The organism is Paenibacillus sp. PastM-3 (genome assembly GCF_029893965.1).
Lineage (GTDB): Bacteria > Bacillota > Bacilli > Paenibacillales > Paenibacillaceae > Paenibacillus_AQ.
In genome coordinates this window covers 230,686-288,356 of the sequence record NZ_JARXXP010000002.1, presented here as the reverse complement: position 1 = coordinate 288,356, position 57,671 = coordinate 230,686, and the positions used below count along the sequence as shown (strand labels likewise).

Annotated in this window: 45 protein-coding genes (1 of these 45 running past the window's edge); 29 read left to right on the top strand and 16 right to left on the bottom strand. The window is 53.4% G+C overall.

The features are described 5' to 3' along the window. On the top strand, positions 1–933 hold the 3' portion of the coding sequence (hydA, locus tag M2108_RS05085) for a dihydropyrimidinase (RefSeq protein ID WP_277468095.1). Its footprint begins 495 nt before the window's first position; 933 of the gene's 1,428 nt are visible here — the last part of the coding sequence; its start codon lies beyond the left edge, outside the window; its stop codon occupies positions 931–933. Position 934: 1 nt separating this feature from the next. Next, positions 935–1,174 carry a hypothetical protein gene (locus M2108_RS05080; protein WP_277468096.1) on the top strand — a complete coding sequence of 80 codons (240 nt, stop codon included), beginning with the start codon at positions 935–937 and terminating at the stop codon, positions 1,172–1,174. A 102-nt stretch (positions 1,175–1,276) separates the two neighbouring features. Here the strand turns inward: M2108_RS05080 and M2108_RS05075 are convergent, their stop codons facing one another. The 4 genes from M2108_RS05075 to M2108_RS05060 form a co-directional block, all read right to left on the bottom strand. Then, positions 1,277–1,783 (bottom strand): GNAT family N-acetyltransferase, encoded by a 507-nt coding sequence (locus M2108_RS05075; protein ID WP_277468097.1) that lies wholly within the window; start codon positions 1,781–1,783, stop codon positions 1,277–1,279. A gap of 208 nt (positions 1,784–1,991) precedes the next feature. Further along, positions 1,992–2,672, bottom strand: a complete 681-nt coding sequence (locus tag M2108_RS05070) for a cohesin domain-containing protein (RefSeq protein WP_277468098.1) — start codon at positions 2,670–2,672, stop codon at positions 1,992–1,994. 261 nt (positions 2,673–2,933) lie between these two features. Beyond that, positions 2,934–4,028, bottom strand: a complete 1,095-nt coding sequence (locus M2108_RS05065; RefSeq protein WP_277468100.1) for a response regulator — start codon at positions 4,026–4,028, stop codon at positions 2,934–2,936. A gap of 11 nt (positions 4,029–4,039) precedes the next feature. Then, the gene (locus M2108_RS05060) at positions 4,040–7,159 is read right to left on the bottom strand and encodes an ATP-binding protein (protein WP_277468101.1); all 3,120 of its coding nucleotides are present in this window, start codon (positions 7,157–7,159) and stop codon (positions 4,040–4,042) included. A 177-nt stretch (positions 7,160–7,336) separates the two neighbouring features. On the opposite strand from M2108_RS05060, the gene M2108_RS05055 reads away from it, so the two are divergent. After that, complete coding sequence (locus M2108_RS05055; protein ID WP_277468102.1) at positions 7,337–7,957, top strand: TVP38/TMEM64 family protein; 621 nt, start codon at positions 7,337–7,339, stop codon at positions 7,955–7,957. On the opposite strand, the gene M2108_RS05050 is transcribed toward M2108_RS05055, so the two are convergent. From M2108_RS05050 to M2108_RS05025, 6 genes are all read right to left on the bottom strand, one after another. Continuing rightward, complete coding sequence (locus tag M2108_RS05050; RefSeq protein ID WP_277468103.1) at positions 7,943–9,529, bottom strand: aminotransferase class V-fold PLP-dependent enzyme; 1,587 nt, start codon at positions 9,527–9,529, stop codon at positions 7,943–7,945. The two genes, M2108_RS05055 and M2108_RS05050, sit on opposite strands and share 15 nt — an antisense overlap. Positions 9,530–9,583: 54 nt before the next feature. Beyond that, the gene (locus M2108_RS05045) at positions 9,584–10,060 is read right to left on the bottom strand and encodes a DsrE/DsrF/DrsH-like family protein (RefSeq protein ID WP_277468104.1); all 477 of its coding nucleotides are present in this window, start codon (positions 10,058–10,060) and stop codon (positions 9,584–9,586) included. Between the two features lie 161 nt (positions 10,061–10,221). Further along, positions 10,222–10,545 carry a hypothetical protein gene (locus M2108_RS05040; RefSeq protein WP_277547162.1) on the bottom strand — a complete coding sequence of 108 codons (324 nt, stop codon included), beginning with the start codon at positions 10,543–10,545 and terminating at the stop codon, positions 10,222–10,224. 91 nt (positions 10,546–10,636) lie between these two features. Next, positions 10,637–12,784: a bifunctional diguanylate cyclase/phosphodiesterase gene (locus tag M2108_RS05035; RefSeq protein ID WP_277468107.1), complete on the bottom strand. Its 2,148-nt coding sequence runs from the start codon at positions 12,782–12,784 to the stop codon at positions 10,637–10,639. Positions 12,785–13,046: 262 nt separating this feature from the next. After that, positions 13,047–13,670, bottom strand: a complete 624-nt coding sequence (locus tag M2108_RS05030) for an acetate uptake transporter (protein WP_277468109.1) — start codon at positions 13,668–13,670, stop codon at positions 13,047–13,049. Positions 13,671–13,790: 120 nt separating this feature from the next. Beyond that, complete coding sequence (locus M2108_RS05025) at positions 13,791–16,157, bottom strand: putative bifunctional diguanylate cyclase/phosphodiesterase (RefSeq protein ID WP_277468110.1); 2,367 nt, start codon at positions 16,155–16,157, stop codon at positions 13,791–13,793. A 178-nt stretch (positions 16,158–16,335) separates the two neighbouring features. Here M2108_RS05025 and M2108_RS05020 point away from each other — a divergent pair, with 178 nt between their 5' ends. From M2108_RS05020 to M2108_RS04990, 7 genes are all read left to right on the top strand, one after another. Next, positions 16,336–17,253, top strand: coding sequence for a prenyltransferase (locus M2108_RS05020; RefSeq protein ID WP_277468112.1), 918 nt, complete (start codon positions 16,336–16,338; stop codon positions 17,251–17,253). Between the two features lie 28 nt (positions 17,254–17,281). Continuing rightward, positions 17,282–18,058 carry a DUF6081 family protein gene (locus M2108_RS05015; protein WP_280776903.1) on the top strand — a complete coding sequence of 259 codons (777 nt, stop codon included), beginning with the start codon at positions 17,282–17,284 and terminating at the stop codon, positions 18,056–18,058. A 74-nt stretch (positions 18,059–18,132) separates the two neighbouring features. Further along, positions 18,133–19,089, top strand: coding sequence for a 1,4-dihydroxy-2-naphthoate polyprenyltransferase (menA, locus tag M2108_RS05010; RefSeq protein WP_277468114.1), 957 nt, complete (start codon positions 18,133–18,135; stop codon positions 19,087–19,089). Positions 19,090–19,176: 87 nt separating this feature from the next. Further along, on the top strand, positions 19,177–20,172 hold the full coding sequence (locus tag M2108_RS05005; RefSeq protein WP_277468115.1) for a Gfo/Idh/MocA family protein: 996 nt from the start codon (positions 19,177–19,179) through the stop codon (positions 20,170–20,172). A gap of 173 nt (positions 20,173–20,345) precedes the next feature. Then, positions 20,346–21,146, top strand: a complete 801-nt coding sequence (locus M2108_RS05000) for an ABC transporter ATP-binding protein (RefSeq protein ID WP_277468116.1) — start codon at positions 20,346–20,348, stop codon at positions 21,144–21,146. Then, positions 21,139–22,779, top strand: coding sequence for a hypothetical protein (locus M2108_RS04995; protein ID WP_277468117.1), 1,641 nt, complete (start codon positions 21,139–21,141; stop codon positions 22,777–22,779). Before M2108_RS05000 ends, M2108_RS04995 begins: the two co-directional genes overlap by 8 nt. Before the next feature lie 254 nt (positions 22,780–23,033). Next, positions 23,034–25,046 carry a putative bifunctional diguanylate cyclase/phosphodiesterase gene (locus M2108_RS04990; RefSeq protein ID WP_277468119.1) on the top strand — a complete coding sequence of 671 codons (2,013 nt, stop codon included), beginning with the start codon at positions 23,034–23,036 and terminating at the stop codon, positions 25,044–25,046. An 814-nt stretch (positions 25,047–25,860) separates the two neighbouring features. Here the strand turns inward: M2108_RS04990 and M2108_RS04985 are convergent. Next, positions 25,861–27,555, bottom strand: a complete 1,695-nt coding sequence (locus tag M2108_RS04985; RefSeq protein WP_277506103.1) for a methyl-accepting chemotaxis protein — start codon at positions 27,553–27,555, stop codon at positions 25,861–25,863. Positions 27,556–27,769: 214 nt separating this feature from the next. Here M2108_RS04985 and M2108_RS04980 point away from each other — a divergent pair, with 214 nt between their 5' ends. Further along, positions 27,770–28,201 carry a MarR family winged helix-turn-helix transcriptional regulator gene (locus tag M2108_RS04980; protein WP_277468121.1) on the top strand — a complete coding sequence of 144 codons (432 nt, stop codon included), beginning with the start codon at positions 27,770–27,772 and terminating at the stop codon, positions 28,199–28,201. A 106-nt stretch (positions 28,202–28,307) separates the two neighbouring features. Here M2108_RS04980 and M2108_RS04975 read toward each other — a convergent pair whose 3' ends face one another. Next, positions 28,308–30,179, bottom strand: a complete 1,872-nt coding sequence (locus M2108_RS04975; RefSeq protein WP_277468122.1) for an LTA synthase family protein — start codon at positions 30,177–30,179, stop codon at positions 28,308–28,310. Between the two features lie 282 nt (positions 30,180–30,461). Here M2108_RS04975 and M2108_RS04970 point away from each other — a divergent pair, with 282 nt between their 5' ends. Further along, positions 30,462–32,777: an ATP-dependent DNA helicase gene (locus M2108_RS04970; protein WP_277468123.1), complete on the top strand. Its 2,316-nt coding sequence runs from the start codon at positions 30,462–30,464 to the stop codon at positions 32,775–32,777. A gap of 353 nt (positions 32,778–33,130) precedes the next feature. Beyond that, complete coding sequence (locus M2108_RS04965; protein WP_277468124.1) at positions 33,131–34,099, top strand: Gfo/Idh/MocA family protein; 969 nt, start codon at positions 33,131–33,133, stop codon at positions 34,097–34,099. Between the two features lie 131 nt (positions 34,100–34,230). On the opposite strand, the gene M2108_RS04960 is transcribed toward M2108_RS04965, so the two are convergent. Both M2108_RS04960 and M2108_RS04955 read right to left on the bottom strand, forming a co-directional pair. Beyond that, on the bottom strand, positions 34,231–34,914 hold the full coding sequence (locus M2108_RS04960) for a CidB/LrgB family autolysis modulator (RefSeq protein ID WP_277468125.1): 684 nt from the start codon (positions 34,912–34,914) through the stop codon (positions 34,231–34,233). Continuing rightward, a complete protein-coding gene (locus M2108_RS04955) occupies positions 34,911–35,282 on the bottom strand; it encodes a CidA/LrgA family protein (protein WP_090716285.1) in 372 nt (123 codons plus the stop codon). The genes M2108_RS04960 and M2108_RS04955 overlap by 4 nt, the downstream gene beginning before the upstream one ends. Positions 35,283–35,392: 110 nt before the next feature. Here M2108_RS04955 and cidR point away from each other — a divergent pair, with 110 nt between their 5' ends. The 7 genes from cidR (at position 35,393) to M2108_RS04920 (ending at position 45,052) form a co-directional block, all read left to right on the top strand. Further along, the gene (gene cidR, locus M2108_RS04950) at positions 35,393–36,313 is read left to right on the top strand and encodes a cidABC operon transcriptional activator CidR (protein WP_277468126.1); all 921 of its coding nucleotides are present in this window, start codon (positions 35,393–35,395) and stop codon (positions 36,311–36,313) included. A 112-nt stretch (positions 36,314–36,425) separates the two neighbouring features. Continuing rightward, positions 36,426–36,707, top strand: a complete 282-nt coding sequence (locus tag M2108_RS04945) for an aspartyl-phosphate phosphatase Spo0E family protein (RefSeq protein WP_068728627.1) — start codon at positions 36,426–36,428, stop codon at positions 36,705–36,707. A gap of 142 nt (positions 36,708–36,849) precedes the next feature. Continuing rightward, complete coding sequence (locus M2108_RS04940) at positions 36,850–38,262, top strand: DNA-binding protein (RefSeq protein WP_277468127.1); 1,413 nt, start codon at positions 36,850–36,852, stop codon at positions 38,260–38,262. A 246-nt stretch (positions 38,263–38,508) separates the two neighbouring features. Beyond that, on the top strand, positions 38,509–38,961 hold the full coding sequence (locus M2108_RS04935) for a MarR family winged helix-turn-helix transcriptional regulator (protein ID WP_277468128.1): 453 nt from the start codon (positions 38,509–38,511) through the stop codon (positions 38,959–38,961). Next, positions 38,954–40,714: an ABC transporter ATP-binding protein gene (locus M2108_RS04930; RefSeq protein ID WP_277468129.1), complete on the top strand. Its 1,761-nt coding sequence runs from the start codon at positions 38,954–38,956 to the stop codon at positions 40,712–40,714. Before M2108_RS04935 ends, M2108_RS04930 begins: the two co-directional genes overlap by 8 nt. Next, complete coding sequence (locus M2108_RS04925) at positions 40,711–42,612, top strand: ABC transporter ATP-binding protein (protein WP_277468130.1); 1,902 nt, start codon at positions 40,711–40,713, stop codon at positions 42,610–42,612. The genes M2108_RS04930 and M2108_RS04925 overlap by 4 nt, the downstream gene beginning before the upstream one ends. Before the next feature lie 199 nt (positions 42,613–42,811). Continuing rightward, a complete protein-coding gene (locus tag M2108_RS04920; protein WP_277468131.1) occupies positions 42,812–45,052 on the top strand; it encodes an MMPL family transporter in 2,241 nt (746 codons plus the stop codon). Positions 45,053–45,166: 114 nt separating this feature from the next. Here M2108_RS04920 and M2108_RS04915 read toward each other — a convergent pair whose 3' ends face one another. Both M2108_RS04915 and M2108_RS04910 read right to left on the bottom strand, forming a co-directional pair. Next, entirely contained in the window at positions 45,167–45,478 is a 312-nt protein-coding gene (locus M2108_RS04915) for an antibiotic biosynthesis monooxygenase (protein WP_277468132.1), read from the bottom strand. A gap of 52 nt (positions 45,479–45,530) precedes the next feature. Next, the gene (locus tag M2108_RS04910; protein WP_277468134.1) at positions 45,531–47,099 is read right to left on the bottom strand and encodes an FAD-dependent oxidoreductase; all 1,569 of its coding nucleotides are present in this window, start codon (positions 47,097–47,099) and stop codon (positions 45,531–45,533) included. A 148-nt stretch (positions 47,100–47,247) separates the two neighbouring features. Here M2108_RS04910 and M2108_RS04905 point away from each other — a divergent pair, with 148 nt between their 5' ends. The 9 genes from M2108_RS04905 (at position 47,248) to M2108_RS04865 (ending at position 57,403) form a co-directional block, all read left to right on the top strand. Next, entirely contained in the window at positions 47,248–48,615 is a 1,368-nt protein-coding gene (locus M2108_RS04905) for a spore germination protein (protein ID WP_277468135.1), read from the top strand. Then, positions 48,615–49,718 (top strand): GerAB/ArcD/ProY family transporter, encoded by a 1,104-nt coding sequence (locus tag M2108_RS04900; RefSeq protein WP_277506102.1) that lies wholly within the window; start codon positions 48,615–48,617, stop codon positions 49,716–49,718. The genes M2108_RS04905 and M2108_RS04900 overlap by 1 nt, the downstream gene beginning before the upstream one ends. Next, on the top strand, positions 49,715–50,809 hold the full coding sequence (locus M2108_RS04895) for a Ger(x)C family spore germination protein (RefSeq protein WP_277468137.1): 1,095 nt from the start codon (positions 49,715–49,717) through the stop codon (positions 50,807–50,809). Before M2108_RS04900 ends, M2108_RS04895 begins: the two co-directional genes overlap by 4 nt. Before the next feature lie 76 nt (positions 50,810–50,885). Next, positions 50,886–51,281, top strand: a complete 396-nt coding sequence (locus tag M2108_RS04890) for a Fur family transcriptional regulator (RefSeq protein ID WP_277468138.1) — start codon at positions 50,886–50,888, stop codon at positions 51,279–51,281. A gap of 229 nt (positions 51,282–51,510) precedes the next feature. Further along, positions 51,511–53,505 (top strand): methyl-accepting chemotaxis protein, encoded by a 1,995-nt coding sequence (locus tag M2108_RS04885; RefSeq protein ID WP_280776900.1) that lies wholly within the window; start codon positions 51,511–51,513, stop codon positions 53,503–53,505. A 91-nt stretch (positions 53,506–53,596) separates the two neighbouring features. After that, positions 53,597–54,409, top strand: a complete 813-nt coding sequence (locus tag M2108_RS04880) for a uroporphyrinogen-III synthase (protein ID WP_277468140.1) — start codon at positions 53,597–53,599, stop codon at positions 54,407–54,409. Between the two features lie 194 nt (positions 54,410–54,603). Next, positions 54,604–55,236 carry a ThuA domain-containing protein gene (locus M2108_RS04875; RefSeq protein ID WP_277468141.1) on the top strand — a complete coding sequence of 211 codons (633 nt, stop codon included), beginning with the start codon at positions 54,604–54,606 and terminating at the stop codon, positions 55,234–55,236. Positions 55,237–55,339: 103 nt separating this feature from the next. Continuing rightward, the gene (locus tag M2108_RS04870; RefSeq protein WP_277468143.1) at positions 55,340–55,726 is read left to right on the top strand and encodes a phasin family protein; all 387 of its coding nucleotides are present in this window, start codon (positions 55,340–55,342) and stop codon (positions 55,724–55,726) included. Continuing rightward, positions 55,727–57,403 carry an ABC1 kinase family protein gene (locus M2108_RS04865; RefSeq protein WP_277468144.1) on the top strand — a complete coding sequence of 559 codons (1,677 nt, stop codon included), beginning with the start codon at positions 55,727–55,729 and terminating at the stop codon, positions 57,401–57,403. Positions 57,404–57,671: the final 268 nt, after the last annotated feature.

Sequence of the window (57,671 nt, the reverse complement as noted above, 5' to 3'; positions counted from 1 at the left end):
TTGTACAAAACGCTGCAGGCCGCCAAGCGGGAGGGTGCGCTTGTTATGGTTCATGCCGAGAACGGGGATGTAATTGAATATCTGGTGGAGCAGGCGCTGGCCGCCGGCAATACAGACCCGATCTATCATGCGCTGACCCGGCCGCCGGAGCTCGAAGGTGAAGCTACCGGCCGGGCTGCTTATCTGACCGAGTTGACTGATTCGCAGCTTTACGTGGTGCATGTCACTTGTGCTGAAGCGGCATGGAAGATTGCCGAGGCCCGCAAGAAAGGGCTGCGTGTCTACGGCGAGACCTGCCCGCAGTATCTTGTGCTGGATCAGACTGCGCTTGAGAAGCCGGACTTTGAGGGCGCTAAGTACGTATGGTCACCGCCGCTGCGCGAGCAGTGGAATCAGGATGTGCTGTGGGATGCGCTGTGGAACGGTTCGCTGCAGACCATCGGCTCTGACCAGTGTTCCTTTGATTTCAAGGGGCAGAAGGATCTGGGACGCGGTGATTTCTCCAAAATCCCGAACGGCGGACCGACCATCGAGGACCGCTTCAGCCTGCTGTACTCCGAGGGTGTGCAGAAAGGCCGCATCTCATTGAACAAGTTCGTTGATATCATCTCTACTTCAAGCGCCAAGCTGTTCGGCCTTTTCCCGCAGAAGGGGACGATCGCCATCGGCAGTGATGCGGATATTGTCATCTTCGATCCTTCCGTTGAAAGAACTCTTTCAGCTGCAACCCATCACATGAACGTCGATTACAATGCATTTGAAGGCTTCGAGGTCAAGGGCGAACCGGTATCAGTGCTAAGCCGCGGCGAGTTTGTCATCCGTGACAAGCAGTTCGTCGGGCAGGCGGGGGCGGGTCAGTACCTGCACCGCAAACGGTTCGAGGCAGAGACGGCATTTCCCGCCAAAGCGGAAATCAGCGGAGGAGTGGTGTGACATGTCAGTATTTGCGGAGTTTGACAAGGAGCGGCAGGCTGTTGATAAGCTGCTGCAGCAGGGTTACGGAATAGTAAATATCAAAGAGGATCTGGACGGTGCCGAGGTAACATTTGTCCGCAGTGGTTCCGAAGGTGACCCGGTAAAGCTGCTGCTGCTGACGGCGGATGCGCGCAAGCACGTGGCAACAGCCGTTTTTGCCGGAATCAGGCCGGCAGCCCCGGTTGAAGCATCTATTTAAAAAAAGGATCAGAAGCTGGCAGACTGCCGGTTACCGGCGTACCCAGGTACGGATGGAACCGGCAGTTTTGATATGTGTTTGTGTATTAAGGCCCTGTTCAGGCTAATATAATTGCTCTTCGTACTCTTGCCGCAGGATTGACATAATCACCATCGAGTCGAAGGAATCTCCGCGTTTTACCGCTTCCCGCAGCACGCCCTCCACTTTAAAACCAGCTGCCTCATACACATGCCGCGCTCTCAAGTTGAAATCTTTTACATCCAGCCAAAGCCGGTGTGTCTTAGTGTTCCTGAAGATCCATTCCCTGATCATGCAGACTGCTGCAGTGCCGTATCCGCGGCCTTTCGTATGAAGGACAATCCGCAGAAGACATGTGCACAGATTGGGGTCCTGCAGCCCTGTGATAATAACGTAGCCTGCCGGCTGGCCGGTTTTATCCTGAATAATCAGATGCAGAATGTCTTCATCAAAGATGGCTGCAGCATGCTTCTCCCTGCTCCATTGCCCGACATAACGGCAGTTGTGTTCGTCCTGCTCGGCAGCCAGTACAAAGCCGAGATCCTGCAGCCCGGTCGGCCGCAGATCAATATTTTGTGAAGTGATAAGCATCCTTACCTCTCTCCTCATATATGAATAAGCTCGAAATATAAGAACACAGTACATGAGATTGGCGGAAATGCCAATACATAAACAGGCTTTTCCCGCGTCCGGTGCCAAGAACGGAGGAAAACCTGTTTAATCATGAAAGGGTTTGGTTAATTATATTAAATATATCGGGTCGATATATGTTCCATATACATAAGATCAAATTGCTGTATTAAGCCAAGCGGTGGGCATTAACGTTAGGCCCCATGGAGTATACGGAGACCTGAGGAGTCGGAATAATGGCTACGGGTTCGGTAGTTTGTACGGTGATGTCAGGAGAATATAGATAAACGCTGTTGCCGGCTTCAGATGTTCTGATCCGGGTGAATTCATTGGCCAGGCTGATTGTTGAGGAGGATGCCAGCGTGTGCTCCTTTACCCGGAGCTTAAAAGTGACCAGGGTCTGGTCGACAGCCGGGATTTGGGTGTGCTTCGAGTTGGTTTCGACCTGGATATCGATGCCGCGCATCGTTGTGTTCATTCCGAAATAAATGCCGCCGTCGACGGGATTCATGAAATTAAACTGAAATATATTACCGACCTCGCTGCCCGGGGTGAAAGCGGAATCGCTATAGGCTGATTGTACGAGATATTCCGAGTTATCAAAAACTTCACTGTCATACTGCACTGTAAAATTCATGTAGCTGTAGCCTTGATCATTAGGATCGAAATTCCGCAGGTTCAAGAGTACAGTGACTTCATCTCCCGGCGCATAGGCAGGCTGATCAGTTGTAACCTCGACAGTCATAGCAGGGGGCGTATTGTCTATAGTGACCTCGCGCATCATGGAGAACATAAGGGTAAGGAAATTGGTGCCTTTAAAATATTTTTTGAAGCCTGGCCATCTGTTCATTGTAACAACCTCCATTTACTCGTGTAGTTCTGTACGATGTGTAATTATTGCTGTGTAAAACAATGGTACTATTTGCCACTGACAAAACACTGATAAAAAGTCGAAGTGTGACGGAAAAAATCGAAATGACAGCGCTTTATTACGGAAAATAGCAAAAAAATAACCGGGCAGGCTGCTGCCGGGTTATTTGTTGTAGCCGCTATATCATCGAAATCCACTTTATCGCGTCTTGCTGCGGATGATCTGCCTAATTGTGCAAGGCTACGTTCCGAGGCGCTTGTATGCTTCAAGGAACCACTCCGGAAGCTCTCCGCCCATTTCGCTCTTGTAGGAATCACGGAACTGGGTGAAGCGGCGCTGGGCGCGCAAAGGCTTGCCGATTTCGTAATAGAGCGAGATGATCTGCAGGGCATAGCTTTCCTCCAGCGGTTCAAGCTCGGCCAGGCGCAGGGCATATTCCTCTGCTTCATAGTGGCGTCCGGCCTCGACAAGCCCGAGCGTAAGCTGCTCCAGCAGCTTCAGATACAGCTGGCGGTATTTGTCCCTGACCGAATAAATCCAGAGGCTGTCCAGAGACTGCAGCAGCTCGCCTGTATAAAGCGAGGAGGCATCCCGCAGACTCTCCAGATTGTTGTCCTGCAGCGCCGCAAGGGCAGCTTCCTGAAACCGTTCCGCATCCCCTTCTATGCCCTTGGCTTCCAGCCGGTAGTTTTCCCGGTCCGAGGTCAGCTCGATTTTGTCGCCCAGATCGGCATTTTTTAAGGTTTTACGGATCTGGTAGATGGTGGTATGCAGGTACTGCTTGCCCTTCTCATAATTCCACTGCGGAAAAACATCATTCAGAATAACACTGACGCTGCCTTGCCTGTGTATCCATAGATAAGCGAATAACTCCTCTGCCTTATGCGTACTCCACTTAACAACGCCAAGCGGCCCGGTTAAGGTGTGGCCGCCAAGATACTGAAAGCTTGCGCTCGCGCTTGTCGCCCCCGGCTGTCCGGACTTTGCCTGCTTGGACAGGAATTTGGACCAGGTTTTGAGCAGGCGGGGCGGGTCTACCGGCTTCAGCAGATAATCCGCTGCTGAGAGATCGAAGGCTTCCACAGCATAGCTGCGGTAGGCGGTTACGAACACGATCTCCGTATCCGGCGAGAACGGAAGCAGATTCTCTGCAAAGGCAAGCCCTGACAGCTCGGGCATTTGAATATCCAGAAAGATCAGATCCGGCTTCTGCTCGGCGGCGGCTGTGAAGGCCTCCCGGGGATTATCAAAGACATGGATTGACGCAATGTTCTCACATTGCTGCAGCAGCTCGCGCATCTGTTCCAGCGCCGGCCATTCATCATCTACAACCATTACAGAATAATTCAGGAGACCTCATCCTTCCACGGTATTCTTATATGCACTTCAATTCCGCTGTCCTGGCCGCGGGTAAGCAGCAGCGGGTGGCCGAATTGCTTCAGCAGCCGGCGGTTAATATTTTTTAGCCCGATCCCAGTTCCTTGACGGGAAGAGGAGCGGTAATCCTCCATCATCCAGGAAGCCAGCTGTTCGTCACTCATGCCCTTGCCGTTATCGGCGACGGTAATTACAATATTCCCGCCCTGCCGGCTGGTGGTAAGGACCAGGGTGCCTCCTCCGATTTTTTCCATTAGACCGTGGCGGACAGCGTTCTCGACAATCGGCTGGACAATCAGCGGGGGCAGCGTGAATTCGGAGACCTCGATATTGTACTGCACACTCAGACGCTTGCCGAAGCGGGCCTGCTCCAGTGACAGGTAGGCTTCAATCAGCTCAAGCTCCTTCTCGAACGGGATTGCCGTTTCCTGGTTGCTGAAATCAAAGCTTCCCCGCAAAAAGTGGCTGAGATCGTACAGCAGCTGCCTCGTCTTCTCGTTGTCCCTTGTACTCATCCAGATGATAGTGTTAATGGCGTTGTAAAGGAAGTGGGGCTTGATCTGGGCGCGCAGCATGGCTATTTCCGAGCTGAGCCGTTCGGCGACCGACCTTCTCAGATCAACCAGGGTTTTGACGCGTCCCTTCAAATCGCTCCAGGCATAAGGTTTATGGATAAAATCGTTGGCTCCGGCCCGGAAGGCCGGCTCGTTGAAATGGAGCTGCTGTCCGGCGGTAGCCATGAGAACAGGCAGATCCAGCGGGCTGAAGGTTTTGCGGATGATTCTGCAAAGCTCAAGTCCCGACATTTCAGGCATCATGACATCAATGATGCAGAGGTCAAAATTGCGGTCCTCCGCCAGAAGGGCAAGCGCCTCTTTGCCGCTGCGGATACTGGTGATCGTATAGTTCTCCAGTGACAGCAGATTGGTTAGCGCCTTCAGGTTGGCATAATCATCATCCACTATCAGGATACGCGGGGCATCCCAGCCGGCTTCGCCTCCCCCGTTATATTGCGGCAGCGGGATGGAGGGGTACTTCCAGTCATCATCAAAAGCTTCCGGAGGCGGCTTTACCGGTGTAAGCAGCAGCTCGCGGCTTTCCGGCTCTGCTGTTGACGGGGCAGGCTGACTGACAGGGATGGCAAAGGTAAAGGTACTCCCCCGTCCGGGCACGGATTTGACCTTAATGCTGCCTCCGTGCAGCTCGACAAGCTTGCGGGTGATGGCCAGGCCCAGGCCGAGCCCGCCGCTCTCCAGCGAGTCTGCTTCATTGACCTGCTCATAGTCGCGGAATATACGCTCCAGACGCCCCGGGGGAATTCCTCTGCCCGTATCGGTCACTGAGATGGAGATGATATCCTCCCGCCGCTCCGCTTCGAAGACCACGCTGCCGCGGTCAGTGAATTTGAGGGCATTGTCGAGCAGGTTGTACAGGATCTGCATCAGCCGGTGCTCATCCGCCTCAATCAGATAGACCCCCGGCGGGATGCGGTTCTTGATTCGGATGTCCTCCTTGATGTTGAGGAACTGGAACACTTCAATCACGATATTGGCGATTCCCTGAATGTCGACCTGCTTCCAGTGGAGTGTGATCCGCTCCCGCTTGATCTGCTCATAATCGAGGATGTCCCTGACCATGAACGCCAGCCGTCTGCCGGTACCGAGAATCAGGCGCATATCCTCGCGTTGTGAGGAACTGAGCGACCCTCCGCTGCCTTCGTAAAGAGATAATGAAATGTTGATAATAGCGTTCAGCGGTGTCCGCAGCTCATTGGAGGTTTTCAGCAGGAATTCATCCTTGTCCCTGTCCTTTCGTGCAAGCTGGTGGGACAGCTGCTTGATAGTCTCATAGGCATGGGCATGCCGCGCAGAGAGAAACAGGCCCTCAGCAAGAATGAAAATAGGCCCGGAAACCGGCGGTATGGAATAAAATCCTGTACCCAGCACCAGGTTGCTGGTCAGCGAGAGTGTAAATATAATGGCGGCGATTGCACCGATCAGCAAATAAAAGGAACCGATTTCTTTCTTAAGCACAGCGCGGAGCATCACATAAAAGGTATAGATTATTGATATTAAGCTGAAAATTAGCAATATACTGGACGCCCGTGAATAGAACCGGATCGAGCTTACGAGCGTCAGGAGACAGAACCCGATAGAGTAGGTGAATGTAATCCGCTGGAATATCCTTGAATACAGGGCAGGGAACAAAGTGTAGGTATAGCCGGCCACAAAGGAAAAGCCGATTACGCCCGATATCAGCTGTAATTTGCTGAACCACTCATATGAGATTGAAGGAGACAGGTCAAACAGCAGCTTTTCGCTGTGGGTGAGCATATATAAGACAATCGTAAAGCAGTACATCGCTAACTGGAACGATGAGTAGTCCTCTTTACGCTGCAGTCCCTGACCCAGGAAATAGACGCTGATAAAAGCGAAGCCCGCCACAAGCATGATATCGTAGACGCTGTTCCGCTTGTCCAGTGCTTGAACAGCCTCGGGTGTTCCGATCCGGATAGATTCAGCGATTCCGCCGCTGTCGTAGGTGAAGTTGGAGGCATGGATAACAATTTCAGCACGCCTGTTAACGCTCGGAGAGGTGACTGAATAGGGCTGATTGCGGGGCTCCGTAGTGTTCAGCGTCTGTCCGGGAATGCCGCTGCCTCCCAGCGGCTTGCCGTCAATAAAGAGCTGGCTGGCATTGCGGATATTGTTCGCCTTGAGCGCAAAGGATTCGTTGTCCGCCGGCAGCAGCAGCTGCAGACGGTAGGTAGCAAATCCATAGCGGCCGTAATCCCTTTGCGACCATGTCTTCCAGCTTCCCGGCACAGAAATGTAGCTGATACCTTCTGTTTGGCTGGTGTTTGCAGGATCAAGCAGCTGATTCCAGTAAAACTCCCACTTGCCGTCCAGCTTATAGGTTGAATCCTTATCAAAAGTGCAGGCGGACAAATCGATCATGCCGGGCTTTACTGCTGCGCATGAATCGCTTTTGCTGCTTAGCAGGGGATATGCTGCGGTTGCTGCGAGCAGGCAGATACAGAGAATGCCAAGGGTTCTCGTAGCCAGCAGCCTGAAATCAAACAGTTTCATACAGACCTCACTTCGCACAGCTGGAACTTTTTCGTAAATTCCGCATCATTCGTCAATAATTTCATCATAGCCCTGCCAGCTTCTGCTTGTCCAGTCACAAGCGTCCAGTAAAGAGTTATTGTATAATTGAAGCTCATGGTTCAAGAAATTTTGAGTGTGATGAGGAGAGGGCAAGTGATGTACTTATTGGATATATCGTCATGGCTGACGGAGGAGCGGCTCCGGGTGCTGCTGGAGCAATACAGGACGCTCGGACCGCTGCCCGGAATCGGGCTGACCTTTATGAAATCCTTCGTTCCGCCTCTACCGACGATTGCCATTGTAGGCTTGAACGGGGCGGTATACGGCTTATGGCTTGGCTTCTTATATTCCTGGCTGGGACTGGTAGCAGGCTGTGCGGCGACCTTTCTGATCATCCGGAAGATCGCCTCGCATCCCTACTTGCAAAAGTGGGCCCGCCGGCCCAAGGTAGCCGAAAGCATGACCTGGGTGCGCCGCAGCGGCTTCAGTTATGTTTTTCTGCTCAGCCTGTTTCCGGTCGGCCCGTTTGTTGTCATCAATATGGCCGCCGGGCTGGCCGGTATGCGTCTGCGCTCCTACCTGCTGGCCATTGGTGCAGGCAAAGCGATTATGGTATTTGCCGTGTCCTATATCGGCAATGATGTGGAGCGGTTTATCCGTAATCCGTGGGAGATTATCTATGTGCTGCTGTTTATCGGTCTCTCATTATGGTGTGTAAAAACAATTGAAGCCCGGTTTGCCCGGGCGGCGGGGGGAGATCCGTTACACCATGAATAGGCGCCGGATTGCAGATTCTGTCTCTGTCTGGCCTGAGTGGTGGAGCCAGCTGTTCGTTGCAACGCTGTAGCTGTAATCCTGCCCCCACTCCATTCCGCGGGCAGTGATATTCTGAACAGCTTCTATGATTAAGTCGACTTCAGCTTCACTCATAATGGGGTGCAGGGAGATGCGGACCCAGCCCGGCTTGGAGGACTGGTCACCGGCATGCAGATCCTGGACAATCAGCTCGGACTGTTTACGGTCAAGCCCCAGCAGATAATGACCGTAGGGGCCGGCGCAGGAGCAGCCGCCGCGAGCCTGGATGCCAAATCGGTCGTTCAGCAGCCTCACGGCGAGATTGTAATGGATGTCCTGCAGGGTGAACGATACGATGCCATGACGCTCTGTCTGTCCGCCGGCGAGAAGGGAGCAGCCGGGAATCCGGCCAAGTCCGGACAGGAGCCGCTGGCACAGCTCCTGCTCCCGCAGCCTCATCCATTCCCCGCTGCCGTTCATCCGCTCCTTCAGCTTTATACAGAGCGCGGTGCGGATCGCCTGCATGAACCCCGGTGTCCCTCCGTCTTCACGTACCTCCACGTCAGCGATGTAGCGGCGGCCGCCCCAGGGGTTGACCCAGACCACGGTTCCGCCTCCGGGTTCATCGGGCAGTCTGCCGCAGCATAGCGCGGCATCAAAGAGCAGGACTCCGCCTGTACCGGGACCGCCGAGAAATTTATGCGGGGAGAAAAAAACGGCGTCGAGCTTCTCCAGCGGCGAGGCGGGGTGCATATCAATAGCTGTATACGGTGCGCTCGCGGCAAAGTCAATAAAGCAGAGACCCCCGTGGCGGTGCATGGCCGCGGCCAGTTTGGCGTAGGGGGTCTCAATTCCGGTTACGTTGGAGCAGGCTGTAAAGGAGCCGATCTTGAAACGGCGGTTCCGGTAATGGAAGAGCAGCTCTTCCAGGGCAGCCGGGTTTATGTTGCCGTCCGCTCCGGCAGGTACTGTGATAACATCACCGATGCCTTCCTGCCAGGGCAGCAGGTTGGAATGATGCTCCATATGACTGACGAAGATGACGGGGCGTTCCTCCGGCGGACAATGGAAGCTCTGGCACTGCCACTCGGGCAGCTTCAGGCCCATCAGCCGCTGCAGCTTGTTGACCGCGCTGGTTGTGCCGTTGCCGCAGAATAGCAGGACATCCTCCGGTCCTGCATGGACATGCTGTCTGATGATACTGCGCGCCTCATTGTAAGCCATCGTCATCGTCAGCCCGGTGCTGTTGGAATCGGTATGCGGATTGCTGACATAAGGGCCGAAGGATTCCTGGATCTGGCGCTCGATCGGCTCATATAAGCGCCCGCTGGCCGTCCAGTCGGCGTAAATCAGCGGCTTCCGCCCAAAGGGTGTCGTGATTTGATGGCGGATGCCGATCGTATGCTCGCGAAATGCGGTGAAATGTGCCGCAAGCGAAGCCGGGGCCTCCTTGGGGAAGGCAGGGTTGATGGTTAGCACGGGCAATCCCTCCAGCCGGTTATTTCTGGCTGACACCGCTGCCGGCTGCTTCTTGGTAGATTCCGGCTGTGTCATTATGGCTCAGTATATGCCCGCTGCAGGAAATAGGTTAAAGCCCATGCAGAATACTCAGATAAAGAGCTGCATGTCACTCTCCAGCGCATCCTTCAGGTAAGCCGAGGCATCTATAATTTCAACCTCCGGAAGCAGCTCCTCGGGCTTGAATCCCATAATCTCTACGGACAGCTTGCAGGCGTAGAATTTGATGTTCTTTTTACGGGCGCCTTTGAGGAAATGAATCAGCTTGGGCGCGTTATTGTCCTCCATCATCTCCTCCAGCATCATCCGGCCCAGGCCGCTGAAATTCATATGCGAGAGCGGCAGCTGCTGCGGCCCCTTGGGAGTAAAGACATCCATCAGCTTTTCGTAGACCGTTTTGTCCTCCAGCGTCATTTTTTCCGGATCACGCACCAGAAACAATCCCCAAAAAGCAAAAAACATCGTGACCTCAACCTCAATATCCCGCGCTGCATTGGCGAGAATCAGTCCGGCCATTGCCTTGTCATATTCGCCGCTGAACATCAGCAGGTTTAGTTTTTTGTCCATCTTTGTGCACCTCCGCCATTTTAGGATGCCGTTAGTATGCTTGCAGCGGCTGCGGTGTATGCCTGCCGTCACAAAGATGTACCAGCTGGCCCCGCTCCCCCCGCCGTCCGGCAGCAACGAAAAAAAGCTCCCGGCTGGGAGCTTGCAATGCGTAGCAATAATTACTCTTCAGAGCTGTCCCGGTCAGCAGGCTCGCTCTCAGCCGGGCGGCGCATGTCATAATGGCGGGCGGACCACCAGATACTGCCGGTAAACAGCACAATGAGTCCGAGAATAATGGCAAACCGCCAGTCGCCGGCCTTGAAGTTCAGCTGCAGAACAGTAAGTACCAGCGCAACCTGTGTCCAGACCAGCGTTCTTTTGCGGAAAGCGGTAATATTTCCTTCCATAGCGGGCATGCCGCGGATGATCCTGTAGGCGAGGATGGCCAGAATCAGCGCAAAAATGATTGTACCGATTAATTCTGAATTGGAGAACGTATTCATTTTCTCGAAATCCTTTCGGTTTAACTTCCTGTAGTACAAGCTTATTATAGCGGTCCGCAGCCCTTTTACCAAGTGCAGACCGCGTAGTTCTTTATGATGCCATTCTGCTCAGGATTTCCTCAGCCGGCAGCGGCGGGGAGAAGTAGAAGCCCTGGATATGCGGGCAGTCATGGTTGACCAGGAACTCCAGCTGTTCCGCCGTTTCCACGCCTTCGGCAATCAGGTCATAGCCGAGCTGCGAGGCTACGAAGACAATCGATTTGATGATAGTCTCATCAATCGAGCTGATGCCGATGCCGGTAATGAAGGTCCGGTCGATCTTGATTTTGTTGACCGGGAAATGCTTCAGATAGTTGAGTGATGAATATTTGGTTCCAAAGTCATCGATCGAGACGATAATGCCGTGGTCGCGCATCTGCTGCAAGAGCGGATAATGCTCCTCCAGCAGGGCCGTGCTCTCGGTAATTTCGAACTCCAGCACCTCGGTGTCAAGGCCGTAATGATCCAGCACCGACAGCAGATTTTCAATGAGATTGCGGTTGTAGAACCAGCTATTGGAAATGTTAATGGAAGTCCGCAGCAGCGGCATCCCGAGCTTCCGCCATTCACAGAGCTGCCGGCATACCTCACGGATAACCCAGTCTGTCAGCTGGATCATCAGCCCTGCCTCCTCAACAGCGGCAATAAAGGTACCGGGGCCAATCAGCCCTTTCTCGGGATGATTCCAGCGGATCAGCGCCTCCAGACCGACCATTTTGCCGGTAACAGCATTAATCTGCGGCTGGTAATGCAGCACGAACTCTTCACGCTCCAGCGCGGAATGCAGGTATTTGGCAATCATGATCTTCTGCTCCAGCTTCTCGCGCAGCTCCCAGTCAAAAATGAAGTAATTCCGGTTCTCCAGCGACTTGGCCTGGTACATCGACATGTCAGCAAATTTCAGCAGATCATCTGTACTTGAGGAATGCTCCGGGTACAGTGAAATTCCGATGCTTGTCGACAGGCTCAGGTGGGCACCGGCAATCAGCAGTGTCTGTGAGATCAGGGCGCTGATCTGTCCGGCAATGTCCGGTATACCCTCCTGCGGCAGATCTGAGAAGACCATGACGAACTCGTCGCCACCGGTGCGTGCGAACAGCTGGAAGGGAAGCCCTGCGCCCTTGAGCCGGCCGGCCAGCGTCTTGATGACCTGGTCTCCGATTGAATGGCCGAATGTATCATTGATTTCCTTGAAGCGGTTCAAGTCAAAAAAGAACAGAGTGTACGTCTGTGTCGGCTCCGAGCATTGCAGCAGGCGCTCGAACTCATCCATGAAATACCGGCGGTTCGGAATATCGGTCAGGCTGTCATAATGCGCCAGCTTCTCATACAGCTTCTGAGAGACGCTGAGATCACGGGTGCGGAGGTTGACTACACGCTCCAGCTCGTGATTGAAACGGTTCTGATGCCAGTAAAAATAAAGGATAAAAGCGATGATAAGCAGACAGGCGATATCAATCCACAGGACGCTGCGGAAGACTTCCCATTTTGTCTGGGCCGGAAGGAGGGTTCCCATCAGCCAGTGCTGGTTATAGATGTCGATCGGGGTTGCCACCAGTTGCCCTGCAGCCTCTGCCCTGTTGCCGAACAGCAGGGTGTGATCTAAGTCCGTCACATAAACGGAAGAGTCCAGAGACTGCATCTGCTCGGCGATATCCTCTACCGTCACCGTTGCCGAGACTATGCCGGCAAAGGTGTTGCCGTTAAAAACGGCCTGACGGATAACCATGCCATACTGGCCCTGAGCCAGGATCCGGGGACCGTCAATGGTGATGCCGCGTGAGCGGATGGTCTCCTGAATCATGCCGGATGAGGAAAGGGCAGGATCAAGCAGCAGGTCTTTATTCAGGATGGAGGTGTTGCCTGAAAGCGGATAGAGATAGCGGATAATACCGTCCGGAGCAATCACAATATTCATAACGTTCGTGCTTGCGTTGTTATAGGCGGTGAGCAGATACTGGTTAATAAGAGCAGGCTCTGCGTCAAAGCCTACCGTTTGAATGAAGGAGCTGATTCCTTTGACAATCGATACTTTCTCTTCAAGGTTTGAGATCAGTGTGACAGCCTGAGAGGATAAATCGGCTTTTTCAGCCCGGTATTCCCGTTCTACCGATATGGAATAATAATAGAAGAGAGAAAGCTGCAACACGACTAAGAAGCCGAGGATGATCGTCAAAGGCTTTTTGTTAATGAAAGCCATGGAGTGCCTCCGATATCAGAAAATTCAACATTATATAAGCAATTTGGGCAAAAGTGGTTCCTGCACCACCGTCAAATGTCGAGATATGTCGTAGGTGTCTCTATAGCATGTCATTTTTTGTGTTTTTGTGCAAGGAAAAACCTAATAGCCTGGGGTAAAATCAAAAAAAACGGATAAATACGGTCCGCCTAAGGGCAGCTTGTATTTATCCGTTGCTCTTGCAGGTACTGCTATATGAATTTCGGCCAAAGGCAGCGTCAGCTTATTTCTTGAAAATACGCAGTGGTGCGCCGACCGGCAGGAAGGTGCGTCCGAAATGGGCGTTAAGCACGGAAGCTCCGCAGCCGTAGAAGGAAACCGCAGCAATCGCCATTTCCGAAACCGCAGCCAGCTTGTGGAAGAATTCCGCAGCTACGCCGAAGGCATCCATAGAAAGGCCGAGGAACAGGAAGTCAATCAGGATAAAGATGATCAGCAGGACACGGTTGGCTTCGACTGCACCAATGGTCATGAACAGGGTGAAGATCAGATAGCCCAGGAAAACAAAGCCAAGCTGCTTGGGATCCACGCCTTCAGCCAGTGTTGCTCCGAATACGCCGAGTTTGATCAGCCAGCTTGCGCCCATGCCGAACCAGAAGAAGGCATATGCGCCGAATGCAGTCATGCCGAAGGTGTTATTGTGCTTGGCATCCTGGATCGAGGCGAACAGCTGGGCGAAGGCTCCTAGGAAGATTGCCCACGGAATAGCGTAGCTGAGTCCTGTTGTGATTTCGAGTTTTTGTGAAGAAGCGACCAGGGTAACGATAGCAAGTCCGAACAAGCCGATGGCGCTGGGGTCGGCGGTGACGATTTTGACGGATTGCGTTGATTGGGATTGCGCTGACATAGCAATTAAAGCCTCCAATTTTCAAAAGTGTTCGCATAGGATAACAGCACCCGCTCAGGGTGCTGTTATCAGCTTGCCTATCATATCATATCGCCTTGAACTTGCCTATAAAAGAAGAGTTCATTTTTTGGCGAATATCAGATTATTTTGCGATAAAAATGAATAAATATTCACGGCTTGCATCGGCCGGCTGATATAGTAGCCCTGAAGCTCATCGCTGCCCAGCCTGCGGAGCAGATCGAACTGTTCCGCCTGTTCAATGCCTTCAGAGACAACCTTCAGCCCGAGATTATGGCTCAGCTCGATAATGGACTTCACAAGCACATCACCCTGGGGCTCCAGGGTCATCTCGGAAATGAAGGAGCGGTCGATCTTGATCACATCTACCGGGAAGCGGCGCAGATAGCTCAGCGAGGAGAACCCTGTACCGAAATCGTCCAACGAGATCCGAAGGCCGTGGCCTCTCAGCTCCTGGAGCGAGGACAGAATATTGTCCCCCGAGACCAGCACACTCTCGGTGATCTCCAGCTCCAGGCTGCTGCTGGGCAGCCCGTATTCCGCAAGCAGCGCCAGCAGCAGCTCGGTCAGGCCTGGCTGCATCAGCTGTACCGCTGAGATGTTAACGGCAGCCGTCAGCTCCAGGCCGTCCGTACGGAAGCGGCTCAGGTCAGAGCAGACCTGCCGCAGCACCCAGCTGCCGATGCTGACAATGGAGCCGCTGGTTTCGGCCAGCGGAATGAATTCAGCGGGGGACACAGGTCCGTGAGAGGGGCTTGTCCAGCGCAGCAGGGCCTCCAGCTTGGCCACCTTCAGGCTGTCTGAGGCCAGGATCGGCTGGTAATGTACTTCAAATTCATCATTGATCGCTGCTGACAGCAGCTGCTGAGACAGTACCTTCCGCCGCCGGATACTTTCCTCCAGCTCCTCCGAATACTGCAGAATGCTGTTGCGTCCGGACTCCTTGACATGGAACATGGCCAGATCAGCCTGTTTGACCAGATAATCAGCGTCCTCACCGTTCTGCGGGTAGACGCTGACACCGATACTGGCTGTATTGTAGAGCAGGTGCCCCTGGATGCGGTGCGGCAGGGAGAGCGCCTCCTGGATGCGGGACAGCTGTGCATTCATGCTGTCTGAATCAGAAGCGTCGGCAAGCAGAATGGTGAACTCGTCTCCGCCGAGACGGGAGACAACATCATGCTTGCCGATGACCCTGGAAATCCGGAGGGCAATCTCCCTCAGCATCGCATCCCCGAAATCATGGCCCAGCGTGTCATTAACCGTCTTGAAATGATCGAGGTCAATGAAGACCAGGACGATCTGCTGGCCGGTATTTTTGACCGAGGCAATAGCTTCATTAAGTCTGCTGAAGAATAGCGAGCGGTTCGGGAGCTGGGTCAGCGGATCCAGCATCGACTGGAGCTGCAGCTCCTCCTGGGCCTGCTGCAGCGAATCAATCATCCGGTTGAATTCATGCTCGACTTCGCTGAACTCATCGCTTCCGGAGCTGTCGATCCGGATGGACAAATCCTTGCTGCTGCCGATGGCGCGGATATTTCTGACAAGTGCGGACATTCTTCCGAGTATGGAACGCTTGACGAAGATCAGGCTGATTATGCACATCAGCAGGGTCCAGGCCAGGAAGAATTTCCGGAAGCTGATGATGGTTTTCAGCCCGCTGTCATATATCTCCCGCGGATGCAGCAGTATCATTTCTATCGCAGGATTGCCGAACAAATCGTTAACTACAGCATGGATTGACATCATCCCGCCGGGTTCTGAAGTCATCCACACCGACTGTCCCTTGCCAGCTGCCGGCGCTGCAGAATCAATGACCTTCATCTGCAGCGAGGATTGGGTTTCTTCCCGCATACGGACAATCTCTTCCTGCCGAAGCAGCCTGCCGGCGACGGCAGTGCCGATTACCGGCAGGTCTCCGCTGTTGTTGATGATCGGGGCGAGGGTGATCAGCATCGGGCCGTTATCGAGCAGCACGATGCCGCAACGGCTGCCCTCGTCTCCAGCGGGGACGGACAGCTTGCTGCGTATAAGATTGAGCAGCGTAAGGTACTCCGGAGTCAGCGCGGATACTGTACGGGTATCGGGATTATAGACGCCGCCATAACGGAGCTGTCCGGAATTGTCCAGCAGGGCAGTCATATCAAAATGATTGATTTCATAGGTGACCGGGCTGAAATTGCTGTCCAGATAGGTCTGCCTGTCCACAGCCGGCATTTGTTCAGGCTCTTCCGGCTGCATAAACCGGTAGGTATCATCCCAGGTCGAATATTTCCGTAACCCGGTCTTCAACGTTTGCAGCTCGCTCTGATAGGTTGCAACCACGTTATCCAGCTTGCTCTGCAGTGCTGCTTCATCCAGCTTTTCAAAGCGGTTCAGCAGAATGAAGTGCAGTAGCAGATAAGTGACACCTAATCCGAACAGGGCTACAACACAGATGAAGATTATTATTTTTCGGCTCAGCTTCATGTTGCTCCCCTTCTTGTATTAATAGACTTTATTAGGAAATAAGTACCACCTTAACCAGTGTAACACGATTAGGTAATATTTTGCAGCGTTAATCTGTCCCAAGTGTCGAAATTTGATGTATAATAATCTTGCAATAATAATAATCACATAAATTATATAGAAGGAGATATCGTCTGGGATGGACAAATGGACATTATTTAAGAAGATCACACGGTTTGGAACGATTCCCGTGATGCTCATACCGGTTGTTTTGGGGACGGTCGGGGCATACGTATGGGAAGGCAGATTCCATCCGTTTTTGTTTGTTATAACGCTTGTCGGTGCAGTATCTGCCCATCTGTTCTCGAATATGGTGAATGATTTATGGGACTTCCGCAATGGTACGGATACAGAAGCAAAGAACATACCGGGAGTGGTTTCGACGAACTCCGGTTTTTTGTCAGGCGGGCTGATGAAGGAATCCCTCTTTGCCCTGTTGACCTGGTCACTGCTGGCGCTGGCCGTGGCCTGCGGCCTGATCCTCAGCATTTCCAGCGGCTGGGAGACGCTCTGGTTCGTAGCGGCCGGGGCGCTGATTGCCTATTTCTATGTCGCACCGCCGCTGCGGTTCGGATACCGGGGCAAGGGCTACAGCGAGTTTGCGATCTTTGTCGCTTTTGGAGTACTGCCCGTATTGGGCTCTTATTTTGTGCAGACAGGTGAATTCAGCCTGAGGCCGGTGCTGTTGTCCATTCCGGTTGGCCTTTTGACAACACTGCTCCTGTTCAATCATCACTTCCTGCACTGGAGAGCAGATGAGCAGGCCGGCAAACGAACGCTGGTTGTCGTATGGGGGGAACGCAGAGCTCTTGTGTTTTCCCGCATCCTGCTATTCCTTTCATACGGCTCATTAATTGTATGCGTAGTGTCCGGCGTACTGCCTGTATACGCGCTGCTGGCGCTTCTTACTGTATTTGCCCCTTTGCAGGTGTACCGCGGGCTGGAGCCGCAGAATGCTTCCCTGGCTTATCTGCCGCTAATGGGGGCCTCACAGCAGGCCTCCGTCCGCTGCGGCTTGATTATGGCGCTGGCCCTGCTGATTCAGGGGCTTATCTAACCTAATTCCATTCCAGAAGGAGAGAATAATGATGGACCACAATAAAGAACAGGCGGAACAGCTTCAGCCGGCGGTGAGCAGCCAGACTGTACTCGGGGATTTTCATACCATTCTGTCGGAGGGAAAAGTGTGGAAAACGGGCGGCTTTGCGCTGCCTGACGGCTCATTCTGGGCATACCGTGAGCCTGAAGCAGTAGTTATTGTGCGTAACGGCTACCTGTATGTCCGGGCGCAGCTCAGCCGCCAGCATAACCAGGTGCAGATTCTTGACAACGCCAAGCACATGTATTATTCGGCGCAACCGGTGAACATTCCCGAGGAAGGGGAGATCAGCTTTGAGCTGCAGATCCGCGCCCGCACACAGGGTACGGCTCCCGGAGATTTGTACGACGGGTACGTCTCGCTGAATCTGCTTGATTTCACGACCGGTGCGGCGCTTGATTTCTTTGCCGGCAATGATAAATACGCGAGCGTCTACGGCATTCTGCCCTTCCCGGGTGTCCAGGTTCCGGATACAGGCGGCACGAAGTATTTCTGCATCTTCACAGAGGCGGAGGATTTCAAGCCGCGCGAATTCAACACCTACAAAATTACGTACCACCGCGGTAACGATGAGGCTGTCTTCTATGTTAACGGCAGGGAAGTACGCCGCGAGCAGAATGTTCCGGTTAAATTCAACAGCTTCACCGTGGCCCTCGGCATTATGACGGAAAAGGATCTGACCCCGGAAGGCAGCGTGTCGGCACACGGCCAGACCGTTATCGCTGAATGGTCCCCGGTGACCGTAACAACGACTGCACGCTAATGAAACGGGCTTGTAAATAGAGCAGCGGAACCGCTGCAAATGGTGTATTTTCTGAAGGATAAGGATGGGTTGCGGTGAATGTAAGGAGCTTTCTGCGATTTGTGGAGCTGCCGACCAAGGTGGCCAGTATGCTTCCGTTTCTGCTGGGGACGCTGTATGCGCTGTACCGGTTTGAGGATTTTTATATGCTGCGGTTTATTCTGATGCTTGTGTCCCTGCTCAGCTTCGATATGGCGACAACGGCCATCAACAACTATTATGATTTCAAAAAAGCGGCCAAAAAGCATGGCTACGGCTATGAAACCCATAATGCCATTGTCCGCTATAAGCTAAAAGAAAGCACGGTGGTCCTGACCATCGTCATCCTGCTCATTCTGGCGGCAGGCGGGGGCATTGCCCTTGTCTTTCAGACGGGGCTGCTGATCTTGTTGCTGGGCGGACTGTCGTTCCTGATTGGTATCCTCTATTCCTTCGGGCCGATTCCGATTTCGCGGATGCCGCTCGGCGAGCTGTTTTCGGGGCTCTTTATGGGCTTTGTGATCATCTTTATTTCGGCCTACATCCACTCGGACCAGAGTGTGGTTACGCTGCTGCTGCGGGAAGGCTGGGTTGATCTGCATGTCAACCTTATCGAGGTTGTGTACCTTTTCTGGTTCTCGGTGCCCGCCATTCTAGGAATTGCCGGGATTATGCTGGCCAACAATATCTGTGACATCGAAGACGATCTGGAGAACCGCCGGTATACCCTGCCGGTCTATATCGGCCGTAACCATGCGCTGCTGCTGTTCAAGCTGCTCTATTATGTGTCTTTTCTCGATATGATCGTTCTGCTGATTCTCGGGGTCCATCCGCTGCTGGTGGCGCTGCTGCTGCTTACGCTAGTTCCCTTGCGCCGGAATATTGCCCTGTTCCGCGAGAAGCAGGAGAAGGCCTCCACCTTTATCCTGTCGGTCAAAAATTTTGTGCTGATGAGTACGGCGCGGATTATTGTGCTGGCTGCTGCTGTTCTGCTGGGTAATTTGAATATCTGAGTGTAAATAGTGATGATTCTTATTCTGTGATATGGTGTCAGTAGATATATTCACGTTCTTATTCTTATACAAGGAAGGTGTGCATCTATGACGCAGAAGCTCAGATGGGGAATACTCGGCTGTGCCCAGATCGCAACCGGCTCGGTCATGCCGGCCATTCAGGAATCGGAGACAGGTGTGATCGAGGCAGTAGCGAGCCGGGGTCTGGAAAAAAGCAGTAAGGTCGCGGCGGAGTTCGGCGTCAGCAAGGCCTATGGCAGCTATGAAGAGCTGCTGGCCGATCCGGGGATTGACGCTGTGTACATTCCGCTGCCCAATCACCTGCACCGGGAATGGGTGATCCGTGCAGCCGAAGCAGGCAAACATGTGCTGTGTGAAAAGCCGATTGCGCTCAGCAGCGCGGAGGCGGAGGAGATGGTAGCGGCCTGCCGCAAGGCGGGCGTTCATCTGGCCGAAGCCTATATGTACCGGCATCATCCGCGTATTGCGCAGCTGCGGGAGATCATCGCCCGGGGCGATATCGGTGAGCTGCGGGCGATCCGCGGCGCTTTTACCTATAACGATGCAACGGATACGACCAATATCCGCTTCAAATCAGCCTGGGGCGGCGGCTCACTGTATGATGTCGGCTGCTACCCGCTCAGTGCGGCGCGGCTGCTGTTTAATGCGGAACCGGAAGCGGTTACGGTACAGGCAATCTTTTCTCCGGAGCATGACAACGTGGACATGATGGCTTCAGGCCTGGTAGAGTTCCCGGGTGGTGCAAGCCTGACCTTTGACTGCGGAATGTGGGCGTATAACCGCCAGCTGCTGGAGGTGCTCGGCACGGAAGGGATGATCGAGATTCCAATGCCGTTCAACGCCAGATTTGAAGATGCCGATTTTCTTGTGTACAAAGGCGGGGAGGTAAGCCGGTTTGCAGCAACCGGCGCCAATCCGTATGTCGCGCAGGCTGATCACTTCGCTGCTGCCGTAAACGGAGGGAAGCCGTTTGCCGCAGAGAATGATCCCGTGCTCAGCATGCGGCTGATTGAAGCCTGCCTTGAATCCGCCCGGCGGCGGGAGCGGGTCAGCCTGACATAATGTGAATAAACGGCAAAAACCTCCGTATCCGCTGTAGCAGCGGGTACGGAGGTTTTTTTGCTATGCACATTTATAATAGCCTGCTTAAGTTGAATTTTGGTAGAATAGGAATATTGCTGGAAACCTGTCTGGTGCATTTCCTATTACGGTTACTGAAAGGAGTTTCTATACTCATGAATCATGCGCAAGAACCGGTTATTTCAATTGAAGGCCTATGGATGAATTACAGTGACAGAATGGTGCTGCGGGGAATCAACCTTGCGGTCTACCCCGGCCAGATTATCGGCTATATCGGACCGAACGGGGCAGGCAAGAGCACCACGGTCAAGATTATGCTGGGTCTGGTCGAAGGCTACACGGGTACGGTCCGGATTTTTGGCAGAGATATTTCAGACGGTGACGCTGCTTACAAAAGACGGATCGGTTATGTTCCGGAGGTTGCCGAGCTGTACGACAGCCTGACCGCCAAAGAATATCTGGGTTTTATCGGCGAGCTCTACGGGATGAAACGGACCGATGCCGAGCAGAAGGCAGAGCGGCTGATGGGGCTGCTTAATCTGGAGCATGCCTTCAATATGCGGATTGCCTCCTATTCCAAAGGGATGAGGCAGAAGGTGCTGCTGATCTCGAGCATGCTGCATGATCCGGATATCCTGTTCCTTGATGAGCCGCTGAGCGGGCTGGATGCCAATAGTGTGATGATCGTTAAGGAGATTTTTGCTTCGCTGGCCGCCCGCGGCAAGACGATCTTTTATTCCTCGCATATTATGGACGTGGTTGAGAAAATAAGCAGCCGGATCATCCTGATTAACGGCGGGGACATTGTGGCGGACGGAAGCTTTGCTGAGCTGAAGGAGAAGAGCCGTGAAGGCTCGCTTGAAGCGATTTTCAACGAGCTGACCGGATTCGACCGTTTCCGGGACATTGCCGGGGAATTCGTTGCAGTTATTGGTGAAGGTGACTCCAATGACTGAATTTTATGTGCTGAAGCTGCTTGACCGGCTGCAGGGCGTATTCCGGAGAACCGGTGTTGACTACCCCGTGCTGCGCAGTATTCTACAGGTCAAACTGACAATGGACGCAAGGCGTACCCCGACTGTGCTCGCCGGAGGGAAGGACAGCAAGCAGACTTCCTCAGAAGGCTCGCCCTTCCGTATACAGTGGATTTATCTGCTGCTTGGCCTGATGCTGATCCTTTTCGTCGTGCAGGACGGCAATTATATCTTTACTATGAGTATTACTTTCGCCATTCTGATGTTTATGATTGCAACGACGCTGATTTCAGACTTTTCCTCCGTAATGCTGGATTTACGGGATAAAAATATCCTGTTCTCCAAGCCGGTGGACCGCCGGACGCTGAATATGGCGAAGAGCTTACATATCCTGATCTATTTGCTTACTTTAACCTTGACGGTTACAGGCCCTTCGCTGATCGTTTCCTTGTTCAAGCAGGGAATCGTTTTCTTCCTTATATATGCTGCGGCCGTCATTCTGATGGATTGCCTGATCCTTGTCATTACAGCGCTGATCTATTTACTGATTCTGCGGGTCTTTGACGGGGAGAAGCTGAAGGACATCATTAATTATGTGCAGATCATTCTGTCCATCGGAATTGCGGTAGGCTATCAGCTGGTCTCCCGCCTGTTCAATCTGGCCGATCTGACAGTATCCTATGAACCGGCCTGGTGGCAGTATCTGCTGGCCCCGGCCTGGTTTGCTTCGCCCTTCGAGCTTCTTCTGGCCGGGAACCGTTCGGTTCATCTGACCGTCATGTCCGTGCTGGCCCTGGTGGTTCCGGTGCTGTTGCTTGCGGTGTATATCAAGCTTATGCCGTTGTTTGAACAGAGCCTGCAGAAGCTGGCATCGGAGGAGGGGGCCGGGAAGGACAGCGGAAATATGGCCCGACGGCTGTCAGAGCTCTTCTGTCAGGGCAAGGAGGAGGCGTTGTTCTTCCGCTTCACCTGGTCAATGATGCGTAATGAGCGTGATTTCAAGCTCAAGGTGTATCCTACCTTCGGCCTGTCCATGATTTTGCCGTTTATCTTCATCTTTAATATCCTGTGGGGCGGCGGAGGTCTGGAGGAGCTGCGCAATACCAAGGCGTTCCTGTTCATTTACTTCTGTGCGCTTCTGATGATGACTGCTGTGCAGATGCTGCGTTATTCTACAAGCTACCGGGCGGCCTGGATCTACAAGACGATTCCGCTGCCCGGATTATCTCCAGTCTACCGGGGAATGCTCAAGGCGGCTATCCTTCGGCTGCTGATACCGCTTTTCGTCATTGAAGGGGCCATTTTTCTGTGGGTATTCGGCCTGCGCTTTCTGCCGCACCTGATTATCGTGCTGCCTGCCCTGCTGCTCTATTCGGTGCTGTGCTTCCGTCTTCTGCCGAAGTCACTGCCGTTCTCGGAGCAGTACAGCGCTGCCGGACAAAAGGATTTTACAGGGAGCGCCTTTGTGCAGATGTTTATTCTGATGGGACTGGCGGGGCTTCATTATGTGATCAGCCTGATTCCGTTTGGAATTTACATCTATGCTCCAGTTCTGGTAGTCGCCAATTGGTGGATCTGGCGCAGTTCTTTTCCCCGGGAAGAGCTGGGGGGATAATAGCTGCCAGCCGGGAAAACCCCGCAGGTACGGACAAATATGGACATTTTTTGCCGCCTTCGAAAAAAGGGTCTAAGTTCCAGTATTTACTTAGACAGTATAGCAAATACAAGGTAGAATACAGCTAAAGTTACTTCTCATAGCATTCTATAATCTCTATACACTCTTCCGTTTATCTGATATTCGTAATAGATTTTTGTACTTGAGAATGAGCTGCAACGATAATGATAATATAACCGGTGAAGAGGTCAACTATGGATCAAATGGGAACCCACTATAGTACTTGGATTGTTTTACTATCTTTTGCACTTTCTGTTACTGCAGCCTATTCGGCGCTTAACCTGATTGCCCAGGTTCCCCAGTCCTCAGGAAGAATCCGCCGGCTCTGGCTTGTGTCAGCCGCATGCATACTCGGCAGCGGAATGTGGGCCATGCATTTCGTCGGTATTATGGCTACCCATTTCCCGTTTGAGATCGGCTACCGTCCGGGCAGAGCAGTCTTATCCCTGCTGGTCAGCATGCTCTGCAGCTTCGGGGCGTTGTGGATTGCCATTGTACCCCGCCAGAGGATGTGGCGGCTGACACTTAGCGGGCTGATTATGGGTGCAGGGATTTCCGTGATGCATTATATCGGGATCTCCTCTATGGAGATTAATGGCAAGATGCATTATGAGCCGCTCGCCCAGGGGATTTCCGTTCTCATAGCCCTGCTGGCATCTTACATCGGTATTTTTCTGTTTCGGCGGTTCCGGGAGCAGGAATATTTCAGCCGGCGCTGGAAGTTCGCTTCCGCCCTGTTCATCGGATTCGCAGTTACTGGTATGCACTATATAAGCCTTAGAACAAGCTATTTTCAATACGGCGGATGGAGCGGAACCAAGCCTGTTGTCATGGAGACAGATGTAATTCTGCTGACCGGAGTATCCCTCGTAACCCTGTTTATGCTGGCTATCTCCGGCGGGGCGGTGTTTCTTGACCGGCATGTGCTGGAACGGATGGCCTATCATGATCCGCTGACGGAGCTGCCGAACCGCCATGGTCTGGAGCGCTATTTCAGGGATGAGTTCTTCGGGGACAATCCGGGAGCAGTGTTCTTTGTGGACCTGGACCGCTTCAAATCGATTAATGATACACTCGGGCATGATATCGGCGATTTGCTGCTGCAGGAGGTTGCAGACCGGCTGAAATCATGCGTAGGCTCCAAAGGTAAGGTCTTCCGGCTCGGCGGCGATGAATTTCTGATTGCCCTGCCGGATTCCAGTATAGAGAACGCCCAGGAGGAGGCCCTGCACATTCTGCAGGAGCTCAAGAAATCATACAGCATTGAAGGCAATGAGCTGTATGTGACGGCCAGTGTCGGCATCAGTATGACACCGGCGCATGGCACGGACCGCTCGGCTCTGATGAAGGCTGCCGATACGGCACTGTACACTTCGAAGGACTCCGGCAAGAACAAGTTCAGTGTGTTCGACCAGGAGATGAACCGCTGCCAGCTCCGGCGCATGTCGCTGGAGAAGGATCTGCGCAAGGCGCTTGCCCGCTCGGAATTTATGGTGGTCTATCAGCCTAAATGGGACTCTCTGCTGAATGTCACTGTCGGCCTCGAGGCGCTGCTGCGCTGGAAGCATCCGGATCACGGGATCATTTCTCCGGCGGAATTCATCCCAATTGCCGAGGAGACCGGGCTGATCGTACCGATTACCTACTGGATGCTGCAAGATGTCTGCGTCCAGAATATGCGCTGGCATAAAGACCAGATCGCAAATGTGCCTGTGTCGATTAATATGTCGGCAAGAATGTTCGAGAACGGAAGCCTGTATGATGTAGTTTTCGAGGCGCTTGCCAGCTCCGGTCTTGAACCGCACTTTCTCGAGCTGGAGATTACCGAATCCATTGCCATGAACAATATGGAGGAGACGGTAGCCCAGCTCTCCAAGCTCCGGGATATCGGTGTACGCGTGTCTCTGGACGACTTCGGGACCGGCTTCTCCTCACTCGGAAATCTTGATGAGATTCCGGTCAACACGCTCAAGATCGACCAGGTGTTTATCCGCAAGAGCAAAATGCATTCCAAAAAAGCCATCATCAGCAATATCATCGCCATCGCCAGTAACCTCAATATGGAGGTAGTCGCCGAGGGTGTCGAAACACCCGAGCAGATTGAGCTGCTGCAGTCATTGGGCTGCCGGGTTATGCAGGGCTTCTATTACGGCCGTCCGATGCCGGTGAATGAGCTGGGCCAATGGTTTATCGAGAAAACGGCTTGAATAATACATAATGCTGCTGCTCCTGTTAACGCGGTAATCTGCTGGACAAGCGGATTGCCGCGTTAACTGTTTATTGGCCGGATATAAGGATGTATATGTATCCCCCGCTACGAGTATAGTCTGCTTTAACCCTTTTCTATAGCAAAAATGGGCTGGTGAATCCGTAGCGACTCGACCGACTGTGACTCCTCTGGATCAGTTGGATTTTTGCTAACGAATTCTTTTATAAACGATGCTGACGGGAAACTAGGTGGAAAAACGTCACTTAATTTTGCCGTAATTACCTCCGGAGCGATAAATGACTCGAAATAGATGACTTTTTTCCACCTAATAATCGTAAATGCGAAAAAAGGGCGAAATTAAGTGCCGAAAATCCAATTAGAGATAGATTAAGCCTTCAATTGTGCAGGGGGAGGGTGTCGGTAGGGGAGTGCTGCGCTTAAGGCGCGGTAACGTCTGCGGGGAACCCTCTCCAAGTAATTTAAAAGTAACCAAAAAAGCAGCCAAGTCCATTTTCAGGACTTGCTGCTTTTTTCTATCCCCCACTTTAAAGGGGGATTCTTTATAGGTGTTAAAATGAACGTTGAGGTGAAAGCGGCGGAGGGGAAGTTTGGAACTGTAGGAGCGTAGCGTTCGCCTGAAAGCTTTTCGGAGAAAAGCTAGCTACGGAAGCATAAGCTATGTTTGAATTTCTACTGCAGGCAGCGATTTCTAATAAGGAAATTCAAACATAACAGCGGCCGGAAGTCCAAACATTCCCCGCAGTCGCGGCTTAACCTTAACCCCAGGTCATTGAAATACCCTATAACAAATCCTATATTTTAAAGTTCTCAACAAGAACCTGAAGCTTCTCCGCCAGCGAAGAAAGGAAGGCGGCGGAAGCCTCCACCTCCTGCATAGCAGCAAGCTGCTCCTGGGAGGAGGCAGAGAGCATCTCTGCGCCTTCGGCAGTCTGGTTGGAGACAGCCACGATGCTCTGGATGGCAGCTACCAGATCGCTGGAGATGAGAGCCAGATCACGGACGGTCTCGGAAATCTGCTGGCTCTGGGAGGACATGTCCGATACGGAGGTTTCAATCTCCGAGAATGATTTGCCGGCAGCAATAATCATGGCTTTGCCCTCCACCATTTCATCGGTGGAGCGTCGCATGGTCTCTCCGGCTTTGTCCATCTGATTGACTATGAGGCTTACCAGCTCGCCGATCTGGGCAGCGGAGCTGGCCGAGCGTTCTGCCAGCTTGCGTACAGAACCGGCTACTACGGCAAAGCCTCGTCCTTCCTCGCCGGCGCGGGCAGCTTCAATTGCCGCGTTCAGTGACAAAAGGTTGGTCTCTTCGGCAATACTGGAGATCGTACCGACAATACTCTCAATCTCCTTGGAATGACTGCCCAGCATTTCGATGATTCCGGACAGATCGCTGATGCTCTCGCTAACGATCTGCATTTGAGAGGTGGTGGAATCCATGGATTCACGCCCGTTGCGGGCCTTGAGCGCATTGTCTGCAGCTGTGTTCATTGCACTGTCGGCAGTGCTGGCAATTTCCGTGATGAACCGCGACATCTCCTGCACAGACCGGTAGCTGCCCTCCAGATTGCGCAGCTGGGTGTTGGCACCGTCAGCCAGATCAATGGTGACATTGACGCTGTGCTCACCGGCCCGGTTGGTCTCCTGTGCACTGGCTGACAGCTCCTGTGAAGAGGAGGCGACCAGCATGGAAGTATCGTTGACCTGAGTAATGAGATTGCGCAGACTCGCCGTCATATCATTGAAATCCCGGGCCAGCGTACCGATTTCATCCTTGCTTTTGAACAGAATGGGTTCATGAGAAAGATCACCCTTGGCAACCGTGTTGACCGAGCCGGAGAGTCTGGTCAGCGGTCTGGTGGTTCTGCGGATAAATATGTATGCGGCAATTATAGCGATTACGAGAATCGATGCGCCGATGATGAATGGCTGAAGGATAATATCCTGTGTCCGTTCCTGCACGAGAGCACCGTCGAAATTGATAGCCATTAGAGCAATGATAGGTTTTGTGGGATCATGATCCTGATAGATGGGGCCATAGCCGGTCTTGAGCGAGGTACCTTGATAGGTATAAACCTTGGAGTATGCGGAATGTTTCATGGTGGTAATCATAGTTTTGTCTTCTTCCGCGAAGTAGAACGGATCGCCGGCTTTATATCCTCTTTCTTTGAGGTTGGCGTCAGCCGCGAGAATCGTACCGTCCAGCGACAGAATGAAGGATTCTTTAAAAATCGGTTTATGGTCATTGATCCAGCCGATGCGGTCTTCGATGGCAGCCAGTTTGCTGGTATCTCCTGCAGCCAGAGCCGAAATATCAGCGGGATCAACGAGTCCGGTTGTAATATTGGCGCAGCCTACCAATTCTATACCTGCAGCTTCGTCTAACTGCTTGTACGCAGCGCGGTATCCGAAGAACCCGATGGATGATCCGACGAGAAGTAATACGATAAGCATCATCCAAGTTAATTTTGTTGCCAATTTCATTGTTTGCATCACCAGCCCTGACTCTCTAAAATTTGGTGATATTTGCTATCACTGCTACGATTATAGCGCAACAATGTTCCCGGAGCATTAGCGAGAATATAGTATTTTTGTGTCGGAAAATGGATGCTTTTTGAGGGTTTAGGCAAAAACATTGAATCCTCCCTGCTGAAAATGGTACGCTTGAAGCAGGACAAACGGACTGGGAGTGAGAGGGATGGCACAGAAAATTGATCCGTTGATTGAAGCCCTGGGATTATCCATGTGGAGAGTACAGCGTAAAATCACATCGCAGATGTCATTGCATAAAGAAATCGGCCTTACGGTGCCGCAATTTCATCTGCTGCATATCATTGCCCGTGAGAAAAAGGCGCGGGTCATCCAGCTGGCAGAGCAGCTCGATGTGAAGTCGAGCGCGGTAACGGTGATGCTGGACCGTCTGGAGCTGCTTGGCCTTACCGCCCGCGTGCAGGATGAGAATGACCGCAGGGCCGTATCAGTGACGCTTACCGTAAAAGGCGAGGAACTGCTCAAGGAAGCGCAGAACCGCTCGCTGGTTCTGCTGACCGAGCATTTGGCGATCCTGAAGCCGGAGGAACTGGAGAAGTTCGCTGAATACTATACGCTTCTGGAGAAGCAGGAGCGGTAATGAAAGACTGGTTTCCGGCTTATTTATTGAATAGAAACAGCGAAATAACAAACAGCCAGGCTCCATCACCGGAGCCTGGCTGTTTGTTATTGTTTCTGGCTACAATCTATTCTGCTGCAGGCGCTCTATCCGGCAGCTGGGTGACATAGCTGTCAGACAGCTGGCGAAGTCTCAGCGCCCGGTTGTATTCGTCCTCTGTTCCGGCAGGGGCCTGCCCTCCCGAAGCAAGAATATACTGCGTGTTATCTTCAAAGCTGTTGCCTGGAATGAGCAGTCCCGAGCTGGCGATAAAGGAGCCGGTCGGCAGATAGTAGCGCTGCGGCAACAAATTGTACGTCTGGGCAGTCAGGTCCTGGCCGAAATGAATGGTGTTGTCCAGCGAAACCCCCAGCAGGCTGGCAGCGGTCGGCATAATATCCACTTCTCCCCCGACCTGTTCAAGCGTCTGCGGCTGCAGGCTGCCCTGCTCATGAATCATAAGCGGAATGTTCAGCATGTTGGCGTACTCATACTCATGCCCGTAGATTTCTTCCATCAGCTGCTTATCGTCATGATCCAGGGAATAAATCGGCAGACCCATATGGTCCCCGTACACCATAATCAGGCTGTCATCCCATACGCCGCTGGCCTTCAGCTCTTCAACAAATTGCCCGAACGCGTAGTCAGCATAATTCTGTGAGCGGATATAGTCGCCGACAAAGGTGCCTTCGTAACGCTCTGGCAGCTTCATCTGGTATTTTTCCTGAGGAATCGTAAACGGATGGTGGGCAGACATTGAGATAACCTGAGCGTAGAACGGCTTGCCGTCCTGGTCCATTTCCTTCAGCTTGTCGGCCGTTTTGCGGTAGAGCACTTCATCGGACGGTCCGAAGAAGAATGTATCCTCATCCCCGAAAAACTTATGGTCATAATAGTGCTCGAAGCCGAGCGCTTTATACAGCTCTCCGCGGTTCCAGAATTCCACGTCATTGGTATGGAAGGTGGCGGTCTGATAGCCGCTGGCCTGCAGGAGGCGCGGGAGACTAGGCAGCTCTTTATCGACATAAGACATCGTAGCCGCACCCTTAGGCGGAATATAGAAGGAAGAGTTGACTACGAATTCCGCATCCGAGGTATTACCCTGGCCGACCATCTGATAGAAGTTAGGGAAATACAGGCTGTCTTTCATCAGGCTGTTCAGGTTAGGCGTAATCTCTTTGCCGTCAAGCGTAAGCCCCAGCAGGAAGGTCTGGAATGATTCAAGCTGGATAATAATCAGGTTCTTGCCTTTGGCTGCGCCCTGGAACGGGGAAACGGCCGCCGGATCGATCCCTTTTACCTCATTAATAACGTCCTGTGTAATTTCACTGGCCTCAACCAGCTCCGGTTTATCTTGAGCAAAAATCGCGTAGACCTCATAATTAAGTAGTCCCATTTCCTGGGCTTTCTTGATTTCGTTCATGCTGGCCTTATTAGGCAGAACATTGAACAGACAGAGACCGAGCGACAGGGCGAACAACAGACTGTAGGAGAATTTCGAATTGCCGCTGCGGCGGTTAATCTTTTCTTTTTTATAAGCACGGCCTTTCTTGTTGAAAAAGAAATAAATGCCAAAGATGATAATATCGGAAAAGATCAGCAGATAATACGGGTCCATCAGGGAAAAGACGCTATTGCGTACAGCGGTAACCTGATTAACCTGCTCAGCCGCCTGGTAGGTGACGATAACGCCGTAATATTTAAAGTACATAATGGCCGCGAAAAAGATTGCCGTGACAAGCAGATTGACCAGCATGTAAAGTCCGAGCTTCCGTTTGGAGGCGAAGGCCTCAATGAGACAGAACAGTGCCCAGATAAAGGGGATTTCCGTAATCAATGATTTCCAGGACAGCAGATCTCCGAAAATAACACCCCAGGCCAGGAAGCTTTTGAGTATAAAAATAAGCGTGAAAAACACGAATGGTTTGGCTACCCACCGTTTAATAGTAAGGGATGACACAGCTTCGCCTTCTTTCTTAGAGATGAAACGCCGCTCCCGGCTGGGAGGATGCAGCGCAAGGACAAGAGAATTCCTATATTAATAGACCTTATTATGCAGCGCTGGCAGATGAATGTCAAAAAACAGAAATGCCGTATAACCTCACTGGACTGCGTAATAAATGATGCGCGTCCGTGAACCGGATGTTATCTTACTCAGATTAGAGCATACGGAGTAAAAAGCAGGAAAGCGACAGTTCACGCCAAAAAGGGCGAGCAATAGAATGGGGGCAGGTTTAAAAAAATGCATTTTGCGGAAATTTCCATATCAGTAAGGTCATTGGTCGAATATGTATTCAGCAGCGGCAGCCTGGTGCCCGGCTTCAGCAGCAGTGCTGCAATGGCAGAGGGGACGCGCATTCATCAGCATATACAGAAGCAATATAAGGAAGGCGACCGTAAAGAGGTCTACCTAAAGACAGAAATGGTCCACGGGGGGCTTAAGTTTATCATTGACGGGCGTTGTGACGGACTGCTGACCGGGGAGGACGGGGCTGTTACAGTAGAAGAAATCAAGTCTATAGGAGAACTGCTGGAGCCGGATTTTGCCGGTAAAGAGGTGCACTGGGCTCAGGCCCTGATGTATGCCTACATCCTTTGTCTGGATCTGGGGCTCACAGATATCACGGTGAAGCTCACTTATGTCCGGCGCGGCGGGGAAGAGCAGCAGAGCCTGTACCGGACAATGACGGCTGTTGAGCTGGAGGCTTTCGCGGGCGATACCGTTGCCAGGTATGCCCCGTATGCGGAGCTGCTGGTCCGGCATCAGGAGCAGCGGGACAGCAGCATCCGCGCGCTTTCCTTTCCCTTTCCGGCCTACCGCAGCGGGCAGCGGCACTTTGCGGCAGCCGTCTACAAATCGGTTGCCGAGGGGGTCAATCTGTTTGCCCAGGCGCCGACAGGGATCGGCAAAACGATGTCGACGCTTTTTCCGGCGCTCAAGGCTCTGGGGGAGGGAAAGGCGGCAGGCCTGTTCTATCTGACAGCCAAGACCGTCAACCGGCTGGCGGCACAGGAGGCCATCGGAATGCTGCTTGCGCAGGGCCTGCAGCTGCATGCCGTGACGCTGACCGCCAAAGACAAGGCCTGCTTCCGGGAGGAGGGGCTGTGCAGCAGCGAATCCTGCCCCTACAGGGAAGGGTACTATGACCGGATCAACGGGGCAGTGCTCGACATACTGGAGCATGAGAAGCTGATGACACAGGAGGTCATTGCCCGCTACGCCAAAAAGCATGGGGTGTGCCCGTTCGAATTCTCGCTGGACACCGCGTATGCCTGTGATGCAGTGATCTGCGATTATAACTATATCTATGACCCGAGGATTAGCCTGAAGCGGCTGCCGGAGGAACGCAAGCGTAAGACGGTGCTGCTGGTGGATGAAGCCCACAATCTGGTTGACCGTGGACGGGCCATGTATTCAGCAGAGCTCACGAAAGCACCGTTCCTTGGTCTGCAACGGCAGTTTAAGACGGTAAACAAGGCGCTCAGCGCCGCAGCCAAGGCCGTTAATGCCTTTTTCATTGCCCTGCGCAAAGGCTGCAGTGAAGACGGGGAAGGGCAATGGAGCACGTATCCGGAGGAACTGCCCGGCCTGCTTGAAGCCTTTTCCCTGGAGGCGGAGGCCGAGCTGCTGTCTCCTTCCGCCCTTCTTCCTGTACCGGAGGAGGATGGGGAAGAGGGTCAGGGGCTGCTGGATACGTATTTTTCGGTGCAGAATATGCTCCGTACATTTAAAACCTACGATGAGCGGTACGTCACCTATGCCGAGGTCCGGCGCGGGGATGTGTACCTGAAGCTGTTCAACCTGGACCCGTCCCATCTGCTGCAGCAGATGGGTAAGAGCTTCCGCAGCCAGATCCTGTTCTCGGCCACGCTGTCACCGCTCGCTTATTACAGGGACATGATCGGTGCAAGGGAGGAGGATTACAGCCTCACTGTTCCATCTCCGTTTCATAAAGAGCAGTGGCAGGTGTCGGTACTTCCGGTATCCACCCGGTACCGGGAAAGGGAAGCTTCACTGCGTCCGCTCTGTGATGCCTTGAAAGGCATGACGGCCCGGAAGGGCAATTATCTTGTCTTTTTCCCTTCCTATGCTTATCTGCAAAATGTCTATGAGCTGTTCGCCGAAAAATATCCGGAGGTGCCAACACTTGTACAGAGCATGGGGATGAGCGAGCCGGACCGGGAGGGCTTTCTTGCCTCGTTCCGTCCGGACAACCCGGAGACACTGCTCGGCTTTGCCGTGCTGGGCGGGATTTTCTCGGAGGGGGTGGATCTGCCGGGTGACCGGCTGAACGGCGTAATGGTTGTAGGCGTCGGCCTGCCCCAGGTGGGGCTGGAGCGCAATCTGCTGCGCAGCTATTTTCAGGCCGCAGGCAAAAACGGCTTCGATTACGCCTACGTCTACCCTGGTATGTGCAAGGTACTGCAGGCCGGAGGCCGGCTGATCCGCAGCGAGAGCGATAACGGAGTTATTATCCTCGCTGACGACCGTTTCCTCCAGCATCCCTACCGCCATTTGCTTCCGGATGAGTGGCAGGACTACCTTGTGATCACGTAAGCGCTTATAATTACTGTTAATTATAGAGTCAAACCTATAATAGGTTTTTTAAATTTAGGCGGAATAAAAATCGGCTATAGAGCTGGGCTTTTGAAATACATCTGAATAGGCAGTAGAAACGGAAGGGAAGTTTGGAACTGTAGGAGCGTAGCGTCCGCCTGAAAGCTTTTCGAAGAAAAGCTAGCATCGGAAGCATATGCTATGTTTTGGATTTCAACTGCAGATAGCAGTTTTAAATAAGGAAATCCAAACATAACAGCGGCCGGAAGTCCAAACATTCCCTGGAGTTTCAGCTCAAGCCTATTTAATAATTTTCTCAGGCCACTGTATAGCACCCACAGGAGGAAAAATACATGACACTAAATATCGGAATTGTAGGCACCGGCTGGTTCTCCAAAGTACATGCGGATTTACTGGCGGGGATGGAGGATGTGTCCCTGAAGGCCGTCTGCGGCAGCAGTAAGGCCAAAGGTGAAGAGATGGCCCGTCCGTACGGGGCAGAAGGCTACGGTGAAATAACAGAGATGCTGGACGCAGAGAAGCTTGATGCCGTCTACATCTGTGTGCCTCCGCAGTCGCACGGGGCCATTGAGCGGTCGCTGATTAAGCGGGAGATTCCGTTCTTTATCGAGAAGCCGCTTGGATCAAGCACGGAAATCCCGGCGAGCCTGCTGCAGGATATCAAGGAGAAGAATCTGCTGACCTCGGTCGGCTACCACTTCCGGTATCAGGAGAACATCCAGCGGCTGAAGGCTGCGCTGCAGGGGGATAAAGTGGGCATGATCGTCGGACAGTGGATGGGCGATATGCCGGGCGTAGCCTGGTGGCGCAACCAGGAGCAGTCCGGCGGACAGTTCACGGAGCAGACCACCCATATCGTTGACCTGCTGCGTTATCTGGCCGGGGAGGTGACCGAGGTGTACGGCCTGTTCGGCAACCGGATTATGCATGAGAAGCATGAGGGAGTAACTGTAGCCGATGTCGGGACTGTATCGCTGAAGCTGGCCAGCGGCGTAATCGCGAATATTTCCAACACCTGCGTGCTGCCTGGTGGCGTAGGGCGCAGCGGCATCAGCTTCTATAACGACAACGGGCTGCTGGACTGGAATCCGGAACGTCTCCTGGAGGTCCGCAGCGGCGACAGTAAAGAGCATGTAAGTTCCGGCAATCCTTATCAGACAGAGAGCGAGGCGTTCCTGTATGCAGTGCGGACCGGTGACCGCTCACGGATCCTGAGTGATTATGAGGACGGGTACAAGACGCTGAAGGTGACCTGCGCAGCCTTCGAATCCGCACAGAGCGGCCTGCCGGTGAAGTTATAAAAAAAACCGCAAAGTGGGGCTTACACTCCGAAGATTACTCAGGTACTTTGCGGGGGTCCAAAAACATATACAGAAAAAGGCCGGCAGATCGGTTAGCGGATCTGCCGGCCATCGGCCCAAGCGGGGTCGGCCTAGTGGAGGAAAAAAGTGAGCAGCGCCGGCGCAAGGCCAATGGAGAACAGCGCGGTCAGTATCATCGAAATACTTGAGATGGTGCCGGTCAGCGAGCTAAGCTCGAATGCCTTGGAGGTACCGGTACCGTGCGCTGCGGTTCCCAGCGAAACACCGCGCGCAATTTCATTGTCAATGCGGAAGAGGCGCAGGACAGAAGGTCCCATCATCGTGCCCAGCACACCGGTCAGGATAACGAAGACCGCTGTGATGCTCGGAACACCGCCGATGCTCTGGGAGATGCTCATGGCGATCGGTGTAGTGACCGAACGGGGCACCAGGCTGTTAACCAGTTCTCCGCTTAAGTGCAGCCATTTGGCCAGCAGCATCGAGGAGAGCACGGCAATAACCGTTCCTGAGAGCACGCCAGCCGCAATTTCGGCGGCGTGCTTTTTGAGCACCTTGAAGTTTTTATGGAGTGGGATTGCAAAGGCGATGGTTGCCGGCTGCAGCAGATCCGTCAGCCATTTGCCTCCCGCATTGTAGGATTCATAAGAAACACCGGTCAGAAGCAGAATACCGATTATGATCAGCGGTGTAAGAATGAGCGGAGAGCAGTACATTTTGCCGCTGGCTGTGTAGATCCGTTTGGCCAGCAGATAGACCAGCAGTGTGATTCCTAACAGAACCATTCCTGTAATCATGAGCCTCTACGCTCCTTTACTTTATAAATAGCTCCTGTCAGAAGTCCTGATCCGGCCATTACGGCAAAGGTTCCGACAAGTACAACAGCCAGCACCTGCAGGCCGTTCACCTCAAGCAGACCGGTATATTTCATGACTCCGACCGCGGAGGGGATGAAGAACAGCAGCAGCTCGGCAAGCAGCCAGGAAGCGCCGACCTCAACCCAGCTCAGCCGGATTGCCCCGGCCTCCAGCAGCAGAAACAGGATAAGCATGCCGATGATGCTTCCCGGAACCGGAAGATGCAGCAGCGGAGTCAATGTATTGATAAGCATGGAGAAAACCGTAAGCCCGGCAACCTGCAGCAAGCCTATAATTAATTTTTTCATAAGGCTTCGCCCCTTTCATTGTATTGAAAGTTTACAACAATTATTTTCATAGGTAAAATGAATAGATTGAATAAGTAACATTCCATTTATCTATGCATGAGGTGAACGATTTGGATATCAGACAGTTACAGTATTTTGTGCAGGCAGCGCGGCTGAAGAGCTTCACCAGAGCGGCGGAATCCCTGTTCATCACACAGCCGACGATCAGCAAAATGATCCGTAACCTCGAAGAAGAGCTTGAAGCGGATCTGTTCTACCGTGAGGGGAAAAGCATCCGGCTGACTGATGCAGGAGAAATCCTGCTGGCCAAGGCACAAAATATTGTGGAGTCCTTCGCCAATCTGTCCGCAGAGCTGGACGGCCTGCGCAAGCTGCAGCGGGGGCATATCCGCATCGGCCTGCCGCCGATGGTGGGGGCGAGCTTTTTCCCGGCGGTGATCGGAGAGTTTCATCGGCGTTATCCTGATGTGACCATCCGGCTGCATGAGGACGGAGCCAAAAAGGTGGCGGATGATGTCGAGACAGGGCTGCTTGATATCGGGGCGATTGTGCTGCCGGCTGATACAGCGAAGTTCCACTGCTTTACCTTTGTTGAAGAGAAGCTGGAGCTGCTGGTGCCGGCGGGACACCGTCTTGCTGCTGCAGAGAGTGTAGCGCTGCGGGAGCTGGAGGCAGAGGAATTCGTGCTGTTCCGTGAGGATTTTGCCCTGCATGACCGGATTATTACCGAGTGTGTAAAAGCGGGCTTTCAGCCGAATGTGGTCTATGAAAGCTCACAATGGGATCTGATCAGCAGGATGGTGGAGGCCGGAATGGGCATCGCCCTGCTGCCGGAGACGATCTGCCGCGATATGGACCGCACACGGATTGCCGTAATTCCGCTGACGGAGCCGGTTATTCCCTGGCAGCTGGGCATGATCTGGCGCAGGGACCGTTATCTTTCCTTCGCGGCGCGGGAATGGATCGCTTTTGCCATGGAGGTTCTGGGGGAGCTCTATCTTCCAGCGGGAAAAAATGTTAATATGAAATAAATGTAAGTCCAGCTGTAAGTTCATCGACATTTTTTTCTTTTTTTTCAAAATATGTTTTTTGGCATCATGCCTTATGATAGGAAAGAAGTTGATAGAGGGCAGGTGACTGTTTATGAAGTTTTACCGCGGTTCCCACGAAGATCGAAGCGATTACCGAGAAGATGAGCTGTTTTTGACTATAGAGAGCCTTAGAAGTGAACTGCTGGAGGTCGCACAGGAACGCAGCCTCAGTGATCATATGGTAGTTGAACTGAGCCAGCGTCTGGACGGTTATATTGTTATGGCCCAGAACAAAATGATGGAGGGTCTGAGAAGCCGCCAGAAGGAACCTGCCCATTACGGAACCATCTCCAAAAGCAAGCGTGTAAGAAGCAAGTCTGCATTGCAGCAGTAATACCGCTTGAGCATGTTCATCATAACTTAGTGCGTCATTGGAGGCCCCGCCTGTGCGGGGCCGTTTTGTTGTGCTTTCTACAGACAGTACCTATAATGGAATTAAAAACAAGTTTAATTCGCATTGTTAAGGAGGGTGCCGGGTGGAGGACAAGCTGACAACATTACGTTCTGAAATTGAGGGCAATCTGTCCCGCTCCGGATACAGCCTCGCTTCGTTTGCTAAAGTTTCCGGCCTTAACCGCGGCAGCCTGAGCGCCATTCTCCATGGTAATCCCCCAAAGCCCGTCTCCTTGGGCCAGCTGGATACATTAACAGAGGCGCTTGGATATCCTGAAGGCTGGTTCTATCCGCTTTATGTGGATGAATGCTTCAGTGAAGAAAAGGTCTCGCGGCGCAGGGTGGAGCCTTTTTTGATCCGCTGTGCCATCAGTGGCAGGAAGCAGTGTGTGGACGAGATCATAAACCGGATGATGGAATATCAGAAGCCGCTGGATATCATCTATTCGGTGGCGGAGAAGCTGTTTGCCTGCGGAAAAATCCAGGAATCCAAACCTTTCTATAAAATCATTGTGGAGCATGAGCAGGACAGCTATTCGGAAAGGATGGCCATCAGCCAATACCGGATCTTCAAGGCGCTGGGAACCGTTGCCGATATGGAGGACATGCTGCGGGCGGTCATCGCCTTCGAGCCGTTCCGCGGACGCCTGCCCGAGCATCTGCAGCTTGAAGGGCTGCTGAAGCTGGCCAATGTCTGCTTCTCCCTGCACAGGTGGAGCGATATGGAGAAATATGCCGATGAGCTCAGAGGCTTGGCAAGCGGGATCTACCGGGAACAGCTCAGGAAGAAAGCCGGAAGGCGAAGCGAGGGGCTGCAGCTGCTGCGGCCGCTTGTACTGTATTATGCCCAGGGGCATCTGATGAAGGCCACTTCACTCGCCAAGCAGGGGAAATACGGGGAGGCCATAACGTTTACAGACATGTATGCTGATCTCAGCTGGTTTGAAATGCTGGATGAGGAGGGCTTGCGCCTTGTCGATGCGTTCAAGTCGTTTGCCGTCGGGAACCGCTATACACTCGAGCTTCTGAAGGGGAACAGTGCCGTTCTGCCGGAATATATGGCCTACCTGGCTGACTATCCTGCTGAAGTGCTGGCGGGTCTGGTCAGTATTCTGGAGGCTGCCAACCGCTTCGGCTTCTCTGTCGACCATGTACTGGAGCGGTTTTCCAGGGAGATGGCCGGCTTTGACCGGTTCAAGGATTATATTAATATTGACCGCATCTACCGGCTGGGTTATCAGCTGGCTGTATATTATCTGGAACGCGGGCAGGCTCAGCTGGGGGTCAATTCTATTCTGCAATGTCTCAAGACCGCAGTTAAGCTGAACAGCGCCAGGGATATGATTGAATGCATCGCCTTGTTTGAAGCAAACCGCGGACAGGCAACCGGGCAGCAGCTGCAGAGGTACAGTGAGCTGATCCAGGGCCTGGTTGCCAAAAAGGATAGCGCTGAAGAGGGACGGCCGCTCTCCGGCGTAACAGAACGCTCTTTCTGATACAGGAATTATACCGGCTCCTCCGCTTATTAAGCGGGGGATTTTTTGTGTTTTGCGGCCGAGGGCGTTCGTTCGCTATTCCGTAAAACTTGATAGCGCATTCAGTGTTTGACAAAGATCGGGCTTGAAAATATAATTAGGTAGCCTAATTAATATTGTATTTAATTATTAGTAAACCTAACTAAAAATGAGGAGGCGGGACACGTTGGGATAAACAACGAAAATCCAGTCGCTCAACGGCTGTTTATGGCCCTGCGGCAGCTGCGCAAAGCCCATGTGCATCAGACTCTGGACGGTCATAAGCCGAGTGAAATGACTTTGCTGATATGCCTCGCGAGGAAATCACGTACACCCGAGGAAGGGCTCAAGGTTTCCGAAATTAGCCGGCTGCTGGGGATCACGCCTCCCACGGTTACCCAGCTGATTAACAGTCTCGAGGCCAAAGACATGGTGGAGCGTCAGCCTGACCCTTCCGACCGCAGAGTGGTGCGGATCCGGCTGACGGAGCAGGGCAGGGTTGTTACGAGAAAAGCGCGGAATTATATGGATGCCTCACTGGGTAAGCTAGTGGAATATTTGGGTGAAGAAGAGAGCAACCATCTGGCTGACCTGCTGACGAAGGTGCAGACATTCATTGAAGAGAATCCGCGGCCTGATCTGGACCTGTTACAAATGAACGGAGATGAGAAGAATGATTAAATTGTTAAAGGGACTGGGGCCCTTTCGGTGGGGCGTAGCAGCAGTGCTGATTCTGGTCTTTCTGCAATCTATGGGTGACCTGTACCTTCCAACCCTGATGTCCGACATTGTGGATAAAGGGATTGTGCAGGGAGACCGCGCTTATATCTGGAGAATCGGCGCTTACATGCTGCTGGTGGCCGGCGGCGGCGCACTGTGTTCGGTAATCGCAAGTTATCTGTCGGCCAAGGTAGCTGCCGGCTTCGGCCGGAACACCCGCTCGCGGATGTTCGAGCATGTCGAGAATTTTACACTGCATGAGTTTGATAAGCTGGGCACTGCCTCGCTGATTACCCGCACTACTAACGATATTACGCAGGTACAGACAGTATTGACTATGATGCTGCGCATGATGGTCGGCGCTCCGATGATGATGATCGGGGGAATTATTATGGCGGTGTCTGAGGATGCCAAGCTGTCCCTGATCTTTGTTATTGTCATTCCGGTGCTGGTTGGAGCGATATTCCTGATCGGAATGAAGGGGCTTCCGCTGTTCAAGGCAATCCAGGTGAAGCTGGACACCCTGAACCGTGTGCTGCGTGAGCATCTGACCGGAATCCGGGTTATCCGTTCATTCAACCGGATTGAGCATGAGAATAAACGCTTTACTGCAGCTAATAAAGACCTCACGGATACAGCGATTAAGGTTAACAAAATTATGGCCGGCCTGATGCCTATTATGATGCTGGTTATGAATTTCTCCATGATCGGCATTCTCTATTATGGCGGTATCCGGATCGGCGACGGCGACCTGCAGGTCGGCTCGCTGATGGCCTTTATCCAATATGCGATGCAGATTATGTTCTCCCTGATTATGGTTTCGATGATGTTCGTGCTGATTCCCCGGGCTTCAGCTTCCGCGCTGCGGATCAATGAGGTGCTCGATATGCAGCCGGAGATTGTTGATCCGGCAGCCGCTAACCTTCTGGCTACAGCCGATGCGAAGAAGCAGGATGGACGGGAAGGCCTGCGCGGATTCGTCGAGTTCGACAACGTATCCTTCTCCTATCCCGGAGCTGAGCAGCCGGCGCTATCCGGAATCAGCTTCAGTGCACGCCCGGGCGAGATTACGGCTATTATCGGAGGTACCGGATCGGGCAAATCGACGCTGCTCAGCATGATTCCCCGTTTCTACGACGTTATTGAGGGTGCCGTGCGGGTAGACGGCGTGGATGTCCGTGAGATGACACAGGAGGATCTGCGCAGCAAGATCGGTTATATTCCGCAGAAGGCGGTACTGTTCACCGGAACCATCAACGAGAATATCCGCTACGGAAAAGATGATGCAACCGATGAAGAAATCATCCACGCGGCCAAAGTGGCCCAGGCCTATGATTTCGTATCGGCGATGAAAGAAGGCTTCGACTCGCCGATTGCCCAGGGCGGCAGCAATGTCTCCGGCGGCCAGAAGCAGCGCTTGTCGATTGCCCGGGCCCTGGTGCGTAGGCCGGAGGTGTACCTGTTCGATGACAGCTTCTCCGCGCTTGACTTCAAGACAGACGCCAAGCTGCGCGCTGCCCTGAAGGAGGAGACGACGGAATCGACGGTGCTGATTGTCGCCCAGCGGGTCAGCACCGTTATGGATGCGGACCGGATTATTGTGCTGGATGAAGGCCGGGTGGCCGGCATCGGCAATCACCGCGAGCTGATGGAGAATAGCGAAGTGTACCGCGAGATTGTATCCTCGCAGTTGTCAGAGGAGGAAATAGCATGAGTGAAAGAAATCAGCAAATGAAGCCTCCGGTGCGGCGAGGCGGCTTTGGACCCGGCCACGGGCCCGGCGGCCCGGGCATGGGGATGCCTCCGGAGAAGGCCAAGGATTTCAAGGGTACGCTCCGCCGGCTGATTACGTACCTGCGCCCGCGCCAGGTGCAGCTGCTTATCGTCCTGATCACGGCTATAGCCAGTACCGTATTCAGCATCTTCAGTCCCAAGGTGATGGGGAAGGCGACAACCAAGCTGTTCGAAGGCGCCTACGGAATGCTGACAGGTGTGCCAGGTGCGGCCATTGATTTTGGTTATGTGAATAATATTCTGCTAATCCTCGGCGGATTGTACCTGTTCAGCTCTGTATTCAGCTACGTGCAGCAGTATGTAATGGCCGGAGTAGCCCAGAAGGTTGTCTTTGATATGCGGGAGCAGGTGAACAGCAAGCTGGAACGGCTGCCGCTGAAATATTTTGATTCCCGTACCCACGGCGAAATTCTCAGCCGGGCAACCAATGACGTGGACAACATCAGTACAACGCTGCAGCAGAGCTTGACGCAGCTGATCACGTCCATCGTGACCATTATCGGGGTCATCATCATGATGCTGACGATCAGCCCGTGGCTGACCCTGATTACAATCATCACCCTGCCGCTGAGCTTTGTGGTGATTATGGCCATTACGAAGCGTTCCCAGGGACACTTTATCGGCCAGCAGAAATCACTGGGCCAGCTGAACGGACACGTTGAGGAAATGTACACCGGACACCGGATCGTCAAGGCGTTCGGCCGGGAGCGGCAGTCGCTAAGCGAATTTAACAAAATCAATGACGATCTGTATAACTCCGGCTGGCGGTCCCAGTTCATGTCCGGGATGATTATGCCGCTGATGATGTTCATCGGCAACCTCGGATATGTGCTCGTCTGTGTGGTCGGCGGGATCTTTGTAACCCGCAAGGTAATTGAAGTCGGTGATATCCAGGCCTTTATCCAGTATTCGCGCCAGTTCACAATGCCGATTACCCAGACGGCCAATATTGCCAATATCATTCAGTCGACGATCGCTTCGGCTGAGCGTGTCTTTGAACTGCTTGATGAAGAAGAGGAAGTGCCGGAAACTGCAGTATCTCTGGCTAAGCCTGCAGATCATGCTGAGGAAGGCGCAGTTGAATTCCGCCACGTGAAGTTCGGCTACAAGCCCGATGCGATACTGATTGAAGACATGAATATCGACGTCAAGCCGGGACAGACTATTGCGATTGTCGGACCGACCGGCGCCGGCAAAACGACGCTGATCAACCTGCTGATGCGTTTCTATGAAATCAGCGGCGGGGAGATTGTCATCGACGGTGTGAACATTACCGAGATAAAGCGCAGTGAGCTGCGCAGCAAGTTCGGTATGGTGCTGCAGGATACCTGGCTGTTCAACGGCACCATCCGCGACAACATTGCTTACGGCCGTGAAGGCGCCACGGAAGCGGATGTGGTGCGGGCTGCGAAGGCTGCCCACGCCGACCACTTTATCCGTACGCTTCCGCTGGGTTACAATACGATCCTGAACGAGGAAGCATCGAATATCTCCCAGGGGCAGAAGCAGCTGCTGACGATTGCCCGGGCGATTCTGGCCGATCCGTCCATTCTGATCCTGGATGAAGCGACCAGCAGTGTCGATACACGGACTGAAGTGCAGATCCAGAAGGCGATGAAGACGCTGATGACCGGAAGAACCAGCTTTGTCATTGCCCACCGCCTGTCGACGATCCGCGATGCTGATCTCATTCTCGTAATGAACCAGGGCAGCGTGATTGAAAAAGGCACCCATGTCGAGCTGCTGGAGCAGGGAGGCTTCTATGCCGATCTGTACAACAGCCAGTTCTCCGGCGACGATCTGCCGGATGTAGGCTAAATTACGCCTATATAACTCAACACCGGCACCGCTCCTGCATTTGTGGGGAGCGGTGTTTTTGTTTGGGGAAGAATGGAAAAAATGAAGCTGGAAGCTCTATTTTTTAAAAAAGATTTGCTTAAAAATTTCAGGGTATATATGATAAGGATGATAAAATGACCCGCGGCTCATTTTTGTGAAGTGCCGGGGCAAGGAGAGGATGAACAGGATGTCGGGCTACGGAAAATGGGTGGCTGGCCGGACTACAAAGTGGATCACTTTGCTGGTCTGGGTCGTACTGGTTGGAGTGCTTACGCTGTTATGGCCTTCCGTAAATTCACAAGTAGTCAACAATGCGCAGAACCTTCCGGAGACCTCGCAGTCGGTCCGGGCAGCGGCTGTTGCGGATCAGGAATTTCCGGGCGGCAGCGGCGTGCCTGCACTGCTGGTGTGGCACCGTGACGGCGGATTGTCGGAGGAGGATTTAGTACATATTATTGCCTTGTACGGCAAGCTGGAGCAGCAGCCGCTGCCGCATCAGAATTTTGTGCCCCCGCTGGGCCAGCTGCCGCCGCAGGCGCTTCAGGCTTCATTGTCAGAGGACCGCAGTACGCTGGTTACACCGGTGCTGTTCGACAAGTCGGCGGACAGCGATCAGCTGGGTGAAGGAATCACGGAGTTAAAGACGCTCGTACGTGAAGAGACAGGCAGTGATCCGGCTGCAGCCGCTGTGGACAGCAGTGAGCTGAGCCTGCGCGTATCGGGGCCGGTAGGCATTTCGATTGATGCTACAGGCTTATTTGAGGATGCAGACGTATCCCTGCTGATTGCAACCGTAATCCTTGTGCTTGTATTCCTGCTGCTGATCTACCGCTCACCGATTCTGGCGCTGATTCCGCTGGTGGCTGTAGGTTTTGCCTACGGAGTTACAAGCCCTCTGCTTGGATTAATGGCCCGGGAAGACTGGATTACCGTAGATTCACAGGCGATCTCCATTATGACAGTTCTCCTGTTCGGGGCAGGTACCGACTACTGCCTGTTCCTGATCTCAAGGTTCCGCCAGATGCTTAAGGTGGAGGAGAATAAAGGGCGGGCGCTGCTGAACTCGATCAGCCACTCCTCCGGAGCGATTGCGATGAGCGGCTTTACCGTTGTGCTGGCGCTGTTCGCCTTGCTGCTGGCCAAATACGGAGCCTATCACCGCTTCGCTGTTCCGTTCAGCGTGTCCATTCTGATTATGGGCATTGCCAGCCTGACGCTGGTGCCGGCACTGCTGGCCATCTTCGGGCGGATGTCGTTCTTCCCGTTTGTGCCGCGTACCCCGCAGATGGAGGAAGAACGGGCAAGAGCCAAGGGCAAGCCGGCTCCGAAGCCGAAAGCGAAGAGAGCCGGCCGTAAGGGGATTGGCGGCCTGGTGGTTTCCCGCCCTTGGACGATTGTAGCCGTAACGGTCATCGGCCTGGGCATTTTGGCCTCGTTCTCCACCGGCATTAAGTTTACTTATGATCTGCTCTCCTCTTTCCCTGAGGATATGGAATCCCGGCAGGGCTTTGATCTGATCGGCACACAGTTCTCCCCCGGCGAGCTGGCTCCGGCCAAGCTGATCGTTGATACAAAGGGTCAGGTGAGCGGAGAGTATTTCAAGGTTATTCTCGGCGGACTGTCCTATGTGGATACCGTATCCGATGCACAGCAGGGGGCTGTGAATCCGCAGATTATCGGCTTTGACCTGGAGTTCAAGGACAATCCGTATTCCCTGGAGGCGATGAGCCATATTCCGGCGCTGCTGAACACAGCGGAGCAGGCTCTGGTGGAATCCGGCTTTGACGAAGCGCAGGCGCATGACAGTGTATGGGTCAGCGGGCAGACGGCTACCCAGTATGATACAAAAGAGCTGGGTGAGCAGGATACCGACCTCATTATTCCGGTCGTAATTGGTCTGATTACCCTGCTGCTGCTGATCTATCTGCGGTCGGTAACGGCAACCGTCTATCTGGTCGGTACCGTTATTCTTTCCTTCTTCTCTGCACTCGGCCTTGGCTGGATTATTATCCATTATGTGCTGGGCGCAGATGCGATTCAGGGAGCTATTCCGCTGTACTCGTTCGTCTTCCTGGTTGCGCTTGGCGAGGACTATAACATTTTCATGATCTCTAACATCTGGAAGAAGCGCAAGGTGATGCCTCTGAAGCAGGCCATTGCCGAGGGCGTTAATGAGACCGGCTCGGTCATCACCTCGGCCGGGCTGATTCTGGCGGGTACCTTCGCCGTCCTGGCCAGCCTGCCGATTCAGGTGCTGGTACAGTTCGGCATCATCACCGCCATCGGCGTGCTGCTTGATACCTTCATCGTCCGGCCGTTCCTGGTGCCGGCGATCACTATGCTGTGCGGCCGCTGGGCGTTCTGGCCCGGCAAGCATGAAGAGCCGCGGCAGCCGCAGCCAGCCGGCAGCGCTGAATAAACCGGCGGGCTGACGGACCGCCGGAAATACAAACAGGGATGCCCCGCTGGCCATAAGGCCCGGCGGGGCATCCCTGTTGTGCTTGAGCGGCCGCCCGGCAGCCAGCCCGGGCGGCTATTCCCCCGGTCTGCGGCTGAGCAGCAGCTCGTATTTATCGAGTGAAGCGCCAAGGATCGCTTCATTACGGCCTGCACCGCGGTGTGACTCGCGGAAAGCCGGGCTGGCCGTCCAGCCGCTGAAGGCCTCCTCGTTCTCCCACACGGTGCTGATTTTCAGCTCCTCGGCGCCGTCTTTGGCTGCGCTGTACCACACCTCCATCCGTACAAAGCCTGGCATTTCCTGCACACCGTTCGATCCGCCAAAGCGCTCTGCCAGAGCAGCGCCATGACCTTCCTTAACCTTAATGGTGTTCGTAACAACCAGCATAGCCGTTCCTCCTCCAGTCAGAATTTAATGCAGGGATCAGCGGAGCGCTATGCTACGCATCCGCTTCAAGCTTGGTCAGCGGCAATGTAGCCGGCCCCTCCAGCACATCGCCTTCATAGGAGAAACGGGAGCCGTGGCACGGGCAGTCCCAGGAGCGTTCGGCGTTGTTCCACTCGCATTCGCAGCCCATATGGGTGCAGGTGCGGTCCACCAGATGCAGCTTGCCCTCAGGATCACGGTAGGCTCCGACCCGCTTGCCGTCATGGAAAACAACGGCCCCTTCGTCTGCACCGAGCTCACTGGTCTTCTTGCGGACAATCTCCACCTTGCCGGCCACTAGCTCCTTGGCGACATTGGCATTCTGCACAATGAAGTTCTTGATCGACGGGCGGGCCTTGAAGCGGGATGGATCATACAGCCCGCTGTAGCGGTTCGCACGGCCCATAATCTGGTCTGTGATGAGCTGAGCCGCCAGGGTGCCGTTCGTCATGCCCCATTTGCCGTAGCCGGTAGCAATATAAATTTCTTCGTCCTCCTCAGGTTTGCCGATATAAGGAACCTTGTCCAACGTGATCAGATCCTGGGTCGACCAGCGGTATGGAATCTGCCTGACTCCCAGCAGCCCGCCGGCGAACAGCTCCAGATTCTCGTAATGCCCGAACGTGCAGATGCCTTGTCCGGTTTTGTGATTCTCCCCGCCGACAATGACAAGGTTGTGCCCGTTCCATTCTACGGCACGGAGCGAGCGGGTAGGCTCTCCCGCACTCAGATACATTCCGCCTGCAAAATCTGTTTCCGGCTGGACGGCAAGACAATAGGAGCGCTCCGCATGCAGGCGTGAGAAATACAGCCCGCCGCCGTCATAGAACGGAAAATGGGAGGCCGAAACCGCATGCCGGCAGCGGATCTGATGTTCACTGCCTTCGGTGTACAGGGTAATCCGGTCGTCCTTGTCCACCTTTTCGCCGATCATGGTGTGCTCGTAGACCACACCGCCCTTATCCAGCACGAACTGCAGCATTCCCTTCAGGTAGTGCAGCGGATGAAAGCGGGCCTGTCCCGGCAGCCGGATGGCTCCCGCTACCATCAGCGGCAGCGGAATATGGTCCAGCCATTCTCCCGGTATCCCAAGCTTCTGATAGGCTTCGAATTCCTGCTCCAGCTGCTTCAGCGTCTTGTCGTCATCTTTGTCCGCATAGAGATAGGCATCTTCAGGATGCATATCGCAGGAGAGCCCGAGCTCCTCGGCTGTGCGGATTATCCACTTCATCGCCTCGCTGTTTGACTGGTAGTAAGCCCAGGCCTGCTCCTCCCCGAAATTCTTCACAAGATCAGCATAGATCATTCCGTGCTGGGCCGTGATTTTGGCGCTGGTAAATCCGGTCGTTCCGCCAAGCACCTCACCGGCTTCCAGCAGAGTGACCTTGTAGCCTTCCTTGGTAAGCAGATAAGCCGCGGTAATCCCGGTAATCCCTGCCCCTACAATGGCTACATCTGTAACATGATCTTCCGTAAGCCTCGGAAAAGCAGGCAGCTCTGTTGTGCCTCTCCACAGGGATTCCGGAAATTGCGGAAGACCTTGTGAACCAGTATTTCCGGCTTGACCGTCTGGTGTACTCATCTGTGATCCCTCCATATGCACGATTCATTTCATTTATTACCACACTCCCGCCAAAAGAAACCTAAACCCCCGTCTGTGCATGAAAGAAGATCTCCCGTGTAAAAATAAGGTTTAACTTCCGGAGAAATCCGGCTGAGGGGGAGTAAGGATGCCGGCACAGCAAAAACCGGAAGAGATAACACTGCAGGGAATCAAGGAGAAGCTGGACAACTTCGTGGATCTGGAGAACAGGGTATTAACCGCAGTGTCGGGAACGGGCAAGCTGCTGTTTATCAAAAGCATCACCGACCCGCAGATCATTAACCGCAGTATTATTGCAGCCTTTTATGAAATGAATGATCCGGCGGCCTTTGCCGAATATCTGGCGCACTACCCGGGCAGCAAGGCCGTAGAGGACGGCAAGCAGGCGATGGACCTGATGCTGGCCGGTTATGCCTGTGTGGAGGTGGCAGGGCGGCTGATTTTCTTTGATGCGCTGAAAGCGGAGACCAGCAGTGTCAGCCAGACGGTGACGGAGAGCATCACACAAGGGCCGTCAGATGCGCTTACAGAGAATTTGGCGGTGAATCTGAACCTCATCCGCAGGCGCTACCAGTCAGCGGAGCTGAAGATGGAGTCGCTGCTGCTCGGAAATATCTCCAGAACGAAGGTGGCCATCCTGTACGATGACAGCAGGGTGAATCATCAGGTGCTTGACGAGCTGCGGGAGAGACTGAAGACACTCCGGGTAGATATTGTGCAGGCTGCGGGTGAGGTGGAAAAATACATCAGCAGCGATAAAATACGCATTTTTCCAAAAACGATTGTAACGGAGCGGCCCGACCGTGTGGTGTTCAATCTGGCCGAGGGGAAAATCGCCATCATGCTGGATACCACAGGCTTCGCAATTGTGCTTCCGGTCATCTTTAATGACTTCTTTGTAGCGATGGATGATAAAATACAGCTTCCCTTCGTCGGAAGGTTCCTGAAGCTGCTGCGCATTATGGGGGTGGCGATGACGCTATGGCTGCCCGCACTATATGTGGTCTTCACTTCCTATAATCCGGAGATTATAAGGGTGCAAATTGCACTGCTGATTGCCGGAAGCCGGGCAACCGTACCCTATCCTTCCTTTGTGGAGGTGCTGCTCATGCTGATCATGATGGAATTTCTGACGGAGGCAAGCCTGCGGCTGCCGCGGGCAATCGGGCCTACGGCTACAACGGTAGGCGGCCTTATTCTGGGACAAGCAGCAACGGCGGCCGGACTGGTCGGCAATATTATGATTATCCTGGTATCGGTGGTCGCTATTTCCAATTTTATGATCCCTTTGAATATGATGAGCTTTTCGATCCGTGTGCTTAAATATCTGTTTGTTGTGGCTGCTGCCGCAGTCGGGCTGGTGGGTGTCGTTGTCTGCCTGGTCGGGTTCACCATGTATCTGTGCAGCCAGCGCAGCTTCGGACAGCCTTATTTCAAAATGTTCGTTCTGGACAGCCTGGAGGCTTCACGCAGCAAGAAAGGCGGCGGGAGCTGATGAATCAGAGCCGTTACTTGTATTGGATGTTTTTGATGAACAGCCTCCTTAACATATTGAACTTTGTCCCGCGGGAGCTGATGGACGCCCGCTTTAAGGGGGCGCAGACGTCGATCCTTGTTGCAACTGTTCTCGGGACCGTCTTTCTGTCTGTCTTTACCCTCCTGATCGCAAAGTTTCCGGGCAAAAGCATTCAGGATATTCTCGAAACCGCCCTGCCTAAATGGCTGACTATTCCGCTGATCATTATATTTGCTTCCCTCTGGTGCGTTGCCGGGCTGGTTACACTGCTGTCTTTTGTGGATATTACACTGCGTTTTGTCAGTCCGGATACCGGCCCGTATCTCGTAATCCTCAGCTTTCTTGTCCTGGTATGCTTCTGTGCACGTATGGATTCCTTGTCCGTTCTGTACGGAATGGAAATGATGCTGGCGATCATCCTGCCGCTGATTCTGTACGCCATTATCAAAGCGCTGATTAATCCCGATTTCAGCTGGGATTCGGTGCTCCAGATCATAACCTATTCTGCCCATGCACCGGATCTGAAAAGCATCGCTGCTGCCACCTTCTCCTTCAGCGGTTATTTCAACCTGGCTGTCTTTAACCGGGTGCTGCCCAAGATTAAGATGAAGCACAGCTGGATTTATGCGGTTAGCGGGCTGGCTGTGCTGCTGCTGACTTTTTATGTGCCTATAGGCTATTTCGGGACGATCGGCGTAGAGAGGCATGTGTACACCTGGTTTTCTACAGCCGACAGTATCCGGATCAACACTTTTATAATAGAACGGATGCTGTTTGTTTTTTATTTTGCCTATCTCACACTCTCCCTGGTCAGCGTAACGGTCCACTGGCATGTAGGCAAGGAGCTGCTTACCGGTCTGTTCCGTTCGCGCAAACAGGCGAAGGCGAGAACTAAACTATGGAAGGATTTGTCTGTTCTCGTTCTGTTTAGCGGAATTACCTTTGCCTTTATGGGGCTTGACCAATATCAGCTTAATCAGTTCGGTGTTGTGTTTTTGTATGCGCGCTGGGCAGGAGAGCTGTTCATGATTATGCTGCTTTTTTATTGCTATGCGGTTGCTTACAGGAGGCGGAATGCGTGAGAAAGCTACTGTTGTACGCAGGAATTGTGCTGTTGTGTCTTACAACAGGGTGCGAATACAAAGATATTGACCGGCGGATCTTTGTGGTTGCCATCGGCATTGATCCCGGGGAGAAGGAGGCCTTTAAGGTCAGCCTGAAGCTGGCGGTCCCCCAGGGAGATGTAACCAAGATTGATGAGAAGATGCTGATTATTACAGAAGAGTCATACAGCATCTCCGAAGCGCTCCGCCTGATGAAATCAAAGGTAGAGAAGGAGCTGGACTATGTGCACTGCAAATCCATTGTTATAGGTGAAGAACTGGCCGGCCGGGATATCAGGCATATTCTGGACTGGGCAGTCCGGCGCAGGGATGTCCAGCTGATACTTAACTTTGCCATCGGGCGTCCGGCGGCACTGGATGTGCTTCAGGTCAAGCCCCCGTCCGAGCGGATTCCCTCCAACTCGCTGATCATGGCCATGAGCGGAGAGGGGACGGAGTCACCCTTTATCGCCAGCGTCTATTCCTACCAGCTGATGAGGGATATGTATGAGCAGGGCAAGGATCCGATCCTGCCGATTATTGAAGCAGATAGCAAGACCCAGTTCGAGATAGACAAGGTAGCCCTTTTCGACAAACAGAAGGTGCAGCTGGTGCTGAATCCCGAGGAGACACGGCTGTTCAACCTCCTGGCCCGGCCTGACCTTAAGACCAATTTTCCGGCCAAGGTGGACGAGAGCGAGTTCCAGTACTATACGGAGAGCAGCACCTCCACCTACAAAATCACAACAGCTTCCCCAGGAGCACCGGTTATCCGCTACAAGATCAAGATCAAGGGCATTGTGGAGGAGAACAGCACCCAGGAGCTGATCACCCATACTCTGCTGGGGAAAATATCGGAAGCCGGCGGGGAAGAGCTGAAACAGTCGGTTGAGGCGCTGCTTGAAAAAATCAGGGACAAGCGGGTGGATCCCTTCGGGTGGGGACTGCGCTACGGGACAAGGCACTGGAACAACGAAACGGAAGCAAAGGACTGGGAGGCACTGTATCCTGATCTGAAATTCGAGGTGTTTGCTGCTGTCAGAGTAAAATACTCCGGGATGATCAAGTGAAATACGGGTGGTCCGATTGACGCTTGAGGCTACAGGATTTATACTTGATCTAAAAACAAGTTAAAGGATGATAATGATGAGAAGCTTGAATTTAACCTCACAACGGCAAGCCGTTTATGATATCGTCCGTAATTCGCATGACCACCCGACTGCTGCAGAAGTGATGAACCGGCTGGTAGAGCAGGGACATAACCTTGCCTACGGTACTGTCTACAACTCACTGCGCTATCTTGCCGATAAACAGATGATCCGTGAGCTGAAGCTGGGGGAGGCTGCGAGCAGATATGATGCGCGGATGGACGACCATCAGCATATTCTGTGCGAGGTCTGCGGTGCGGTGGATGAAGTGATGACCCATGTGCCGGAGGAATGGATGAACAGTGTAGCGGAGGAGACAGGGTATACCCTTTCCCATGCCCATGTTGTCTTTGGCGGAGTATGTCCGGCATGCCGGAACAAAACGGTGAACTAGGACCAGGGCTGCAGTCTTGCGGTCCGGGGGCTGATACTTCAATATAGATATAGCAAAAGACCGCTTTCATTGATGCGGTCTTTTGCTGTTCATATGAAAATTCTCAGATAAAATAGCATAATAACAATAATTTCTGCTTTGAAAAAGGGTTTTCGACAGCGGTATATAATTATATAACATGGCAAACAACTCATACTTAGGACCTAAACGAAAGAGAGCGTGAAGCACCTTGGGCAAAAGATTCCATGTTAACATCCGTATGAAGCTTACTCTTACATACCTGCTAGTCCTTCTGGCCCCCAGCCTGATTATCGGCTGGCAGACCTACCAATCAGCCAGCGGCAAAGTGGAAGAACAGCTGGTGAATAACGCATCCGAGAGTGTTGCAGCAGTTAATGAAATTATCAATGCCAACATCGGATCCAAAATAAATGATATCAAGTATTTCGCGGCCCAGCTGTCTGCTGATGAGATCAATGCTGAATCTGCAGGCACACCGGCCGGTATTACGGAACGGCTGAAGGAATATGCAGCGCTGCATCCGGATGTGCTGGATGTTTATGTGGGAACCAGCCGTGCAGGGGCACTGCATGCCTCTGAGGCTGCGCGGCCGGAGGGCTATGACCCCCGTAAAGAGAACTACTATGTAAATGCCCTGAAGAATGGCGGCGGCATCGTCATTTCTCCTGCCTTTCAGACCGTGAATAATGAAACGGCGATTGCCATTTCGGCTGTGCTGGAGGGCGGAAACGGGGTAGTGGCGCTTGATCTGGACCTGTCGGCACTGGCAGAGCTTACAAGCATCAAAGTAGGCAAGCAGGGCTATATCTTCATTGTGGACAGCAGCAAGAAGTTTCTGGTGCATCCGACGGAACAGATCGGGAAGGAATCCTCCGAGCCGGTTATCAAAAAATTGTACGAAGCAGAAAGAGGTTCTTTCGATTACGTCTTCAAGGGTTCGGACAAAAAAATGACGTTTATGCAAAATGAGCTGACCGGCTGGAGAATCGGAGGCACAATTGATAAAAGCGAGATATCCGGTGCGACTGAGGAGATACGGCAGACGGCTTTTCTGGTCGTTGGTATCTCGGTTGCACTGGCACTGATCCTGATCTACATTAATGTGCAGTCCATTCTGCGTCCGCTGGCCCGTCTCCGTAAAGCTACAGCAGTAATTGCCCAGGGGGATCTCTCAGAGGATATCGGGACGTTCCGCCGGGATGAGATCGGCATGCTCGCGGACCATTTCCGGGCGATGGTCGCAAGCCTGCGGGAGATGATTATCAGTGTGCAGGAGATGACTGATGATGTGTCCTCCTCCGCCGAGGAGCTGGCAGCCGGAGCTGACCAGACCACCAGGGCTATCGAGCATGTTACGGTAGCCATCCAGGAGGTTGCCGCCGGCACGGAGCGCCAGTTGGACAGTATTACTAAGGGAACAGAGAGCACCGCCGCTACCGCAAGTGAAGTCCAGAATATTTCCAGCTTCATGGAGCAGGTATCGGATATGATGGACAAGACCTCGCTGTCCGCTGCGGAAGGGAATGAATCGGTAATCAGCGTTGTAGACAAAATCAATGGCATACATGAAACTGTGGAGGAGCTTGGGACTGTAATTGACAAGCTGAACACACGCACAGAGCAGATTCAAGGCATGGTCGGTGTCATTACAGGAATATCCCGCCAGACCAATCTGCTTGCCCTTAACGCTTCTATTGAGGCGGCGCGGGCAGGGGAGCAGGGGCGCGGCTTCGCCGTCGTCGCTTCCGAGGTCCGCAAGCTGGCGGAAGAATCCGAGAAATCGGCACGGATGATTTCGGAGCAGATCTCCTCCATTAACGAGGAGATGCAGCAGGCTACGGCCACGATGGAAGATGCCAAGAGCCGGGTATCGGACGGCATTATGGCAGTCGATACCACCGGACGCTCCTTCTCGCGGATCCGCAGGGCAGTGAAAGGGGCGGCGGAGAAGATTGATGCCATGGGCGGAGCTGTGCATACCCTGGCGGCAGAAGCAGCCAGCATGGAGCGGGCGATCGGCGAGATTGGCAGTATATCGAGGGAGGCAGCCGAGAATACCGAGACAATCTCTGCCGCAGCCCAGGAGCAGCTTGCAGCCGTCCAGGAGATTTCGTCATCGACGGCCAATTTGAACCATCTGGCCGAGGAGCTGCAGAAGCTGGTAAGCCGCTTCAATCTGTATTCCGCAAAGAAGGAACAGTGAAGAAATAGCTTTCACGGCGCTTTTCTTTTTACACCCTTTGCAAGTATACTGGTAGACAACAATGCAGGGTTAACGAGGGGGAGCTAAGATAATGGCAGAGCAATTGAAGGGGATTACCGTCGCCCTTGCGGGTCCGCGCAAATCGGAGGAAATGGCCAGGCTGGTCGGGAATATGGGCGGCATCCCGCTGTTCCGCCCGGCCCAAGGGACGGTTTTTCTGGATGACGGGGCGCTGCGTGAAGGGCTGAACTCCTGGACACAGCAGCCGCCTGACTGGGCGGTTTTGACTACCGGCATGGGGCTGGATGCGCTGTTCGGCATGGCTGAGGATATGGGGCTCGGCAGCCGTTTTCTGGAGGTGCTCTCCGCTTCTTCCATTGCAGCCAGGGGATATAAGACCGTCAATGCCTTGAAGAAGCGCGGGCTTGTCCCCGCTGTACGTGATGATGACGGAAGCACCAGCGGACTGATCCGCGGCCTGCAGGAATTCGATCTTGCGGGCAAGGAGGTTGTGCTGCAGCTGCATGGAGAACCCGCTCCCCGGCTGATTGCCTGGCTGGAGGCAGCCGGAGCTTCAGTCCGGGAAGTACAGCCTTACCGCCATACTCCGCCTGAGCCGGGGGCGCTGGAGCTGCTGCTTACCGAGATCCTTGAGGCGAAGGTGAACGCGGTGGCATTCACCAGTGCGCCGCAATTCCGCTTTTTGTCACAGTATGCACAGGAGCATGGAAAGCTTACGCAGATGCTGGAGGCTTTTGAGCGTGAAGTGCTGGCGGTGTCTGTAGGCAAAATCACCTCCCAGGCGCTGAAGGAGGAAGGCGTGCAGAGAATCATTATGCCTGAGCATGAACGGATGGGCAGCATGTTCGTGGAGCTGGGGCGTTATGTGGCCGCAGGCCGTTAAGTGAGTAAAGAGTGTTGTTCCCGCTCCTGCCGGAGCGGGATTTGTTTTTGCGGGCGCTGCCGCCGGCTGGCATTTATTCATGCACGGGTTATGGGATTACCTTGTGTCATCATGGACATCCTTGGCAGTTTTCCTTAGAATAGTAGCAACGTATACGACAAATTATGTGGACAGAATTATGAAGGAGGATCCCTATGGACAAGAGAAAATGCCTGCTCCTGGGTGACTACACCCATCCCCGTTTCCACCCTCTGCAGGGTGTGGATCAGCAAATCGGTGAAATTCTGAACGATCTGCTGACCGTTCAGTGTTCGGAGAATAAAAAACTGATGCTCGGTGAGCACCTGGCCGGATACGATTTATGCATAGCTTATAACGAGCTGTGGAATGAGACGGTTTCCCCCCAGCAGACCGCAGGTCTGCTGAGTTATGTGAGCGGAGGGGGCGGGCTGATCGTGCTGCATACCGGCATTTCACTGGCCAAACGCTACGAGCTGGCCGGCCTGATCGGAGCCAGATTTACAACCCACCCGCCGTACGCTCCACTGAACTTCAAAGTGCACGAGCATGATATTACAGAAGGCATTGAAGATTTCAAGCTGGACGAGGAGCCTTACCGCTTCGAGTTCGATCCGTTCACCGAAAAGACCGTGCTGCTGGAATACGAGGCTGACGGAGAGACTTATCCGGCAGCCTGGTGCCACCGTTACGGGCAAGGACGGGTTGTATTCCTGATGCCCGGCCATCATGAGCCCACATTCCGCCATCCTGCGGTCCGCAAGCTGATTCTGGGGGCGGCCACCTGGGCGGCGCGCATTCCAAGATAACCACATTTGAGAGTAACCATGCCCCTTGCAGCCCAAATTTTGTGAAATAGGCCGTCAAGGGGTATACTTTATCCATAACTGTATTCTTTGGGAGGAAATAGCGATGAGTGATTTGTTCAAAAAAGCAATCTCATTAGGAGTAGGCCTCACCATTGTCAGCAAGGAAAAGGTTGAGAAGGCAGTAGATGAGCTGGTGAAACGCGGGGAACTGGCTCCCACTGAATCCAGAGCGCTGATTGACCGGCTTGTTGAGCGCGGCGAAGAAGAACGCGGTGCGTTCAAGACAGCCGTGCAGGAGCAGGTTCAGCGGGTACTCAAGGATCTGAAGGTGCCTGTGCAGAGCGATATCGCCGGGCTGGAGGCACGGATTGCTGTTCTGGAGCGCCGTGTAGCCGAGCTGGAAGGCGCTTCTGCTGATGCTCCACCGGCCCCAGTCTCTGATTCTCCCGGTTCCACTGAAGATCTTATTACGGATACGCGTACGGATTAAATGGCAGTACGAATCAGACATGCCGGGAGGTACCGGACCATTGCCATGGCGCTTATGCGTCATGGCTTCGGCTATATGGTGGAGGAACTGGGTCTCTACCACGTATTGTCCCTGCCGCGCCGGATTATGACGCATGAGGCCCACGCCGCCCTGACGCTCGGGGAACGCATCCGGCGGGTGCTGGAGGATCTGGGGCCGACCTTTGTTAAGCTGGGGCAGCTTGCCAGCACCCGCTCCGATCTGCTGCCTGAATCCATTATTGCCGAGCTGGTCAAGCTGCAGGACAGCGTACCGCCGTTCCCGGCGGAGACTGCACGCAGTATTCTGGAGCAGGAGCTGGACCAGCCGCTGCATGATATTTTTGAAGCCTTTGATAATACGCCGATTGCGGCGGCCTCGATCGGCCAGGTACACCGGGCAGTGCTGCACGGGGGCCGGCATGTGGCGGTCAAAATACAGCGTCCCGGTGTCACACGCACGATGCACCGCGACCTTGAAATTCTTCAGGATTTAAGCATCCTGGCTGAGAAAAAACTGGACTGGGCCAAGCAATACGGGCTGGCCCGGATGACCGAGGAGTTCTCGCGCTCCCTGCTGGCTGAGCTGGATTACGCGCAGGAGGGCCGTAATGCGGAGCGCATTGCCGCCCAGCAGCCGGATCAGGCCAAGTCCAAAGTAGCGATTCCGGCGATCTACTGGGACTTTAGCTCGGCCAGAGTTCTGACGATGGAATACGTCAGCGGCATTACGCTGAACCGCCGGGAGGAGCTGCTGGAGCGGGGGCTGAAGCTGAAGACCATTGCCCGGCAGCTGGTCGAAATGATGCTGGACCAGATTTTTATTCACGGCTTCTTTCATGCCGATCCGCATCCCGGCAACGTGATGCTGCTGGACAACGGCAAGCTGGCGCTCATTGATTTCGGAATGGTCGGGCGGCTCAGTGAAGAAATGAAGGACGGCCTGTCTGCCCTGGTGATTGCGCTGATGCGCAGGAATACCGACTCCATGGTACGGGCTATTCTGCGTCTGGGTGTCATTCCGGAGAATGCCGACCGCGCCTCTCTGCGGGATGATATGGACCGGCTGCGTGAGTCGTATTATGATATCCCGTTCAACCAGGTCAGCATCGGCAAGGCGCTGAATGATCTGTTCGGCATTGCCAGAAAGCACAGGCTGGTTATTCCGCCCGACCTCGCGATGCTCGGTAAAACGATGCTGACGCTTGAGGGGGTTGTGGCCAATCTGGACCCGGCCTTCAGCATTGTGCAGATGGCCGAGCCTTTCGGCAAACAGCTGGTGAAGCAGCGCTTCAGCAGCACCCGGGTGCAGCGCAAGCTCCTTGGCGGCGTAGCCGATCTGGCCGAGAGCCTGATTGAGCTGCCTTCCCAGGCCCGCCAGCTGTCGGCGCTGATCAGCAGCGGCAAGCTGAAGGTTGAGGTCGGACTGCCGGAGCTTAAAGATCTGGAGCACAAATTCAGCCGGGTCGGCAACCGGCTGTCGTTCAGCATTGTGCTGCTGGCCTTCAGCATCATTATGGCCGGCCTGATTATCGGCTCTTCCCTGCGCGGCGAGCCGTCGCTGCTGTGGGATTTTCCTACTGTCGAGATCGGTTCGGTCATTGCGCTGCTGATGGTCATCTGGCTGCTGCTGTCGATTTTCAAGTCGGGGCGCTTTTAGCTGCTGCTGGGTCAAATTATTATTTTCAGGCAATTTACACAAAGACGCCAAGATCAAGTACAATAAGAAGGATAACTTTCTAAAAATATAAGAATGTATATGTTCTACACTATAAATTATCCTTATATTTCGCGCAGAAACGGATTCCGTCCTGTTCAGGACGGGCAAAGCCGTTTTTACTTGGCTTACTGTTTCCGGGAGCTGCAGGCCGGACAGACTATTGTATAGAGTGTAATGGAACGCAAAAGGAATGCCGTCATGAATGTCC

Bases quoted from the DNA above. Each gene is read 5' to 3' on its own strand.
- M2108_RS04870 (WP_277468143.1), top strand. From the start codon at position 55,340: ATGAGTGATTTGTTCAAAAAAGCAATCTCATTAGGAGTAGGCCTCACC.
- M2108_RS04960 (WP_277468125.1), bottom strand. From the start codon at position 34,914: ATGATTACAGGAATGGTTCTGTTAGGAATCACACTGCTGGTCTATCTG.
- M2108_RS04915 (WP_277468132.1), bottom strand. From the start codon at position 45,478: ATGCTGGTTGTTACGAACACCATTAAGGTTAAGGAAGGTCATGGCGCT.
- M2108_RS04880 (WP_277468140.1), top strand. From the start codon at position 53,597: ATGGCAGAGCAATTGAAGGGGATTACCGTCGCCCTTGCGGGTCCGCGC.
- M2108_RS04955 (WP_090716285.1), bottom strand. From the start codon at position 35,282: ATGAAAAAATTAATTATAGGCTTGCTGCAGGTTGCCGGGCTTACGGTT.
- M2108_RS04930 (WP_277468129.1), top strand. From the start codon at position 38,954: ATGATTAAATTGTTAAAGGGACTGGGGCCCTTTCGGTGGGGCGTAGCA.
- M2108_RS05075 (WP_277468097.1), bottom strand. From the start codon at position 1,783: ATGCTTATCACTTCACAAAATATTGATCTGCGGCCGACCGGGCTGCAG.
- M2108_RS04890 (WP_277468138.1), top strand. From the start codon at position 50,886: ATGAGAAGCTTGAATTTAACCTCACAACGGCAAGCCGTTTATGATATC.
- M2108_RS04970 (WP_277468123.1), top strand. From the start codon at position 30,462: ATGCATTTTGCGGAAATTTCCATATCAGTAAGGTCATTGGTCGAATAT.
- M2108_RS05080 (WP_277468096.1), top strand. From the start codon at position 935: ATGTCAGTATTTGCGGAGTTTGACAAGGAGCGGCAGGCTGTTGATAAG.
- M2108_RS04905 (WP_277468135.1), top strand. From the start codon at position 47,248: ATGCCGGCACAGCAAAAACCGGAAGAGATAACACTGCAGGGAATCAAG.
- M2108_RS05000 (WP_277468116.1), top strand. From the start codon at position 20,346: ATGAATCATGCGCAAGAACCGGTTATTTCAATTGAAGGCCTATGGATG.
- M2108_RS05055 (WP_277468102.1), top strand. From the start codon at position 7,337: ATGTACTTATTGGATATATCGTCATGGCTGACGGAGGAGCGGCTCCGG.
- M2108_RS04865 (WP_277468144.1), top strand. From the start codon at position 55,727: ATGGCAGTACGAATCAGACATGCCGGGAGGTACCGGACCATTGCCATG.
- M2108_RS04990 (WP_277468119.1), top strand. From the start codon at position 23,034: ATGGATCAAATGGGAACCCACTATAGTACTTGGATTGTTTTACTATCT.
- M2108_RS04920 (WP_277468131.1), top strand. From the start codon at position 42,812: ATGAACAGGATGTCGGGCTACGGAAAATGGGTGGCTGGCCGGACTACA.
- M2108_RS05070 (WP_277468098.1), bottom strand. From the start codon at position 2,672: ATGAACAGATGGCCAGGCTTCAAAAAATATTTTAAAGGCACCAATTTC.
- M2108_RS04875 (WP_277468141.1), top strand. From the start codon at position 54,604: ATGGACAAGAGAAAATGCCTGCTCCTGGGTGACTACACCCATCCCCGT.
- M2108_RS04985 (WP_277506103.1), bottom strand. From the start codon at position 27,555: ATGAAATTGGCAACAAAATTAACTTGGATGATGCTTATCGTATTACTT.
- M2108_RS04900 (WP_277506102.1), top strand. From the start codon at position 48,615: ATGAATCAGAGCCGTTACTTGTATTGGATGTTTTTGATGAACAGCCTC.
- M2108_RS05045 (WP_277468104.1), bottom strand. From the start codon at position 10,060: ATGGACAAAAAACTAAACCTGCTGATGTTCAGCGGCGAATATGACAAG.
- M2108_RS05020 (WP_277468112.1), top strand. From the start codon at position 16,336: ATGGACAAATGGACATTATTTAAGAAGATCACACGGTTTGGAACGATT.
- M2108_RS05005 (WP_277468115.1), top strand. From the start codon at position 19,177: ATGACGCAGAAGCTCAGATGGGGAATACTCGGCTGTGCCCAGATCGCA.
- M2108_RS05060 (WP_277468101.1), bottom strand. From the start codon at position 7,159: ATGAAACTGTTTGATTTCAGGCTGCTGGCTACGAGAACCCTTGGCATT.
- M2108_RS04995 (WP_277468117.1), top strand. From the start codon at position 21,139: ATGACTGAATTTTATGTGCTGAAGCTGCTTGACCGGCTGCAGGGCGTA.
- M2108_RS05035 (WP_277468107.1), bottom strand. From the start codon at position 12,784: ATGGCTTTCATTAACAAAAAGCCTTTGACGATCATCCTCGGCTTCTTA.
- M2108_RS04925 (WP_277468130.1), top strand. From the start codon at position 40,711: ATGAGTGAAAGAAATCAGCAAATGAAGCCTCCGGTGCGGCGAGGCGGC.
- M2108_RS04965 (WP_277468124.1), top strand. From the start codon at position 33,131: ATGACACTAAATATCGGAATTGTAGGCACCGGCTGGTTCTCCAAAGTA.
- M2108_RS04945 (WP_068728627.1), top strand. From the start codon at position 36,426: ATGAAGTTTTACCGCGGTTCCCACGAAGATCGAAGCGATTACCGAGAA.
- M2108_RS04980 (WP_277468121.1), top strand. From the start codon at position 27,770: ATGGCACAGAAAATTGATCCGTTGATTGAAGCCCTGGGATTATCCATG.
- M2108_RS05025 (WP_277468110.1), bottom strand. From the start codon at position 16,157: ATGAAGCTGAGCCGAAAAATAATAATCTTCATCTGTGTTGTAGCCCTG.
- M2108_RS05015 (WP_280776903.1), top strand. From the start codon at position 17,282: ATGATGGACCACAATAAAGAACAGGCGGAACAGCTTCAGCCGGCGGTG.
- M2108_RS05030 (WP_277468109.1), bottom strand. From the start codon at position 13,670: ATGTCAGCGCAATCCCAATCAACGCAATCCGTCAAAATCGTCACCGCC.
- M2108_RS04910 (WP_277468134.1), bottom strand. From the start codon at position 47,099: ATGAGTACACCAGACGGTCAAGCCGGAAATACTGGTTCACAAGGTCTT.
- M2108_RS05040 (WP_277547162.1), bottom strand. From the start codon at position 10,545: ATGAATACGTTCTCCAATTCAGAATTAATCGGTACAATCATTTTTGCG.
- M2108_RS05065 (WP_277468100.1), bottom strand. From the start codon at position 4,028: ATGGTTGTAGATGATGAATGGCCGGCGCTGGAACAGATGCGCGAGCTG.
- M2108_RS05050 (WP_277468103.1), bottom strand. From the start codon at position 9,529: ATGACACAGCCGGAATCTACCAAGAAGCAGCCGGCAGCGGTGTCAGCC.
- M2108_RS04935 (WP_277468128.1), top strand. From the start codon at position 38,509: ATGGCCCTGCGGCAGCTGCGCAAAGCCCATGTGCATCAGACTCTGGAC.